The sequence below is a fragment of the Arenibacter sp. F20364 genome (assembly GCF_023015905.1).
GTDB lineage: Bacteria > Bacteroidota > Bacteroidia > Flavobacteriales > Flavobacteriaceae > Arenibacter.
Genome location: NZ_JALKBD010000026.1, coordinates 1 through 57,671, shown reverse-complemented (window position 1 = coordinate 57,671; position 57,671 = coordinate 1). Strand labels below are relative to the sequence as shown.

Annotated in this window: 46 protein-coding genes and 1 tRNA gene (1 of these 47 running past the window's edge); 23 read left to right on the top strand and 24 right to left on the bottom strand. The window is 39.0% G+C overall.

Going from position 1 to position 57,671, the window contains the following annotated elements:
* Nucleotides 1–1,635: the 3' portion of a hypothetical protein gene (locus tag MWU84_RS18165; protein WP_246904380.1), read on the top strand. The gene continues 2,091 nt to the left of window position 1, outside the view; the window shows 1,635 of its 3,726 coding nt (coding positions 2,092–3,726); the start codon falls outside the window, past its left edge; its stop codon occupies nt 1,633–1,635.
* 190 nt (nt 1,636–1,825) lie between these two features.
* Here MWU84_RS18165 and MWU84_RS18160 read toward each other — a convergent pair whose 3' ends face one another.
* Nucleotides 1,826–2,131 (bottom strand): hypothetical protein, encoded by a 306-nt coding sequence (locus tag MWU84_RS18160; RefSeq protein ID WP_246904378.1) that lies wholly within the window; start codon nt 2,129–2,131, stop codon nt 1,826–1,828.
* Nucleotides 2,132–3,004: 873 nt separating this feature from the next.
* Between MWU84_RS18160 and MWU84_RS18155 the strand changes: the two genes are divergently transcribed.
* Genes MWU84_RS18155 through MWU84_RS18145 form a run of 3 tightly spaced genes read left to right on the top strand, consistent with a single transcriptional unit; the run spans nt 3,005 to nt 10,363 of the window.
* The gene (locus MWU84_RS18155; protein WP_246904377.1) at nt 3,005–6,040 is read left to right on the top strand and encodes a SusC/RagA family TonB-linked outer membrane protein; all 3,036 of its coding nucleotides are present in this window, start codon (nt 3,005–3,007) and stop codon (nt 6,038–6,040) included.
* A gap of 11 nt (nt 6,041–6,051) precedes the next feature.
* Complete coding sequence (locus tag MWU84_RS18150) at nt 6,052–7,461, top strand: RagB/SusD family nutrient uptake outer membrane protein (protein WP_246904375.1); 1,410 nt, start codon at nt 6,052–6,054, stop codon at nt 7,459–7,461.
* A 19-nt stretch (nt 7,462–7,480) separates the two neighbouring features.
* Nucleotides 7,481–10,363: an insulinase family protein gene (locus MWU84_RS18145; protein WP_246904372.1), complete on the top strand. Its 2,883-nt coding sequence runs from the start codon at nt 7,481–7,483 to the stop codon at nt 10,361–10,363.
* A 103-nt stretch (nt 10,364–10,466) separates the two neighbouring features.
* Here the strand turns inward: MWU84_RS18145 and MWU84_RS18140 are convergent, their stop codons facing one another.
* From MWU84_RS18140 to MWU84_RS18125, 4 genes are all read right to left on the bottom strand, one after another.
* Nucleotides 10,467–10,757 carry a DUF6520 family protein gene (locus tag MWU84_RS18140; protein WP_246904370.1) on the bottom strand — a complete coding sequence of 97 codons (291 nt, stop codon included), beginning with the start codon at nt 10,755–10,757 and terminating at the stop codon, nt 10,467–10,469.
* Between the two features lie 124 nt (nt 10,758–10,881).
* Nucleotides 10,882–11,346: a MauE/DoxX family redox-associated membrane protein gene (locus MWU84_RS18135; RefSeq protein WP_246904368.1), complete on the bottom strand. Its 465-nt coding sequence runs from the start codon at nt 11,344–11,346 to the stop codon at nt 10,882–10,884.
* Between the two features lie 107 nt (nt 11,347–11,453).
* A complete protein-coding gene (locus tag MWU84_RS18130) occupies nt 11,454–12,407 on the bottom strand; it encodes an AraC family transcriptional regulator (protein WP_246904366.1) in 954 nt (317 codons plus the stop codon).
* 74 nt (nt 12,408–12,481) lie between these two features.
* Nucleotides 12,482–12,859, bottom strand: a complete 378-nt coding sequence (locus MWU84_RS18125; protein WP_246904364.1) for a hypothetical protein — start codon at nt 12,857–12,859, stop codon at nt 12,482–12,484.
* A 225-nt stretch (nt 12,860–13,084) separates the two neighbouring features.
* Between MWU84_RS18125 and MWU84_RS18120 the strand changes: the two genes are divergently transcribed.
* The 3 genes from MWU84_RS18120 (at nt 13,085) to MWU84_RS18110 (ending at nt 16,983) form a co-directional block, all read left to right on the top strand.
* The gene (locus tag MWU84_RS18120) at nt 13,085–15,511 is read left to right on the top strand and encodes an aminotransferase class I/II-fold pyridoxal phosphate-dependent enzyme (RefSeq protein ID WP_246904363.1); all 2,427 of its coding nucleotides are present in this window, start codon (nt 13,085–13,087) and stop codon (nt 15,509–15,511) included.
* A gap of 89 nt (nt 15,512–15,600) precedes the next feature.
* Complete coding sequence (locus MWU84_RS18115; RefSeq protein WP_246904361.1) at nt 15,601–16,446, top strand: RteC domain-containing protein; 846 nt, start codon at nt 15,601–15,603, stop codon at nt 16,444–16,446.
* A gap of 333 nt (nt 16,447–16,779) precedes the next feature.
* Nucleotides 16,780–16,983, top strand: a complete 204-nt coding sequence (locus tag MWU84_RS18110; RefSeq protein ID WP_246904360.1) for a hypothetical protein — start codon at nt 16,780–16,782, stop codon at nt 16,981–16,983.
* A gap of 66 nt (nt 16,984–17,049) precedes the next feature.
* Here the strand turns inward: MWU84_RS18110 and MWU84_RS18105 are convergent, their stop codons facing one another.
* Both MWU84_RS18105 and MWU84_RS18100 read right to left on the bottom strand, forming a co-directional pair.
* The gene (locus MWU84_RS18105) at nt 17,050–18,270 is read right to left on the bottom strand and encodes a site-specific integrase (protein WP_246904359.1); all 1,221 of its coding nucleotides are present in this window, start codon (nt 18,268–18,270) and stop codon (nt 17,050–17,052) included.
* A gap of 238 nt (nt 18,271–18,508) precedes the next feature.
* Nucleotides 18,509–18,593 (bottom strand) — tRNA-Ser (locus tag MWU84_RS18100).
* Between the two features lie 109 nt (nt 18,594–18,702).
* Between MWU84_RS18100 and MWU84_RS18095 the strand changes: the two genes are divergently transcribed.
* The 5 genes from MWU84_RS18095 to MWU84_RS18075 all read left to right on the top strand — a co-directional run bounded on the left by MWU84_RS18095 (nt 18,703) and on the right by MWU84_RS18075 (nt 24,716).
* The gene (locus MWU84_RS18095; RefSeq protein WP_246904358.1) at nt 18,703–19,461 is read left to right on the top strand and encodes a sulfite exporter TauE/SafE family protein; all 759 of its coding nucleotides are present in this window, start codon (nt 18,703–18,705) and stop codon (nt 19,459–19,461) included.
* Nucleotides 19,462–19,472: 11 nt separating this feature from the next.
* Nucleotides 19,473–20,105, top strand: a complete 633-nt coding sequence (locus MWU84_RS18090) for an NAD(P)H-dependent oxidoreductase (protein WP_246904357.1) — start codon at nt 19,473–19,475, stop codon at nt 20,103–20,105.
* A gap of 49 nt (nt 20,106–20,154) precedes the next feature.
* Entirely contained in the window at nt 20,155–21,363 is a 1,209-nt protein-coding gene (locus MWU84_RS18085; RefSeq protein ID WP_246904356.1) for a DegT/DnrJ/EryC1/StrS family aminotransferase, read from the top strand.
* Nucleotides 21,364–21,407: 44 nt separating this feature from the next.
* Nucleotides 21,408–23,702: a GH92 family glycosyl hydrolase gene (locus tag MWU84_RS18080; RefSeq protein ID WP_246904355.1), complete on the top strand. Its 2,295-nt coding sequence runs from the start codon at nt 21,408–21,410 to the stop codon at nt 23,700–23,702.
* 225 nt (nt 23,703–23,927) lie between these two features.
* Nucleotides 23,928–24,716: a DUF1080 domain-containing protein gene (locus MWU84_RS18075; protein WP_246904354.1), complete on the top strand. Its 789-nt coding sequence runs from the start codon at nt 23,928–23,930 to the stop codon at nt 24,714–24,716.
* An 82-nt stretch (nt 24,717–24,798) separates the two neighbouring features.
* Here the strand turns inward: MWU84_RS18075 and ribB are convergent, their stop codons facing one another.
* From ribB to MWU84_RS18020, 11 genes are all read right to left on the bottom strand, one after another.
* On the bottom strand, nt 24,799–25,941 hold the full coding sequence (ribB, locus tag MWU84_RS18070) for a 3,4-dihydroxy-2-butanone-4-phosphate synthase (RefSeq protein ID WP_246904351.1): 1,143 nt from the start codon (nt 25,939–25,941) through the stop codon (nt 24,799–24,801).
* Nucleotides 25,938–27,422 (bottom strand): LptF/LptG family permease, encoded by a 1,485-nt coding sequence (locus tag MWU84_RS18065; RefSeq protein WP_281502583.1) that lies wholly within the window; start codon nt 27,420–27,422, stop codon nt 25,938–25,940. The genes ribB and MWU84_RS18065 overlap by 4 nt, the downstream gene beginning before the upstream one ends.
* 3 nt (nt 27,423–27,425) lie before the next feature.
* Complete coding sequence (locus tag MWU84_RS18060; protein ID WP_246904348.1) at nt 27,426–28,070, bottom strand: outer membrane lipoprotein carrier protein LolA; 645 nt, start codon at nt 28,068–28,070, stop codon at nt 27,426–27,428.
* Nucleotides 28,071–28,101: 31 nt separating this feature from the next.
* Nucleotides 28,102–30,495, bottom strand: a complete 2,394-nt coding sequence (locus tag MWU84_RS18055; protein ID WP_246904346.1) for a DNA translocase FtsK — start codon at nt 30,493–30,495, stop codon at nt 28,102–28,104.
* Between the two features lie 127 nt (nt 30,496–30,622).
* Complete coding sequence (locus MWU84_RS18050; protein ID WP_246904344.1) at nt 30,623–30,988, bottom strand: diacylglycerol kinase family protein; 366 nt, start codon at nt 30,986–30,988, stop codon at nt 30,623–30,625.
* Nucleotides 30,981–31,487, bottom strand: a complete 507-nt coding sequence (gene tpx, locus MWU84_RS18045) for a thiol peroxidase (protein ID WP_246904341.1) — start codon at nt 31,485–31,487, stop codon at nt 30,981–30,983. The genes MWU84_RS18050 and tpx overlap by 8 nt, the downstream gene beginning before the upstream one ends.
* Nucleotides 31,488–31,648: 161 nt before the next feature.
* Complete coding sequence (locus MWU84_RS18040) at nt 31,649–31,906, bottom strand: hypothetical protein (RefSeq protein WP_246904338.1); 258 nt, start codon at nt 31,904–31,906, stop codon at nt 31,649–31,651.
* Nucleotides 31,887–32,201 (bottom strand): thioredoxin family protein, encoded by a 315-nt coding sequence (locus tag MWU84_RS18035; RefSeq protein WP_246904335.1) that lies wholly within the window; start codon nt 32,199–32,201, stop codon nt 31,887–31,889. The genes MWU84_RS18040 and MWU84_RS18035 overlap by 20 nt, the downstream gene beginning before the upstream one ends.
* A gap of 76 nt (nt 32,202–32,277) precedes the next feature.
* Entirely contained in the window at nt 32,278–32,922 is a 645-nt protein-coding gene (locus MWU84_RS18030; protein ID WP_246904333.1) for a peroxiredoxin, read from the bottom strand.
* A 424-nt stretch (nt 32,923–33,346) separates the two neighbouring features.
* A complete protein-coding gene (locus MWU84_RS18025) occupies nt 33,347–34,822 on the bottom strand; it encodes a Na+/H+ antiporter NhaC family protein (RefSeq protein WP_246904330.1) in 1,476 nt (491 codons plus the stop codon).
* Between the two features lie 61 nt (nt 34,823–34,883).
* Nucleotides 34,884–36,104, bottom strand: coding sequence for an aminotransferase class I/II-fold pyridoxal phosphate-dependent enzyme (locus tag MWU84_RS18020; RefSeq protein ID WP_246904326.1), 1,221 nt, complete (start codon nt 36,102–36,104; stop codon nt 34,884–34,886).
* Between the two features lie 156 nt (nt 36,105–36,260).
* Here MWU84_RS18020 and MWU84_RS18015 point away from each other — a divergent pair, with 156 nt between their 5' ends.
* Together MWU84_RS18015 and lpdA are read left to right on the top strand one after the other, a co-directional pair.
* Entirely contained in the window at nt 36,261–36,719 is a 459-nt protein-coding gene (locus MWU84_RS18015) for an Lrp/AsnC family transcriptional regulator (protein WP_246904323.1), read from the top strand.
* A gap of 116 nt (nt 36,720–36,835) precedes the next feature.
* The gene (gene lpdA / locus MWU84_RS18010; RefSeq protein WP_246904319.1) at nt 36,836–38,242 is read left to right on the top strand and encodes a dihydrolipoyl dehydrogenase; all 1,407 of its coding nucleotides are present in this window, start codon (nt 36,836–36,838) and stop codon (nt 38,240–38,242) included.
* Nucleotides 38,243–38,458: 216 nt separating this feature from the next.
* Here the strand turns inward: lpdA and MWU84_RS18005 are convergent, their stop codons facing one another.
* Entirely contained in the window at nt 38,459–38,695 is a 237-nt protein-coding gene (locus MWU84_RS18005; RefSeq protein WP_246904317.1) for a CDGSH iron-sulfur domain-containing protein, read from the bottom strand.
* Between the two features lie 54 nt (nt 38,696–38,749).
* Nucleotides 38,750–39,949 carry a heparan-alpha-glucosaminide N-acetyltransferase domain-containing protein gene (locus MWU84_RS18000; protein WP_246904315.1) on the bottom strand — a complete coding sequence of 400 codons (1,200 nt, stop codon included), beginning with the start codon at nt 39,947–39,949 and terminating at the stop codon, nt 38,750–38,752.
* Nucleotides 39,950–40,083: 134 nt separating this feature from the next.
* Between MWU84_RS18000 and MWU84_RS17995 the strand changes: the two genes are divergently transcribed.
* The 9 genes from MWU84_RS17995 to MWU84_RS17955 all read left to right on the top strand — a co-directional run bounded on the left by MWU84_RS17995 (nt 40,084) and on the right by MWU84_RS17955 (nt 54,453).
* The gene (locus tag MWU84_RS17995) at nt 40,084–40,617 is read left to right on the top strand and encodes an NAD(P)H-dependent oxidoreductase (protein WP_246904312.1); all 534 of its coding nucleotides are present in this window, start codon (nt 40,084–40,086) and stop codon (nt 40,615–40,617) included.
* Between the two features lie 6 nt (nt 40,618–40,623).
* Nucleotides 40,624–41,922, top strand: a complete 1,299-nt coding sequence (locus MWU84_RS17990; RefSeq protein ID WP_246904309.1) for a chorismate-binding protein — start codon at nt 40,624–40,626, stop codon at nt 41,920–41,922.
* An 85-nt stretch (nt 41,923–42,007) separates the two neighbouring features.
* Entirely contained in the window at nt 42,008–42,847 is an 840-nt protein-coding gene (locus MWU84_RS17985; RefSeq protein WP_246904307.1) for an alpha/beta hydrolase, read from the top strand.
* Nucleotides 42,848–42,885: 38 nt separating this feature from the next.
* Nucleotides 42,886–44,190: a tRNA lysidine(34) synthetase TilS gene (gene tilS / locus MWU84_RS17980; RefSeq protein WP_246904305.1), complete on the top strand. Its 1,305-nt coding sequence runs from the start codon at nt 42,886–42,888 to the stop codon at nt 44,188–44,190.
* Nucleotides 44,190–46,172, top strand: a complete 1,983-nt coding sequence (locus MWU84_RS17975) for a thioredoxin family protein (RefSeq protein WP_246904303.1) — start codon at nt 44,190–44,192, stop codon at nt 46,170–46,172. Before tilS ends, MWU84_RS17975 begins: the two co-directional genes overlap by 1 nt.
* Before the next feature lie 118 nt (nt 46,173–46,290).
* The gene (locus MWU84_RS17970; RefSeq protein ID WP_246904301.1) at nt 46,291–48,171 is read left to right on the top strand and encodes a CocE/NonD family hydrolase; all 1,881 of its coding nucleotides are present in this window, start codon (nt 46,291–46,293) and stop codon (nt 48,169–48,171) included.
* 99 nt (nt 48,172–48,270) lie between these two features.
* Nucleotides 48,271–50,667, top strand: coding sequence for a penicillin acylase family protein (locus MWU84_RS17965; protein ID WP_246904299.1), 2,397 nt, complete (start codon nt 48,271–48,273; stop codon nt 50,665–50,667).
* 471 nt (nt 50,668–51,138) lie between these two features.
* The gene (locus MWU84_RS17960) at nt 51,139–52,674 is read left to right on the top strand and encodes a YifB family Mg chelatase-like AAA ATPase (protein ID WP_246904297.1); all 1,536 of its coding nucleotides are present in this window, start codon (nt 51,139–51,141) and stop codon (nt 52,672–52,674) included.
* Nucleotides 52,675–52,899: 225 nt separating this feature from the next.
* On the top strand, nt 52,900–54,453 hold the full coding sequence (locus tag MWU84_RS17955) for a M20/M25/M40 family metallo-hydrolase (protein ID WP_246904295.1): 1,554 nt from the start codon (nt 52,900–52,902) through the stop codon (nt 54,451–54,453).
* A 218-nt stretch (nt 54,454–54,671) separates the two neighbouring features.
* Here the strand turns inward: MWU84_RS17955 and MWU84_RS17950 are convergent, their stop codons facing one another.
* The 4 genes from MWU84_RS17950 to MWU84_RS17935 all read right to left on the bottom strand — a co-directional run bounded on the left by MWU84_RS17950 (nt 54,672) and on the right by MWU84_RS17935 (nt 57,336).
* On the bottom strand, nt 54,672–55,265 hold the full coding sequence (locus MWU84_RS17950; protein ID WP_246904293.1) for a hypothetical protein: 594 nt from the start codon (nt 55,263–55,265) through the stop codon (nt 54,672–54,674).
* A gap of 235 nt (nt 55,266–55,500) precedes the next feature.
* Entirely contained in the window at nt 55,501–56,124 is a 624-nt protein-coding gene (locus tag MWU84_RS17945; RefSeq protein WP_246904291.1) for an NAD(P)H-dependent oxidoreductase, read from the bottom strand.
* A gap of 63 nt (nt 56,125–56,187) precedes the next feature.
* Nucleotides 56,188–56,769 (bottom strand): Crp/Fnr family transcriptional regulator, encoded by a 582-nt coding sequence (locus MWU84_RS17940; protein WP_246904290.1) that lies wholly within the window; start codon nt 56,767–56,769, stop codon nt 56,188–56,190.
* Between the two features lie 48 nt (nt 56,770–56,817).
* On the bottom strand, nt 56,818–57,336 hold the full coding sequence (locus MWU84_RS17935; RefSeq protein WP_246904288.1) for a hypothetical protein: 519 nt from the start codon (nt 57,334–57,336) through the stop codon (nt 56,818–56,820).
* Between the last annotated feature and the right edge of the window lie 335 nt (nt 57,337–57,671).

Here is a 57,671-nt window from a genome sequence, read left to right as displayed (position 1 = left end):
AAAAATTTTAGAGAAAAAATATGGAAGTCTTTGTTGAGTAATTTTGATGATTCTCCAAAAGAATCATTTAATGTTTTATTAAGTCACCCAAGTGGTAGAAGAGACATAACAAAGGATTTATTAGAGTTTGATGTTAATTTTATTGTTGAAATAATTCAAAAAAAATTGAATAATGAATTGTTTGAGCATTGTAGATATGTACAAAGACAAATCAAAGATTTACAAAGTAATTCAATTGACTTACCAATATTCTCATCTCTTAAAGAGCAGTTTATAAATGATATGTATAAAACATTTCTTTTAATTGATTGGAACAGAATTCGAGATAAAGAAATGTTCGAATTTGATGATTTTAGAGAATACGATAGGTTGAAAGAAAATGAAATTAGGAAATCTTTCATATTCAGCTCGATTGACGAGTTTAAGGAATTCTATAAAAGCTTCATTTATCTAAGTAATGTCACCGATAATAATTGGAACTACAATAAATCATATGACTGTATTGTTGACGAAAACCTTAATAAAAATTTTGAATTAGGTTTAGAAATGCTAATAGAAACTGTAAAAAAAGATAATGAGATTGGTTATTTACCTTGGGCTGTTTTTCGCAATCAATTGAATGATTCTGAGAAGGCATCAAAAATATGGAAATTAATTTCGGACTATAGTTTCAAATCAAAATTCCAATGGCAAATGTCATATTTCAATTATTTATCAACTTCTTTAATTGATGATGAAAAAGTAAAGAACTTATTAGAGACGGTTGAAAACATTGATGAGCGCTATACAATTCATTTTGATATGCTACAAAAGTATTGGGAAAAAGAGCCGAACTTATTCCAATCAATATTAAAGTTAGTACTTAAAAAAAATGAGAACGAGAAGTTTGATATATTGTTATGGATGGATTTGTTTGACACTCATTTCGATAATTTGGGAGACGATTTGGATTTAGTTAAAAAAAGCTATATACAGCAAGATAAACTTCAAACTTCATTTGATAATGAACAAAAAGGTCTCTTAAAAATTCTCAAACTAGATTCAAACTTCCTTGTCCAATATATTGATAGCCTTTTTACTGAATCTAGTAATAGAATTTCTTCAGATAGAAAAAATCTACAGGTTATTTGGGAATTAAAAGATGCTGAAGAGTTATTAGTTAAGATATTTGATTTAATAATTGAAAAAGATACTTACTATGGAATACTAGAACATTTTTGTAATGCATTCTTTTGGAATTTAGTAGAGCCTCATAAATCAAGAGCTAACAATTTTATTGAAAAGTATGTAATTGACAATAGCAAAGACACTAAGGAAATAGAAATTATTGTTGATATTATTAGGCACTCTTGTCAAGATATGTTTGAAAAAGTTCTTTTACTTTATATTTCTCTGAATCAAAATGTAGAAGACTTTAGACATCTTGCGTGGAGAGGAAATGGAACAAGTGGCTCAGGTGATGTAATACTTTCCGATATTGAGGCGGCTGATTGGAGACGAATACTTTCGATTGTCGAAAAATCAGACTTAGGCATTAAACTAATCCCAATCAAAAAATATTTAAATGACCGAATTGAATGGTGTTTAAAAAGTGGTGATAGAGAAAGACAAAGAAGATTTTTATCGAGACACTAATAGCCAACGCTTAAAGCCATACACATTTGCAATTCGCCACAGCCAACACACATACCCAAAATTGCAAAAGAGTATGTCTTTGCCAATGCTGAATGACATTAAGAACGGAAAAAAGCCAGTGGTCAATAAGTTGTCGCAAAGAATACCGCCTATATTCTGGTCAAGACTGGTAGTAGATGTTATTTAAGTTTTATAGTGGAATATTTACACCGTACTTTATTTCAAATTCTTTAAAAAATTGATGTAGAGAATATTTTTCGTGTCTGCATATATTGTATATCGTAGACATAGGAATATCATAACCAGCTGATTCTTTTAATTTGGTGATGGTTGAAGATGATAAGCCACACAATTTAGCATATTGGTTTTGGCTTACTTCGATTCCCTTTTGATTTTTTGGTTTTATTAAGAATTTTTCAAATATGAACGCACAAAGATATTTATTGACCAATGCATTGGCCTTATTAATCTCACCTTTGTCCGTTTTATTTATCATATAATACTATCACTCCCAAATCAAATCAATAATTAAAAAATATCTGTTCGCTATAGCGAACGATTGAAATATTTTATTATATTTGTCTCATTAACATATGTTTGCGATTCTTCTTTGTTTGAATTAGTCTAGAAGTAGTCGCTTGGATTCCCGGTCTAAAAACTGGTAGCTTAATGCACGGGATGATAAGCAAGATGCCCATGACCCGGGGCATGGGTTTTCTTATCAAAGTGCGCTAAACCAGTTCTAGGACCTTAAAGTGAGTATTAAACAACTTTATGCCAAGCGTTGTTCTATTTAGAAGTTTTGCAAATAGTAATTAAAAGGCTAAAAGAGCTATGGAACACAGCTTATGTAACTTAAATGGTAAAACGGCCACTGGGCAGCTTACCATTCTTTTGCAACATACCGTGTACGACATTCTCTTTACCAAAAAGCCCAAGAACCCAATATAGGTTTGCACAGAACTGGTTAAAAAAAGTAAACCGGTTCATTTATTATGGGATTTGTGTTGTACCAATTATCCGGAACTCGAAAATTCTTTTATCCCATAATCCACGATCCACACTTTTTTGGCATCCGGCCAAATAACGACAAAGCAGCCTAACATCATTTAAGGCCATCCCTTTGCGGCATCTGCTATGCTATTTTAGCATTGTAATTAGGCTAGGGGAGGAGCCATAAAAGTGAGCCAGATTAGGTATGACCCAACGGCAACCTTAATCTTACTCACCAAACAGCAATACCAACTAATAGATCCTTATTGCCTATGACATAGAACATATTCAAAAATAGCCTCCCAAACCCTGTTTGACCGACAAGTTTGGAAGGCCTTAACTAAATAAAACTAAGTTTCATCTAATCTTCAAAATTATGAAAAATAATCTTGAGTACAGGGGCTTTATACGCCTATGTTTACTATATATTTGCTTTCTTGTTCCCCCACCTTACTTTGCCCATTTCCCCCATGGGCATTGTTTTAACTCTTTTCCCAACCTTGATACCCAACAGCAGTACCAGATATCCGGTACCGTTACCGACAGCTACGGCCCCATGCCTGGAGTGCATGTACTTATCAAGGGAACCAACAATGGCACCTTTACCGACGACAATGGGGAATACTCCCTTTTGGTAAACAATAGGGATTTCCTGATCTTTTCCTATCTGGGCTACCATACCCGGGAATTGCCCGTACTGGGCAGGAGCACCTTGGACGTAGATATGCAGTCCGAGGTCACCGAACTGCAGGAAGTAGAAGTCAATGCCGGTTACTACACCGTAAAGGAAAAGGAGCGGACCGGGAGCATCAGCAGGGTCACTGCCAAGGAAATAGAGCTACAGCCCATTGTAAGTCCGTTAGAGGCCCTTCAAGGGCGTATGGCAGGGGTAGAGGTGGTGCAACAGAATGGGGTGCCCGGAAGTGCCCCCATTATTCGTATCCGTGGACAGAACAGCCTGCGCAGGGAGGGCAATTATCCCTTGTATATTGTTGATGGGGTTCCTATTATCTCTACTCCGATTACAGGTGGCAGTAATATGTATTCAGATGGAGTAGACCCTTTGAGTACCATGAATTTGTCCAACATACAGAGTATTGAAGTCCTAAAAGATGCAGATGCCACCGCCATCTACGGCTCCCGTGGGGCCAATGGCGTGGTGCTGATCACCACCAAAAAGGGAACCGGTAATGATAAAAAGACCGCGGTGGAAGCGCGTTGGTATTCCGGTCTGGGCACCGTTTCCCATAAAATGGAGTTGTTGGATACCCAGCAGTATTTGAGCATTAGAAGGGCGGCCTTGGAAAATGATGGTAGAGAAGCCAATGAGACCAGCGATTACGACCTACTGCTGTGGGACCAAAATCGTTATACAGATTGGCAAGAGGAGCTTTTTGGAGGGACTTCCTCTATAACCGATGTAAATGTTTCCGCATCTGGTGGCAATGCCACCACGTCCTTTAGATTGGGCGGTTCCTATCATAAAGAGGGCATGGTATTCCCTGGGGACAAAGGGTATCATAAAATAACGACTGGCCTCAACTTAAATCACACCTCGGAAAATAAAAAATTTGGTTTGGTCCTAGCTGTAAATTATGGCACGGACAGAAGTGAGGTGATGGCCAATAGTAGTAATTTCATCAGAACGGCATTTTCCCTGCCTCCCAATGCACCTTCCCTTTATAATGATGACGGGAGTCTCCATTGGGAGGATTGGACCTATTCCGCTTGGGATAATCCCATCGCCGGTATTGTACACAGGAAAGCTATGGATGATGGGTTTAATCTATTGGCCAATTTAGGTCTCTCTTACCGGTTATTTCCGGATTTAACCTTTAAACTGAACACAGGCTATACCCGTCTAAACAGGGAATATAGAGCCTTTTTGTCCAAGGACCAATATAATCCCGAAGCACGGGAAAGTGCAGGACATAGCTCCATTGAAACCCAAAGAGATAGAAAGTCGTGGATCTTGGAACCACAGTTGGTGTATGCTAAAAAAGTGGGGAATGGCAATATTGATGGTTTGCTGGGTGCCACCTTCCAACAGAGTGAGAACCGGATATTAAGTATCTTGGGGACAGGTTATATTTCCGAATCCCTACTTGGGGATCTATCGGCAGCAGAGACTACTAAGGTTGATATTAATGATATAACGGAATATAAGTACAATGCCCTGTTTGCACGATTGGGATATAACTATCAACGGAAGTATTTTCTAAACCTAACAGGTAGAAGGGATGGTTCTTCACGTTTTGGACCCAACAAACGGTTCGCCAACTTTTGGGCGGTAGGGGGAGCCTGGATTTTCTCTGAGGAAATGGCAATTCAACGGCATCTGTCCTTTCTAAGTTTTGGAAAGCTGAGGGCTAGCTATGGTACTACAGGAAACGATCAAATAGCGGATTATGGTTATCTGGATGCCTATGAGGCTACACCGGGTCCCAACGGACTATACCCTACCCAGCTCACCAACCCGGATTATTCCTGGGAAGAAAACAAAAAACTGGAATTGGCGACGGAGCTTGGTTTTATGAAAGACCGGATTCATTTGGCACTGGGCTGGTACCGCAACCGTTCATCGAACCAACTAGTCGGATATCCCTTGCCCTCAACGACCGGTTTTAATACGGTACAGGCCAACTTGCCGGCAACGGTCGAGAATAGAGGGTGGGAGTTGGAACTCTCCACAGTCAATTTACGTAATAAAGAATTGATTTGGCAAACGTCTTTCAATATTAGCTTTCCCCAGAATAAATTGATCAGTTATCCGGATATTGACCAATCTTCCTACGCCAATAGATATCGTGTTGGCCACCCTTTGAACATCGGCCTGCTCTATCAATATAATGGTGTTGACCCCGAGACCGGTCTCTTTAGCGTTGTAGATGTCAACGGGGATGAACGTTACGACTATGAGGACCGCAAGCTCATAAAACATTTAGGGAGACAATATTTTGGTGGAGTTGGAAATAATCTGTCCTATAAGGGAATCGAATTCAACTTTTTATGGGAATTTGTGAAGCAGAACGGATACCCGAATTATATGGGGCTACCCGGTCAGAAGAACGTGCAAACGGCCGAATTCTACAATAATTGGCAGAACGTCAACAATCCCAGCATACAAAATGTGTCGGAAGCCTATAATGCATTTATAGCCTATGACCGCTTTTATTTAAGCGGACAGTCTTTGACGGACGCCTCCTATATCAGGTTGAAGACTATGTCGCTAAGTTTTGACCTGCCTAATTGGCCCTTGAAAAAAATGGGACTCAATGGCTGCAAGCTATTTGTACAGGCTCAAAACCTGTTGACCATTACCGGTTATAAAGGATTAAATGTAGCATTTCCCGGAGGCAATAGCATACCCTCTTTGAGAACAATAACCGTTGGAGCCCAGTTTAACTTATAAAATAGGAAACCATGATCAAAATTAGATTTAAAATTATAGATATGATATTTGTTTGTACAATAGCCCTTATGTCCTGTGAGGATTATGTTGAGATAGATGCTCCCAATAATAAAATAGTAAGTGAATCGGTCTTTGAGGATGATGAGACCGCTATTAGTGCAGTAACCGGAATTTACAATGAGCTTTTTAACGCCAATTTTTCAAATGGTTATATAAGTTCCGTGACCTTACTGGCGGGGATGTCCTCGGATATTTTTCAAATGAGGAGCGCAACGGACAACCGATATGGACCCTTCAATCAGAATGAAATCTCACCGAGCAAGTCTCCTGATGCCTCTGCAAACTATAATCTATGGTCTAGCGCCTATAACATAATTTACATGGCCAACAGTGTTTTGGAGGGTTTGGAGAAATCATTGGCTGTTTCCGAGGATGTCCGAACCATGTTGATGGGACAAGCTTTGTTCGTTCGCTCATTTACCTACTTCTATTTAGCGAACCTGTATGGCGATGTTCCCCTGATAGTATCCACGGACTATCGGCAGAATGCAAGGGCTGGCCGGAATTCGCAGGCTGACATCTTAAAGCAAATAGATGGTGATCTGGAATTGTCACTGACCCTATTGAAGGGAGTAGAGGATTATGCGGATTCCGAGCGTTTTAATGTTAATTACTTCGTGGTACTGGCATTATCCGCCCGGTTAAATCTGTACCTGGAAAATTGGGAAAAGGCCGAGGAGTACAGTAGTATTTTGATAGGCCAAGTCTCCCAATTTGAAATTTTGGAAGACCTGGAAAAGGTCTTTTTGGCCAATAGTAAGGAAGCCATTTGGCAATTATCGCCTATAGGAAGAGGAAATATACTTACCTACACTTGGGAAGGTTATGTGTTTAGAGGGAACAATTCTTCCCCGTTCCAGCTATCGGAAAATTTTGTGGCCACTATGGAGGAAAGTGATAATCGTCTTTCCCACTGGGTGGGACATAATTCCAGTAAAAATTTCCAGTATCCCCATAAATACAAGGACAGGATAAGTATAAACAATATAAGTGAATATTCCATGGTGCTGCGACTTGCCGAACAATACCTCATAAGAGCGGAGGCGCGTGCCATGCAGAACAAATTGCACGGGGCCATATCGGATATTGATATTATACGCAAAAGGGCCGGTATTGATTTAATAGCTGATACCGATCCTGGAATCGACAGGGAAGCATTGCTCGATCTGATACAGGAGGAACGGAAAAAGGAACTTTTTGCGGAATGGGGACACCGTTGGCTGGACCTAAAGCGTTCAAAAACAGTTTCTGCGGTTTTAGGCCCAATAAAGCCACTATGGCAAGATACCGATGCCTTGTTTCCCATACCTGGGGAAGAGCGGGAAAAAAATTCAAACCTTACCCAAAACGATGGTTATTAATCTTTATAAGTAAATAATAATGAATAATATAAAAAGATACTTGTCCGGATTGGGCATCATATTATTGTTGAGTTTCACCGGCATACATGGACAGTCAGAGATAACCATGGATCGGGTCGTCTTAGATCCAGATATTAAATATGGCAAATTGCCCAATGGATTTACGTATTATATTAAACATTTGGATGGCCCCTCAAAAAAAATGAAAGTGCGATTGTACGTAAAGGTCGGCAGTCATAATGAAGAGCCGGGACAATTGGATTTTGCCCATGCATTAGAGCATTTGGCGTTTAAATGTAGTAAGGATTTCCCGGTAAACCTCCTGGATAATCCTGTTTTGTTATCCCGTTTAGGAATGGATAGCGGCGATATTTTTGGGCAGACTACCGCTATGTCTACCTGGTATTCCTTTGATGTTCCCAACGGAAATAGGGAGGCTTTGGATACGGCCCTTCATTGGTTTCAAAATATTTCCGATCTGGACCTGAGCGCTCCTAGTATAAATAAGGAAAAAGGACCATTGAGACAGGAACAAATTTATAGGCAGGGGGATGATCTGAGCGGATTTTTTGCCAAGACAAGAATGGAGTCTTCCCTATTCCCATGTAAACAGGATTTTTCCAATTTCTTCGAAATCAACAAAAATTTTACCCCCAATGCGCTAATAGATTTTTATAAAAAATGGTACCGGCCGGACAGAATGGCCCTGGTCATTGTAGGGGATACCACCAATATAGTCGATGTAGTGGATAGGATAAAATTACGTTTTTCGGGTATAAAATCGCATAGAAGTGCTATAAATACTGTTGATTGTATAAAGGAATATCTTGAGAGCCCTGATCACTTTAGTGTACAGCAAGGATTTGGCAAGGATGATGTACCCCGTTCACAAACCGTAAATATTCACTTGTACATGCGAGACAAGCGTACATTGGAATTGAAAGGTACATGGGAAGGTCTACAGCGAACCGTAATATGGGAAATGTTGGAAAAGTTGGTCAACCTGCGTTTTGGGCAAGTGGGCAGTGATTATGGTTCCTCTTATTCGGCCAATACTGTTGCACCTAATGTCATTGGCCCCGCACAATTGGTTGCAATACGGGCAGCGGAAGGTCAGGAGGAGTTGGCCATTAAAAATGCTACTGAAATAATTATGCAGGCCAAAGAATTTGGTTTTGGCCAAAAGGAATGGGAGCAGGTCAAGAACGAGAGTTTGGAAGCTTTGGATGTTGATGCCACTTCCAATTTGGATTATTGGATGCAACAACTGGAAAACTACCTTGTCCACGGCATTGCAATTCCGAACAAAAAGAACCTAAAATTACAACATTGGTTACGCGAATTATCACTGGAGGAATTTAATGCAATGGCCAAAGGTTATCTATCGAAATCTCCCAATGACATAGGGATTATAGCTCCTCCCGGAGATAATAGATCGATATTTTCGGAAGTACAGGTTCGTAATTGGATATCAGAAATGATAAAGGAAGGAGTCGGGAATACTGTTGACGTGAAGGTACCAAGCAGTTTGATGAGTGATACGGAGATATCACAGCTATCGCCAATTGGTTATATGGACAAGGGAAATGACCCTATTGGGACCAAAGAACTGGTTTTGGACAATGGGGTCAAGGTGATACTCCAAAATGTAGAACCTTCCTTAACAAGGGACAGGGATAAAATATCAATTCATGGATTTAGGCCCTATGGTGCCTCTTGCTTTCCTGAAGAAGATTATTTTTCCGCTATCAATGCGCCGCACATTGTTTCAAATTCAGGCGTTGGGGCATTGGATAAGTTTCAAATAAACCGCTTTCTTAAAAATAAAAGCTTATGGCAAGGAGTCAAACCCTATATAAAATATAAGGAATCGGGTATAAAAGGTACTGCATCTAAAGAGGACCTGGAAACCTTATTTCAACTTTTATATCTTTATGTTGTACAACCACGAAAGGATATTCGGGCTTTTGAGGATTGGAAGTCAACAGAGGAACAAAGGTATTTTGATCCTACCTATGGCGTTATTCAAGAAGATTTTAACGTACTCATGAGAAAATTTATCGGAGATTACTCTAAAATTCCCCAGGGAACAATTGGTTATAATGGTATAAAAAAAACCAAGATGGAACGGGCCATGAATATTTATGGGCAACTTATTGGCAATTCAACTGACTATACCTTTATGATCAGTGGAGATTTTTCTACTGAGACCATTACACTATTGGTACAGAAATATTTGGGGAATCTTCCAAGTAAATCCGAAGTCATTTCCTGCACCACTACAGGATCTGAAGTTGAAATTCCTAAAGGGCCGATATATAGGGAGTTTTATGTTAGCGACCTTGATGCCTCCTATGAAATGAAAAGTGTTAGGTATTCTCTTAATTATGTTGTTAATACCAATAATATTAATGATTGGAGGGAGCAAATAAAAATGGAGGTCCTAGGATCATTGATGAATTCCAAAATACAAGAATTACGCTATAGGGATGAGGCCGCACTTTACAATGTATGGGCCCTGACAAAGTTCAATAGGGAATCCATGTTTTATACTTTTCAGATGCAACTTGATTGTGTTCGTGAAGAACTGGAAGGCTTGCGAGAGATATGTAAAGAATTTGTGTCCGATCTAAAAAAAGGAGGATTTGATAAAGAGAGATTTAATGAGGTTATTGGGAATCGCATACTTCCTAAGTATAGCGCAGAAAAACAAAGTCTATATAAAGTCTGTTTGAAAACATACCACTATTATAAGTATGGGGAGTCCTGGGTCGCCATTCCTGAAATTGAAAGGTATATAAAGTCACTAAATCTTAAGGATATCGAGAATACGGCAAAAAAATATTTAAAAGACAAAAATTTGTTTGAATTTGTTTTAAAGGAGGATAAGAGTCTGCCTTAAAGTTGGTAATACCGAGTATTGTCTAAATCAGAATAGCACTATTGTCTTTTAAGTTCAATGAAAAAACACCGAGCACTATTGGCGCTCGGTGTCCTTTTTTACACTATCTAGGGTCTTCGATCACCTTTGGTGCCGGAGAAGCACTTTTAAGAATCGGTGCCGTTTCACTAGGGCCATTATGTACCTCATAGGTTTCAGATTCGCCTTCAATCTGTGCAAGGCAGTCGTTTTGCTCATTTTGTGGGCAATCGACATCTACAGGATACCAGGTGGAATCAATCTTAATGAATCCGGTAGTGTAATAATCCTCTGCGGTTGTATTCACAAAGGCAAACGACAGTGTAATGGCAAAAATAAATGCCAACATCGGTAATATCAATTTAAACTTTTTCATGATTAAATAATTTTAATTAATAATAAGTGCCTACTCTTTTCTACAGGTTTTCGGTCTTTCTCCTGCTTTTGTTGCAACAAAATATCTTCATTATTTTACTTTTTATTTGTGGTGCCATGGCCATTTAAGGGCCTTGATGGATCTTGTTCCATGTATTATTTTTATGTTTGGGGGAGAGGAATATGGCCATCATGGCCAAAAGAAACAAAACCAGATTAAATACCAAATGCTGTTCCCATGACAACAGGGAGATAATACCTCCACAGGAACAAGGTTTATAGGGGGCAAAAAATACAATGGCCAGGGTGTAGCCGGTAAATAATAACATAAGGCCCATTGCCCCATAGAGCCCCATCAATCTCGTTTTTTTCCAAAGCAATAATAGGGCAACGGCCAGTTCCGATAAAGGTATGGTCCAAGAGGCCAAGGACGCCATGGCCTTACCACCCAGTACGGGGGAGTTTCTGATGTTGTCATAGAACAGATGCCCTTCCAGAAGTTTGGTAAGTCCGGCATACGCAAATAGGATAATGAATAACAAACTGGTGACCTCGACAATTATCTCCCTATGCTTTTGATACCATTTCATATCATTTGTTTCGTTTTGATATTGAATGGTATAAAATTAAGTTGGTTGAATTATCTCTCTGGGATAATAACTGTTCTGAAAAGGATTAGTTGAAATATTTGTTGCGGTCAGGAGTTGAGCCTTAGGTCTCTAGGCGTATATCCATACCTTGCTTTAAATTCCCTTGAAAAATGGGTAGCATTCTTAAATCCATTTTGTCGTGCAATGCGTTTAAAAGGTTCATTGGAACTTTTCACCAAAACATGCGCATTTCTAAGTCGCTCATTTTTTAGAAACTGAAACACCGTCATTCCAAACAACTCCTTGAAACCTTTCTTCAGTTTATACTCATTGGTTCCAAATTCATGGGCCAACTCCTGAAGGGATGGGGCATTTTTATCTAGATTGTTTTTGAGATAGGTTCCTATGGCCCTAAAAGTTTCCAAATCGGATACGTTTAAGAAAGACTTTTCAACCAAAGAATGATTGGACTTAGGGAGTCGTATTTGTTTTAATATTTTGGATTGTAATTTTCTTTCGTAGAGTTTGGTGTTTTTTATAATATCAGATGATATTAGCATATATTGGGTAATGGAGTTATCCTTTTGGGGTAGCTCAACCATCTTACAATATGCAGGAAGTTGCAAATTCATTTTAGTCCTAAATACAAGCCTCAGATTACTATCAAAATCATGGTCTGAGCTTAGCGTTTTTGTATAATCGACCCATTTTATCACCGATTCTTTTTCAAGTAGATTCACCAAGGGTAGATCAAGTAACTCTTTACTTTTCCATTGTAATAATTGGGTGACATCTTGATTTGCATAGGTTATCTCTAAGTTCTTGTCCAAGAAAAAAATCATTTGTACCAAATGCATATACGAATCATGCATATTAACATACCCCTGATGTAAAAAGGAATCCTTTATTTCTTCGGCAACAATATTCACTATAGCCGTAAGCGCCTCCAACTCGTCCCGCTTATCCGTTCTTTCCAACCGATAGGAAAAATTACCCCTTGATATTTCGATTAAAAGTTGAAATACCTTATTTAGCCTGCCGTTATATGTCACATTTTCCATAGTTATCGGCTGTTTTACCCAATTACGCTTATTATTTATGGATTCTATATTCTATTCAGATTTAGTTGCTACAATCATTCGATGAATTCAGAAAGGAATTGTAATCCTTCCAACTCACTGCATACGACCTTAGTGGGAGTAGGGGGCATATTGGCCAATATATATAGATCGGTCAAAATTTGGGATAAGGGATTATCGGAAATAAAGGCTACGGCTTTTGTGAGCGAAGAGCCTTCGGTAGCCAGAAATCTTCTGGCATCTTTGTTTATCTCTATTATGCCTCGAATATCACAGAGTATAGGATATGCCTTGCCTTTTTGCAGTTGTAAACGATCCGACACTATTTCCATGGCACCGGCCAATTGAATTGTAATATTTTGCTTGTAAATAAATCGGACAATTCCATTATCTATACCATACTGAGCATATTCATTTTCGAAACTATTTTTCATGGTAACTTTTCAAAAATGCAACTCAAAGTAATAATTTTTATACAAATTTTGTAGGATTATCGATAAAATGCTTCAGAACTTATCTGTAAGGGATTATTAATGTTCTAAAAGGGATTTATTAAGTATCAAGGTCTTGGAATAAAGATTTATACTATTGATTTTATGTAGTTTATATGTCCAAAACTAATAATACGACCATTGCACAACCAATAAATCCGATTCAAAATGGCAAAGATAAAACCCAATAATTTTCTTGATACTGTAGATAGTGTATTTAACGATGCCAAAAAGCAGGGCATATTACATCTGTATGCAGAAGGTGATCAGTTCACCGGTAGACATATAAGAATAGGGGATAAGAATTTATTTCATTTCGGAACTACCGGATACCTAGGTCTGGAACAAGATCCAAGATTAAAAAAAGCAGCTGTAGATGCCATCAATAGGTACGGGACTCAATTTCCCCTCTCCAAAACCTATATCTCACATCCCTTGTACAAGACTTTGGAGGACAAGGTCACTGAAATGTATTCCAGTCCCGTTATAATTACTAAAAACAGCACTCTGGGTCATATTGGGGTGATACCCAGTGCAGTTGACGATCAAGATGCCATTATTCTAGATCACCAAGTTCATTGGAGCGTACAAAGTGCCGCAAAACTTCTAAAGGCCAGGAGCATTCCCATAGATATGATCAGGCACAATAATCTGGAAATGCTGGAGGACAAAATCAGAAAACTTGCTTCTAAACATAAAAGGATCTGGTACATGGCCGATGGGGTATATTCCATGTTCGGCGATGTTTCTCCAGTGATGGAGCTTATGAAACTTTGCAACAAATATCAACAACTACACTTATATTTTGACGATGTGCACGGCATGAGCTGGATAGGGAAGAATGGTACCGGATATGTCCTGGACATTTTAAAGGAGCTACCGGAACAGGTATTGCTTTTTGGAACTTTAAGTAAGACATTTGGGGCAAGCGGTTCCGTATTTACATGTGCCAATGCCAAAATGTACTCCAAAATTAAAAACTTTGGCGGGCCCTTGACCTTTTCGGCCCAATTGGAACCGGCATCAGTAGCAGCCGCGATTGCCTCGGCTGATATACATTTATCTTCCGAGATCTATTCCTTACAGGCCGACCTTGTGGATCGTATCACATATTTCAATATGCTCCTTTCCGAATCGGAGCTCCCATTGGTTGAACATAACAATTCACCCGTATTCTATATAGGCACCGGAATGCCGGTAACGGGATATAATTTTGTAAACCGCATGATGAAGGAAGGATATTTTGTCAATTTGGGATTATTCCCTGCCGTTCCTGTAAAAAATACCGGTGTGCGCATTACTATTTCAAGGCACAATCAAAAGGAAGAAATCAAAGGTTTGGTGGAAGCCATGCAATATCATTATCCCCGTGCTTTGGAAGCCACCAATACAACGGATAAAACTGTAAGATCAGCATTTAAACTAGCAGTAATTGAAAAAGGAAAAATTGACACAAAGCATAAAATTGAACTCAATGTGCACTATGCCAATAGTATTTTCAAAATACCGAAAAATGAGTGGGACGGTTTATTGGGGGAATATGGCATTTTCGATTGGGAAGGTCTCCGATTTTTAGAAGCGGTTTTTTCAAAGAACAAGAAAAAGGAGGAAAATTGGAAATTCCATTATTACATTGTTCGAGACCTATTGGATAAACCTATATTGGCCACTTTTTTTACCTACTCCCTTTGGAAGGACGACATGTTGGCCCCTGAATCGGTCTCCCAAAAAGTAGAGGAAATAAGAAAACATCATCCCTACCACATGACTTCTCATGTTCTTGGGATGGGTTCTTTGTTTACGGAAGGTGAGCACTTATATTTGGACACCTCCCATCCATTATGGCATGAAGCCTTACACCGACTACTCGACGAACTGGAAAAATTGGATCGTAAATTCAATGCTAAAATGTTAGTATTCAGAGATTTTACCAAGGACGAAAAACTACATGAGTTTTTCCATAATCATGGTTTCATAAAAGTGTCAATGCCGGATTCCAGCAGAATATCCAATCTCAAATGGAAAGATAACACTACCTATATTTCAAACCTATCCAAACGCTCCAGAAGTCATTTTAGAAAAGATATTGAGCCTTATATAGAACGATTTAAAGTAGTGGTCACGGATAAAATCGAACCCAGCCAACATAACAATTTATTTAACCTAATGGACAACGTTAGGCAAAACAATCTTGGCCTCAATACCTTTCCTTTTCCGAAAAAAATATTTAAAATAATGAGTGATCACCCAGGTTGGGAGTTTATAATACTGAGCCTTAAGGCAGCATTTGCCAAGGATGGCAGGGAGTTAGTGGTAGGAGTAATGTTTTGCTACAAAAATGTTGATAATGCCTATGTTCCTGCCTTTATAGGAATGGACTATGAATATGCCAAGGTTCATCAGGTATATCGTCAGCTATTATACCAGACCATAAAGAGGGCAGGGGAGACGGGATTTGACAAAATACCATTTGGAATGACTTCTGCCTTTGAAAAAAGAAAGCTAGGCGCAATGGCCATATCACAAATTGCCTATGTCCAATCCAAGGACAATTATAATTTGGAATTGGTAGGGATGCTTGAAAACAGTGGTTGAAAAAGTGAACTCGCCCCACTAGAATATAATATACCTAAACTTAATCTTCTGAATTGCTTTTCACCAACATAGCATTAAAAGTTAGTAGGATGGATAATCGATTCAAGCACATTATTGATGGCTATTTTCAAAAACTGGAGGAAATTCAATCAAGTAAAAGGATTGACCTAAAAAAAAGCAATGAAGGAATTCATCTAAGCAATAATGCTCTTTATTTGCTGAAGTTAATAGTGGAAAAAAAAGGCTTCAAATCCATTGAGGAAGAAATATACTTCTTTAAAATGGTAAAATCTGAACCCTTAAGCTATCTGGTCTATTTTAGCGAAGTCAGGTCTTGTGAACTATTGATGCCCAAGATAGGTCTTGGAAATCAATTGAACTTTTTGGAAAAGAAAATTAAGCGCATCAATAAATTCTTTAATAGAAATTGGGATTTTGTCCATTACATGGAACAAGAGCTCACCTATCTGGACGTTCAGTACTTTACAAGGTCCAACCAAGTATTTCCCCTTTACTCCCTACCAGAAGCCTGTTATCTTGACCCCAAGTTCTTTACTTCACATGATATGCTCTGGGCACGAATAAAGGGCATGAATAAGTTTATCCTATACCTCCAGGAACTTATAAAACTATTAAAATTACAAAAACATAAAGCTTTGCAGATTGAGAAACCCAAGAGAGCATTGGTTTGGAGTGCCTCCAAAGCTGCCTTGACAGAATTGATATATGCGCTTTATTCGAGTTCTGCGGTTAATAATGGTAAGGAGGATATAAAAGGCATTGCATCCGCATTTGAGGATTTGTTCAATATTCGTCTGGACAACATTTATAAAACGTATGCCGAGATAAAAAGTAGAAAAGATAGCAAGACTCGATTTTTGGAGGAGCTCATCATAAGATTCAATCAAAAAGTATATGAAGATGATGGCCTATAAAAAAATCAGCCTCGAATGGTATTGTTCCTATTGAAGATTGACAACATGTACAATTATAAATAGAAAAGAGGACGCACCCCTACGCCCTCTTTTTTTTTGAAGTTTGAAAAATAGATTTGTTAATACAAACTTATTTTTCATGTCTTAACTTATGAATAACAAATATAACCTCCAACTGTCATCATGAGGTTCTTATTAAAAAAGAAAATTGCCGCAATCGCTAAACAACAACTTGTATTACCTTGCTAAAGGCCTTAAAAATCTCAGAATAAATTTCTAATAATTATATAAATATCTATAAATTATAGGTAGATTTAAATAAAGTAATTGATTTTGAATAATTTATTTAAGCTTAAGGTACAGTCTTATTTTGTTGATCAAAGTATCCTTACAAAAAATCAATTGGTAGAACTCATCAAAAATGATCATCCCAAAATGAAATATAGCACGATCATGACCTATATCTCCTTATTAAAGTCGCAAGGGGTCTTAGATAATCCCTCTAGAGGAATGTACACCCTTAAGCATAAAGATTGATTTTACATTTCAATGTACAATATCAAATTTGGACACTAAAAAATGTTTCAAGGTAACTGCTCTGATCTAGCTGTTAAAATTTAATCTCTTCCTCAACATTTTCATATCATCACTTACTTTCCTGTCCAATATTTTGGCATAATGTTGGGTGGTTTTCAAGGATTTATGCCCCAACATTTTACTTACAGATTCAATAGACACGCCATTGGTCAAAGTTACGGTTGTGGCAAAAGTATGTCTGGCCAAATGAAAGGTTAAATTTTTATTTATGCCACAAAGATCAGCTATCTCCTTAAGATAGGCGTTCATTTTTTGATTGCTTAATACAGGTAATATTCTATCTCCGTTCAGAATAGCAGGATGTTCGGCATACTTGTCAATAATAGCCTGTGCCGAAGGCAGAATGGGTATATTGCTACGGGTGTCCGTTTTGGATCTTTTTATTTTTATCCATTTTTCACCGTCTATTCCCAAAACTAGGTTGTTATTGGAAAGCTTTTTCACGTCCGAATAGGCCAATCCCGTAAAGCAGGAAAAAAGAAAGATATCCTTTACTTGATCCAACCTGGCATTACTGATTTCTTTTTCCAACATCTGCTGAATTTCAGATTCGGTCAAAAATTCACGGTCCACAATTTTCAATCTGCCTTTCCAATGAAGGAAAGGATCTTTTTGGATCCAATCATTCGCAAATGCAATCCGGACTATCTTTTTAAAATTGGTAATATACTTCACCGCAGTATTATGGGAACAATCGCGTTCCGTTTTTAAATAATATTCAAACCCATCTATAAAGGCGTGATCAACTTTCTTGATTGGGATATCCTCTACCTTATACTCCTTTTTAATATATTCTTCTACATGTTTTTTGGCCGTACAATACCGTTCTACAGTGCCAGGAGCATAATCTTTGCCCACCAATGCAGCTATCTTGTCATTATGATCTTGGAAAATTTTTAACAACATTTTATCCTTGTCTGATTTACCAAGAAAAATATTCTTAATCAAATCAGCGGTAATCGGATCGTTACGATCCATGAGATTTTCATGAATTTGGTATATCTTATAACGAATCTTGTCGATATAAGCGTTCAATTCACGAACCTTAGACGAATTACCTTTCATTTTTCCAGCTGAAGCGTTCCATTTTGCCATTAGTACCTTCCGTTTGATACTGAATTCACTCCGCTTACCATTTACGGTTATTCTAGCATAAACAGGGGCCTCACCTTCATTATCCATATCATTTCCTCTTGGATAAAAAAGAACTGAGAATGTTGTTTTCATAGGTGCGTATTTAAAATGCGGAATAAATATAAAAAATTAATTGTAATATATAATCGGTAACCGATTGAAAATTACATCATTACAGCTAATTCGGTGCGTAAATTTTGTTTAAAAAATACGCACCGAATACCGCACCTTTTCTATGATATTTTATGGTTTTATTTGATATTTTGGAAAATTAAAAAAGCCCGAAAACATAATGTTTACGGGCTTTTGGTGGAATTTGGTAAATTCCCAGCGGAGAAAGAGGGATTCGAACCCCCGGAGGTGTGACCCTCAACAGTTTTCAAGACTGCCGCATTCGACCACTCTGCCATTTCTCCTTAGCGGGTGCAAATATAGAAACCTTTTTATTCTTTTTAAAAGAAAAACGATTTTTTATTTAATAATTTTAATAATGCTAGATTCTTCCCAAGACCTTATTTTTGCCCGATGGAAGAATGGTACCACTATGTACTTTTGGCTTTGTTAGGCTTCGTAGTTGGAGCACTCAATACTTTGGCGGCCGGAGGCTCCCTTCTCACCTTGCCCATACTTATTTTTTTGAGCCTTCCCACAAGCGTTGCCAATGGTACCAATAGAATTGCGGTTTTGACCCAGGGAATTGCCAATGTTGCCGGCTATAAAAGCAAGGGAAAGGAAGTAGCAAGTCCGTTTATTCTATATCTGTCCATTGTGGCCACAGCAGGCACCTTAATTGGTTCCAAACTGGCCATAGACATCAATGACTCCGCCTTCAATAAGATCTTGGCCATTGTAATGGTCTTGATCGTTGTTATAATGCTAATCCAGCCCAGATTACAAATCAGTAATTTTGAAGAGCAAATAACAGGAAAACGTCAGTTTTGGGGAATCGTTGCCTTTTTCTTTATTGGTATTTACGGTGGCTTCATCCAAGCCGGAACAGGTATATTTGTATTGTTGGTACTGTCATCCATCAATCACCTAACATTAATGAAGTCCAACGTCATTAAGGCGGTGGTAATGGTGGTTTACACCTCTGCCGCTCTCATACTTTTTGGATTGAATGGCAAATTGGATTGGGAAATAGGCTTAACTTTGGCTTCAGGACAGACCCTAGGGGGATGGTTCACAAGCAGATGGTCGGCGGACAAAGGAGATGGGATTGTAAAAATTCTTTTGATTATAGTGGTCATTTTCATGTCCATTAAACTATGGTTTTTTAATTAAAATAAATTATTTTGGATATTATCAAGAAATTGGAATGGCGCTATGCCGTAAAGAAATTTAATACTGATAAGTTGTTGACAGAGGATCAACTGGATAAATTAAAGCAAGCCTTTAACTTAACAGCCACTTCGTACGGATTGCAACCCATTAAATTATTAGTGGTTCAAAATAAGGAGTTACAAAAGGAATTGGTAAAGTTTTCCTTTGGCCAAAAACAAGTAGCACAGGCATCCCACGTTTTTGTTATATGCATTGAAAAACAAATTAACAAGAAATTTATACATGACTATTTCGCCAGGGTACAACAAATTAGAAATACTTCCGATGAAATACTGGATCCATTCAAGGGTGCATTGGTGGAAACCTTTTCCAAAAAGGAAATTGAGGAGGTCAGGGGATGGGCCACCAATCAGGCCTATCTCGCATTGGGCACGCTGCTCACCGTTTGTGCCATGGAAGAAATTGATTCCTGTCCTATGGAGGGATTTGTACCCAAATCTTACGACAAGCTGTTAGGTCTGGACAAACTAGAACTCACTTCGGTCTTAGTACTTCCCGTCGGATACAGGGCAACAGACGATATGTTCGCAACCCTAAAAAAAGTGCGTCGGGACTTGGATGAAAGTATCATTCATATACCCTGATCCAAGCACAAAAAATCAATTTAATAACCTAATAATTAAGAATTAAAATATGCCAGGATTTGAACTTTTTGGAGACAAGGAACGCGAACAGGTCAATGACGTTTTGGATTCAGGAGTATTAATGCGGTATGGTTTTGATGGCATGAGGAATGGCCATTGGAAAGCAAAAGAACTGGAAAAGGCCCTAGAAAAGCGAATGCAAGTGAACCATGCCCAATTGGTGAGCAGTGGAACTGCAGCCCTGACAGTGGCTTTGGCCTGTGCCAAAGTAGGTGCGGGGGATGAAGTTATATTGCCCACATTTACCTTTGTGGCAAGCTTTGAAGCAGTCCTCTCCGTAGGGGCTGTTCCTATCCTAGTGGATGTAGACGACACACTTACCCTAGACCCCCTTGCCGTCGAGAACGCAATTACCGATAAAACCAAAGTAGTGATGCCTGTTCATATGTGTGGATCCATGGCAGATCTGGCACCATTAAAAGTGATTTGTGAAAAACACGGCCTAATTCTCTTGGAAGATGCCTGTCAGGCCATTGGCGGCAGTTACGACGGTAAACCTTTGGGAAGTTACGGGGATTTGGGATGTTTTTCGTTCGACTATGTAAAGACCATTACCTGTGGAGAGGGGGGTGCAGTGATTACCAATAACCAGGAATTTTATAAACTCGCCGACCAATATTCAGATCATGGACATGATCATATTGGTAAGGATAGGGGAGCGGAAGGCCATCCGATCTTGGGCTATAATTATAGGATTTCGGAACTGCATGCCGCCGTAGGCCTTGCCCAAATAGAACGTTTGGACGATTTTATAACTACCCAGAAAAAAAATTATTCTATAATACGTTCTACCTTGGAAAAAATCCCTGGAATTAGCTTTAGGCGAGTCCCAAAAAATGGTGTTGAGAACTATTCCTTCCTCAGTTTCTATCTGCCAACAGAAGAAATGGCCAGAAAGACAATCAAGGTTTTTTCTGAAAATGGCGTGGATGCCTGCTTTTATTGGTTCATTAACAATTGGCATTATTACAGAAAATGGGAGCATTTAAAGGATTTGAATAGCCTGAACAGTTTTTCCATGGAGTTAAGAGAGGGATTGCCGAATTATAATATGTCCGATTTTTCCAAATCTGATCAATGGGTGGGCAGAAATATTTCCTGTTTAATCAAATTGGGTTGGACAGATGAGGAGGTTACTTCAAGGGCTGAAAAAATGGCAAATGTTCTACGAAATATTGTGGATTTCTCCAATTATTGAGTTATTATTGATACAAAAATGTTATTCAACATAAAATCAACTTAATGAAGATTAATCAAGCATCTATTTTTTTTCTTTTGCTACTCACCATTTTTACATTTAATTCTTGTAAAGAAATACAATCGGAAAACCCTAAACCTGATAATTTTGTTGACCTAGTATATCCACAACTCGATTCGGAAAACTCACGATGGTTCTTTTTCTCTTCGGCATCCAGACCCTTTGGCATGGTGAATTTAAGTCCGGATACAGAAATTGACGGAGCATGGGGAAGTGGTTATAGACACAAGACAGATACCATCAAAGGCTTTAGCCATGTTCACGGATGGCAGATTTCAGGGCTATCAGTAATGCCGGTAAGCATTACCTCTGAAAACGAGACTGGGGTATTTAAAGATTTTTATTCCAAATTTAATCACCAAGCAGAAAAGGCTTCTCCAGGCTATCATCTGGTAGATCTAGAGCGCTATGGAATATCAGCGGAACTTACCAGTACCAAAAGAGTAGGCTTCCACAAATACTCCTTTCCTAGCGAAGGTAGTCCTGCCATACTATTTAATCTGAATACCCTTTTGGGACCCAGTGAAAATGTAAATGGAAAAATGGAAAAAATAGGAAACAAAATTCTTACCGGTGAGTTGGAAATGAGTCCTACCCATAGAAGGCCCAAACCCTTCAAATTGTTTTTCAAGATAGAATTCGACTCGGAAATAAGTGCTTTTGTCCAAGATCCGGAAACTGGCAATTATTTAGTTTTCATGGATGAAAAAAACCGGAATGTATTAATGAAAGCCAGTATATCCTATACGTCTGTCGAAAATGCGAAAGTAAATATGGATTCGGAACTGAACCATTGGGATTTTCAAAAGGTGGTGGACGAATCCGAAGAAGAGTGGAATGGTTTTCTTGGTAGAATTAAAATTCAAGGAGGTACAGAAACACAACAGCGCAGATTTTATACGGACCTTTGGCACCCTTTGCAAGGTAGAAGGGTAATAAGTGATATTAATGGAGCCTATCCCGATAATACTGGAGATAACCTTAGAATAGGACAAATACCCTTGGATCCTGCCGGACAACCTAAATTTAACCATTATAATTCCGATTCCTTCTGGGGAGCCCAATGGACTATAAATACGCTTTGGGGCTTGGTCTATCCAGATATTATGGAAGATTTTGTCCATTCCCTGATACAATATTATCGGGATGGTGGTTTGGTCCCACGGGGACCTTCAGGGGGCAATTACACTTATGTTATGACAGGTGCCTCGTCTACCCCTTTTATAGTCAGCGCCATTCAGAAAGGTATTATTAAGGAAGATACCGAATTTATTTATCAGGCATTAAAGAAAAATCATATGCCAGGAGGAATTATGGAAAAGGCTGGTTATGAACATAAAACAGCGCTTGGTGGAGGCTTTAAGTATTACCTGAATAACGGTTTTGTTCCCTATCCGATTCCCGAGGGTAAATTTGGAGGACACCAGGACGGAGCTAGCCTAACTATGGAATATGCCTACCAAGATTGGACCTTGGCACAATTGGCCAAAAAACTTGGGCATAAGGATGACTATGATGTGTTTGCCCTGCGTTCCTATAATTACCAAAATGTATTCGACAAAGTTTCCGGTTGGATGAGACCAAAGGATGTAGAAGGAGGTTGGTTGGAGAATTATGATCCTTACGAACACCAGCATGGATTTATAGAGTCGAATGGGGCACAATCAACGTGGTTTGTACCTCATGACATTGGCGGTTTGGCAAACTTGATGGGCGGCAAATCGAAGGCCGCTGAAAAATTGAATCATCAATTCGAGGTGGCGGAAAAACTAGGGTTCACAGCAGGTAATTCGCACTCGCAGGAACTTCACCCGGAATATAGACGTATACCCATCAATTACGGTAACCAACCATCCATTCAGACGGCATTTGTATTTAATCAGTTGGACAGGCCCGATCTAGCGCAATTTTGGTCTAGAAAAGTGGTAGACAAAGTTTTTAGTGGACTTTCTCCTGCAACTGGCTACAATGGCGATGAAGACCAGGGACTTATGGGAAGTTTATCCGTTCTAATGAAAATAGGTCTTTTTCAAATGAACGGAGGAACCGAAAATGATCCGGTTTATGAATTGGGAAGTCCAATTTTTGACACCATAGAGATAAGTCTTCATCCCCAATATTATAAAGGCAATAAATTTACTATAAAGGTAAAAAACAGCGATATGGATAACTGGCTTATAAAAAGCTCCAGTTTGGATGGTAAAGCTCTAAATGGATTCACCGTAAGACACTCACAAATAGTAAAAGGAGGGGAACTCGAACTTGAGATGGGTCAATAGAATTATATATAAGGTGAAACATAAGGATCAAAATCCCTAGTTTCACTTGAAATATATAAACAGCCATTGGTTTATATCAACTACATGTATCTTTCGCCATAATTGGGGTGATGAAAACTGAACAAGTATTGACCTTAAGAATATTAATATATATCCATGTAAATCTTGAGGAATATAAGTATATTTAAAATAGCAAATCAAATCACCATTAAATCTTTTAGTAATATGAATTCCAAGACTATTTTCCTTTTCCTATTTTCTATTGCTTTTTGTTTGCAAATAGAAGCACAAAACAAACATATCAGCACTCCTCCTGAAGTATCCCCTATGCCCATGAAGGCAGAAATGACGGAAATATGGGAACCAGAAGTAAGTGTAGTGACTCCTGCAAAAACATTGGGAGACGCCCCTTCGGATGCAATAATTTTATTTGATGGCACAAACTTGGATCAATGGGTAAAACAAAAAGACAATGCACAACCGGCACCATGGAAAATTGTAGACAATAACCATATGGAAGTAGTTCCCGGATCTGGAGGTATAAGTACAAAGATGAAATTTGGTGACTGCCAGATTCACATAGAATTTAGTGCTCCGGATGTGGTGGAAGGTTCAAGCCAGGGTAGGGGCAATAGCGGATTATTTTTGCAGAACAGATATGAATTGCAAATATTGGATTCTTACAATAACCGTACCTATAGAAACGGACAGGCAGCTAGTATTTATAAAGACCACGCACCCTTGGTAAATGCGATGCGCGGTCCATTGGAATGGAACACTTACGACGTAATCTATACGGCCCCTAGATTTAAAAAAGATGGCCGATTGGATGCCAAGGCGAGGATTACGGTTCTACACAACGGTGTTCTAGTACAAAATAATGTAGAGATTAGTGGTAACACCTATTATATTGGTTTGCATGACTACCCCTCTGCCCATGGTGATGATGTACTTTCACTACAGGACCACGGCAACAAAACTCAATTTAGAAACATCTGGGTAAGACCCTTGTAAGTCGGGACTACCTTGAGCCAAAATAAAATGCCAAAGGAAATTGAACCTTCGGCATTTATTATTTAAGATTTAAACGTCCTTATTAATACGTTACGTAATCCACAATTTCCAGTCCGTAGCCTACAAGTCCAACCCTTTTAGTGTGGGTAGAATTGCTCAACAATCTAATTTTAGCGATATCCAAATCGTGCAAAATTTGGGCTCCTACACCAAAATCCTTGGCATCCATATCAACTTTGGGAGCCTTGTAGATTCCCTGTTTTTGCAATTCCTTTAGTTCTCCCAATCTACCCAATAAATTCAAGGATTCGGATTCCTGATTTATAAAAACAATAGCGCCCTTGCCCTCTTCGTTAATGGCATTGAACATATCCTCTAATTTTTTGTCCGGATTATTGGTAAGGGTGCCTAAAATATCATTGTTGATCAAGGTAGAATTTATTCTGGTAAGTACCTTTTCATCCTTTTTCCAGGTACCCTTGGTCAATGCTATATGTACTTGGTTGTTGGTCGTCTGTTGATAGGCCCTCAATCTAAATTCCCCAAATCTGGTTACAATATTAAAATCTTCCTTTTTCCTGATCAGACTGTCGTGTTCCATTCGGTAAGCAATAAGGGCTTCGATAGACACAATTTTTAGATCGAATGTCTTGGCTACTTTTACCAATTGTGGCAATCTGGCCATAGTCCCATCTTCGTTCATGATTTCCACGATGACCCCAGCAGGCTTAAGTCCGGCCAAGCGGGCAAAATCTATGGCAGCTTCGGTATGTCCAGTTCTTCTTAATACTCCACCTTCTTTGGCCACCAGGGGAAATATATGCCCCGGCCTTCCCAAATCATGGGCTTTAATGCTTTCATTGGTTAAAGCTTTCACTGTACTTGCGCGATCGGCAGCAGAAATACCCGTTGTTACTCCGTGTCCCCTTAAATCCACAGAAACGGTAAAAGCGGTGTCCATAGGGTCGGTGTTATTGTGCACCATCATGTGCAGACCCAATTCCTTACATCTACCTTCGGTAAGTGGAGCGCATATAAGCCCCCGGCCATGGGTAGCCATAAAGTTGATCAATTCTGGAGTGGCCAGTTCTGCAGCTGCCAAAAAATCCCCTTCATTCTCCCTATTTTCATCATCCACAACAATAATTACCTTGCCTTGCCTTATATCCTTAATAGCTTCCTCAATGGTATTTAACGTAATGGTCTTATCAACTTTTGTTGTCATGTTGCAGCAATTTTATCTTTCTTCTTAAATATGCCCTTAAAATAATCCAATATACTTCCAAAAGACATTAAACCCTTGTCCGCTGTGGCCCGTCTGGTTAAGAAAACACCTAAAGGTAACATTATTAACGTGGATAGCCATGCCCCAATAATGGGATTAATATTTCCTTCCTTGGCGTAATTACCAGCAAATACACCAATAAAGTAATAGGTAAGAAATAAGATAATGGCAATTACCATAGGCAACCCTAATCCTCCTTTCCTGATGATAGCTCCTAATGGAGCCCCAACAAAGAACAAAATAATACAAGACAATGCCAAGGCATATTTTTTATGTAGCGATAGAATATGAAGGCGATAGATCTTATATTTTATTTGAAGTTCATTTTTCTTTCCCTGTATGCTTGTAATAATATTGGAAGTGGAACTCTTGGCAGAATTAATGATCTGCGTTTGGTGCCAAGATGGAAAAAGTGCTATAATACTATCTGTAGATACCACAGTGCCCAAGGAATCCCTTTCCTTCTTTTTTTGGTCAATAGTTATTTGAGATAAGGAATCGGGCTTCTTAAGCGGCACAAAAGCGCCCATACGGCCGACAATGTTTTTCGAAAAAGCCGTCACCAATCTTACGTTATCTTCTTTAAGGGAATCTATATCCTTGGTTAAACGCGAGATGTTTTTCATTTTATCGGTACTTACATCGCGCTCTTCATCCAAATCCACATCGTTAAGGTCTGAAAGATCCTTGTTTATGGTATAGGTCTTAAAATTGGCTTTGGTAAAAGGGTTTTTCTTCTTGTCCTTGTTATTCTTCGTTATCATGTCCTGATAATAATGCCCATCTTTCAATACCAATTGTAAAATATCTGATTGCTCACTACTAATAAGTTCCCCTGATTCAGCCTTGATTACTGTAGTATTGACCTTATTCTTGGATTTTTCATGAATGATCACCTTGTCAAGGAACCGATCTTTTTCCCCGTATTTTCGGTCCACCTTCATATTCATCTCCGTACCCTCCAGATCACTAAAAACTCCTTCCGAAATAATGGCCGCCGGTTTTACCTTAGCGATATTCCTTCTTAAATTGTAAATCTTCTGTTCCGAAACAGGGATAATATTATTTGCAAAATAAAAAGTAACCCCACCTAAAAAGATTACAAAAATAATAAGGGTCAACATAGCCCTTTGCAAAGAAATCCCGGAGGCCTTCATAGCGGCAAATTCATAATTCTCCGCAAAGGTACCAAAGGTTAGGATAGAGGAGAGCAGCACCGTTAAGGGTATTACCCGCTCCATTAGGTTGGGCATAAGATAAAAAAGGAATTTCCCGATAATAAAAATATCCAGGCCCTTACCGGCAAAATCATCAATAAACAACCAGATCGTTTGAAATACAAAGATAAACATCAGTATCACAAACGAACTGAAAAAATTAAAGAGGAACCTCGATAATATATATCGGTCTAGAATTCTCAATGTCTAATTTCTTATGATGTAGTAGCCATCATTCTTATACTTGTTCTCATCAAAAGTAAATAAGGTTTTGGACAAGGGCTGGTCTATTTTAAAAGAATTAACAGTAATAGTTGTTTTTGTACCATTCTTACCCGTTTCAATAAGTTTATAAATGTGCTTGGTCTCCACATCTATCCCCAACAGAATAGACTTAATTTCAGAATTGGTATCAATAGGCGTCAACTTCACAAACTGTATTTTTCTGCCTTGGATATTTTGTAAAATGTCCCAATCATAGTTGTGCCCTTGTTTGTAAAAAGTGAGCATTTTGGAAGGGGTAATGGTGTTCTCATCATCCAATTTTTCTTCAATGGTAACCTCTTCATTTTCTGGAACAACGGTATATACCATTTTACCATCATACACTTGCTTGGAACCCAAATAATTGAACAAATACTTGTCGCCTTGCATAGTAACATCCCCGCGGGTTTCGGTATTAATATTGGCCTCCTCATTGTGTAGGCTATATTTAAAGTCTACAAAAATATTGTCATAACTTTTTACTTTATTATACACTTCATCCAACAAAGTTTTGGCCTTCGAAGCGCTTTGGGCCATGGAAAATGAAGTAGATAATACCAATACTATAATAGATAATTTAAGTTTCATTTGTCTTCTATTTAATTTTTAATAGTGCCTCTTATGCACTTTCATTGCTCAAAAGTTGGTCTAGGGCATAAATATCGGGTACGAGAACCTGACGAGCCTTACTACCTTCAAAAGGACCAACAATACCTGCCGCTTCCAATTGGTCAATAATTCTCCCGGCCCTGTTGTATCCCAACTTTAACTTTCTTTGTATCAAGGAAGCCGAACCCTGTTGTGCAATTACAATTACTTCTGCCGCCTCCCTAAACATGGCATCCCTATCAGATATGTTGTAATCAATACTTGTGCCAGAATCATCATTTCCTAGGTATTCCGGAAGTAAATGCGCATCCGGATAGGCCCTTTGCGAACCAATGAATTCTGTAATCTTGGCTACCTCCGGGGTATCCACAAAGGCACATTGAATCCTTGTTACGTCATTGCCTTGAGTAAATAACATATCTCCACGACCAATTAATTGATCCGCTCCTTGGGTATCCAAAATGGTCCTAGAATCTATTTTTGAGGTTACCCGAAAAGCAATTCTAGCCGGGAAGTTGGCTTTTATAATCCCGGTAATTACGTTGACCGAAGGTCTTTGGGTTGCAATGATCAAATGTATCCCAATGGCCCTAGCCAATTGTGCCAGCCTGGCAATAGGTGTTTCCACTTCCTTCCCGGCGGTCATAATCAAATCGGCAAACTCATCAATAACCAAGACAATATAGGGGAGGAACATATGCCCGTCATTTGGATTTAGCTTCCTAGCCTTAAACTTGGCGTTGTATTCCTTTATATTACGTACCATGGCCGCCTTTAACAACTCATAACGGTTGTCCATTTCTATACAAAGCGAATTTAAGGTATTTATTACCTTGTTGTTATCCGTAATTATAGCTTCCTCGGAATCCGGTAATTTGGCCAAATAATGTCTTTCTATCTTATTAAATAGGGTAAGTTCCACCTTTTTGGGGTCTATAAGAACAAATTTCACCTCTGCCGGGTGTTTTTTATATAGCAAAGAGGTCAATACTGCATTTAAACCAACAGATTTACCCTGTCCCGTAGCCCCTGCCATCAATAAATGGGGCATTTTAGCCAGATCTACCACAAAGGTTTCATTGCTAATGGTTTTTCCAAAGGCAATTGGCAATTGCATTTCTGCTTTCTGGAATTTGCTGGAGGCAATTACCGAACGCATGGAAACAATAGTGGCATTTTTATTGGGGACCTCTATACCAATGGTTCCCTTCCCAGGAATGGGAGCTATAATACGTATGCCCAAGGCAGCCAAAGAAAGGGCTATATCATCCTCTAAGTTTTTAATTTTTGAAATTCGCACCCCTGCTTCGGGAACAATCTCATATAGGGTAACCGTGGGACCTATGGTTGCCTTAATTTGTGCAATACCAATTTTATAGTTCTTTAGTGTCTCAACAATTCTATTCTTGTTTTCCTCCAGTTCCTCCTGATTGATGGTAATACCACCACTGGCACCATGCTGGTCCAAAAGGTCCAATGGGGGAAACTTAAAATTGCCCAATTCCAAGGTAGGGTCAAATTCACCAAAATCCTCCACAAGTTTATCGGAAATATTGTCGGACTCCTCTTTCTCTTCCTTAATTTTTTCCACCTCCATGGCAATAGTATCCTCTTCGGTTCCCACCTTAACTTCAAATTCCTCGTCCACATCCTCTTTAGCCAAAACGGGAATATCTTTTTTATGGGTGTAGGTATCTATAACCACCGGCGTTTCTTCTTTATCCTTATCCTTATCGTTGGTATATAAAATATCGTTCTCCCTGTCATTATCGACAACCTTCCCTGCCTTACCGTTTTTAAACTCAGTGGCCAAAGATTTTCCCTTATCGCTTATATAAGCAACTGCCTTGTCCGGGGCAAATTGGAACAATCTTACCAAAATAACGATCAGACCAAAAAGCAATAGTAGAAATACCCCTACTTTCCCCCCATAATCTTGAAGGTAGTCGTTGATCTCAAAACCGACCATACCTCCTAACAGCGGTTTTCCCGCTGCCAAAAATCCAAGAGCTACGGAGAACCAGATAATCAATACCAATCCCCATATCCATTTTTTTAGCAGCCCCTGTTTTTGCATGCTTAAAAATAGGTGTAGACCCGAAAGAAATAGTAGAAAGGTAAATATGATGGATGAAATACCAAAGCCTTTGTAGAGGACAAAATGACTCACATTGGCTCCAAATTTGTTCAATAAATTTTTGGCCTGTTCATTTCTGTCAGCAAATTCGGTAAGTAAACTTTGATCATCCTGCCAGGTAAAATAAAATGATATAAAAGAAAAGAACAGTGCAATACTTAAAAGCATTAACAACCCCCCAAAAATAACTTTGTTCTGTTGCGATAATTTTAAGGAAAAGCCTTTTTTACTGGTTGCTGACTTGGGTTTTTTTACCTTCTTTGCCATTAAATCTTAAATTCTGGTGGCTAAATTACAAATTTACTTATGAACTCATCAGAACTTTTCCGTTTGAAATAGTATTTTAAGGAAACACTGTATAGGCCGCGCAGACAATTGGGTATAATTAAAGTTCCTAAAAGATCTTGGGAATATAGATGATAAGACCTACAATAGATGCAGCAATGGCTACCAGCATAACCGCCCCTGCAGAGATATCCTTAATAAACCCAATTTTTTCATCAAATTCTGGATGGACAAAATCAGCTGTTTTTTCAATAGCGGTATTAAGCCCCTCAATACCCAATACCAATCCAATTGCCATAACCTGAAAAATCCATTCCGTGTTGGAAATTTCATAATAGAATCCAGCAGCGGTCATCACCAAAGTGATAAAAACCTGAATCTTAATGCTGGATTCTGTTCTTATCAAGAGAAAAGCTCCCTTGAAAGCGAAGCCCACACTTTTAATGCGGTTCATCAAGAAGCTCTCCTTAGGCATCCAGCAATGCTTCTAAGGCCGCCTCATAATTAGGCTCGTCAACCGTTTCCGCAACCTGTTCCGTATATGTTACCTTACCTTCCTGGTCTAAAACCACAACCGATCTGGCGTGAAGGGACTGAAGTGGCCCGTCTATAAACTCAACACCATAGGCTTTCCCAAAGTTACCATCCCTAAAATCGGACAACATTTCTACCTTTTCAATTCCTTCCGCACCACAGAAACGCCCTTGGGCAAATGGAAGATCTTTGGAAACACATAAGACCTTTGTGTTTCCCAATTCAGCAGCTTTTTTATTGAATTCCCTAACGGATTGGGCACATGTACCGGTATCTACACTAGGAAAAATATTCAATATTACTTTTTCACCTTTGTAATCTTCTAAATTTACGATGGACAAGTCTCCTTTGGTCAACGAAAATCCTGGTGCCTTGCCTCCTGCCTGAGGCAATGTTCCTATAGTGTTAATTGCATTTCCTTTAAGTGTTACTGTAGCCATGTTTGATTTTTAAAATTTGCGTGAAAATAAAAAATATATGATTGATAAATAAGGAATATTGGTTAAAATTAAGTCGCGCTTGGTCACTTATATAAATAGCAAATCCCTCTATATATATAAATGAGGGATTTGGCGCTATTGGATAAAAGATTCTATTGCAGTTACTTGTCAATGGAACCAACCACCCGCTGCATAAATTCGTTCAAGGCCTCTTTTTGTGGCTTACCTTCCTTTATGGATTTTTGTACCTCCAGAGCCCCGTATAAATTGGAGATCAATTCACCAATAACATCCAATTCCTCATCTTTTAGCGAAGAAACTTCCGTTAAGGACTCCAATGTTTCTATGGTTTCCAATACATAATCCTCGTCATTTTCAGCAATAAAGCTGGTAAGGTGTTTAATTACTGGTAATTTCACTGATCAAATCTTTTAAAACGTCATATTTATTTGTCTGAACCTGATTCTTGAATTCACCATTACTGAAAATGGCAAAAGTGGGAAGATTGTCCACATTGGCCATCTTTCTGGATTCAGGGAACTTTTCTGCATCTGCAAGAACAAAGGTAATATCCTCATTAATAGACGCTTCTTTTTTAAACTTTGGTTTCATTATTCTACAGTTACCACACCAAGTAGCCGAATATTGAACCACTACATTTTTATTTTGATCAATAATCTCTTTTAGATTATCATTTTCTAATTCAACTATCATATGTTCTAAAATTAATTTTATAAAAAAGGAGTCAATTTCACATTTCAATTGACCCCTTAATTTGTAATTCCTAAATTTAGTTTGCGTGTGCGGACAAATAACTGGCAACGCCATTTCTATCAGCCGTCATTGCGTCTTTACCTTCTTCCCAGTTGGCTGGACATACTTCACCTTTTTCTTGCACATGGGTATAGGCATCTATCAATCGAAGATATTCGTTGACATTTCTTCCCAAAGGCATGTGATTGATCCCCTCATGAAAGACAGTACCTTCTTCATCTATAAGATAAGTGGCACGGTAGGTTACATTGTCGCCATCTACCATAACAACACCGGTTTCCTCATTATACTGTTCATTGGTTATGTCCAAGATACCCAAAGTAGAGGCCAAGTTTCTGTTGCTATCGGCAAGAATAGGATAAGTAACTCCTTCAATACCGCCATTGTCCTTAGCAGTACTCAACCACGCAAAATGAACTTCGGCAGTGTCACAGGAAGCACCAATTACCAAGGTGTTTCTTTTATCAAATTCACCCAATGCAGCTTGAAAAGCATGTAATTCCGTTGGACATACAAAAGTGAAATCTTTTGGATACCAAAACAAGATCACCTTTTTATTATTTTTTTGAGCTTCTTCCAAAACATTCAATTTGAAAGTATCGCCTAAATCGTTCATTGCGTTAACGCTAAGATTTGGAAATTTTTTACCTACTAAAGTCATATTTATAAAATTTATACTATTAATTTCTGATGTAAAATTACGTCTAATTACAGGGGTTTGTGCTAATATGGATTTAAAAAACTTATGCCAATATAATTATTGTATATACCTCTGCCGATTCTTGTATTTGCTTGTGAAATTGCAAAAATTTGAACCTTAAATTTCTTGATTTCACAATTAGCATAGGCTAAAAATATCATGTTCGTTTTTGGACAAAATCAAGAACTTCCAAAATAATTCCATTTATTTAAATATGACCTTTTTTTGGCCAATAGCAGTTAGAGCACGCCGATTTAAAAACACCCTGATTGCGGGGTGAAGTTCAGAATAAAAAAAAAGACTACAAGCAATTAGCTGGGCCTAATTTACAGGAATTGCCTACAAGGTGCATTATTGGATTATTGAACTCTGAATTGCAATTGGATCAAACTGTCGCCGTAGATCTTTTAAGCTGTCTTATCTTTAGGTTTAATGCAGCAAAGAACAAGGTCATAAACGGACTTAACCAATTGAAAATGGCATAAACAAAGTATTCGGCAACACCAACACCCAATACACCGGACTGATAAGCCCCGCAGGTATTCCAAGGAATTAATACAGAAGTTACCGTTCCCGAATCTTCCAAGGTCCTACTCAAATTTTCCGGGGCCAAGCCCTTGTCCTGAAAAGCTTTCTTAAACATTTTCCCAGGGATAACAATAGCTAGATATTGGTCGCTGGCAATGGTGTTTAGACCAATACAGCTCATAACGGTACTGGCAAACAATCCAAACACAGAACGTGCAACGGACAATAAGGATTTTGTAATTCGGGCCAAAGCTCCAATCCCGTCCATAATACCGCCAAATACCATTGCACAGCAAATAAGATATATGGTCCAAAGCATACCTTGCATACCTCCAGCACTAAAGAGCTCATTTAACTTTTCATTTTCGGTTACAACGGCCGTATCGGTAAATATGGCATTAAAAATGGCGGTCACATTGGAGTCCGATAGTTCTTTTAAAACTTCTGTTTGGAAAAACAGGGCAAAAACCCCTGCCATAGCCACACCTGAACCCAGCGCTATCAATGGCCTGGTCTTTAAAAGTATAAGTGCTATTACCACCCCAGGTACGATAAACAAATAGGGAGTGATATTAAACGTATTTTTAATGGTTTCCAAAAGCGCACTTACATCCGCGCTCCCCGAGGTTTCTATGTTTAAACTTATAATCGCAAAAACCGCCAATGTTATTAAGATAGTAGGAACGGTTGTAATAGTCATGTATTTTATATGGGTAAACAGATCTGTTCCGGCCATAGCAGGGGCCAAGTTGGTAGTATCGCTCAAAGGGGACATCTTATCCCCAAAGTATGCCCCTGAAATAACAGCTCCGGCCACCATGCCCGGATAGATACCCAAAGCCGCTCCAATCCCCACAAGAGCTATCCCCACCGTAGCGGAAGTAGTCCATGAACTTCCGGTAGCTATAGAAATAATTGCCGCAATAACAACAGAAGCTGGCAAAAATATGGATGGACTCAATACTTGCAAACCGTAATAGACCATGGCAGGGATAATGCCACTGACCAACCAAGTACCGGCCAAAGCGCCTACCAATAACAAAATCATAATAGGAACCAGGATACTTTTCAAATTTTCCAAGACTTCCAACCACATTGTTTTAATAGTGGTTTTATTAAAAAAACCCACAACGGCAGCTATGGCCCCACCTATCAATAAAATAATCTGATTGGAATACTCCCCGAACCATTCCCCATTGGCATAGAAAATATTGTAGGCGAGCATCATCATTAAAATAAATACAGGGATAAGAGCCTCCCACATATTTAATTCCTTATTCTCTACAATATGTTCATTTTCAGGTCCAGCGGGATTGGTACTTAGGTTTTGCATCTATAAGCTATTAGTTTCTTCGTAATATTACAATTTTGCCAACTGTTCTGCAAACCAAATATTAAGTCCCTGACTCCTGTGGGTATATGATTCCCAATTCGTTTAAACAACCCTTCATAGCTATATATGTGCGGTGTATATGATCATCCAATCCTATGGAGAACCGAATTAAACCGTTGGACAAGCCCATTTCTAATTGCTCTTCCATAGGAATTTCGGAAGAGGTGGAAGTTCCAGGTGCACTAAATAAGGTTTTGTAAAAGCCCAAACTAACCGCTAAATATCCCAAATGTTTCTTCTGCATTAATTCCATTAAGGCATTGGCATTTTCCAGAGATCCCACATCCAAGGTCATTAGTCCACCAAATCCATATTCCATATTATATTGTTTTTTCATCACCTCATGTCCCATATGCGATTTTAAACCTGGATATACCACACGCAGTCCGTCTTTTTCAAAATTCTTTGCCAGGTACATCGCATTTTCACTGTGCTTTTTTATTCTAATATGAAGGGTTCTCATGTTTTTCAAAATGGAAGAGGCTCTTAGGCTATCCAAAGTGCTACCCAATAACATCCCTGCTCCGTTATTAACATCCTTTAGACCCAAACAGAAATCTTTAGTTCCACAAACTGCTCCGGCAACGCAATCGCTAGTCCCGTTTATAAACTTGGTTAAACTGTGGATCACAATATCCGCCCCCAATTTTGCAGGAGAGATGGATAGGGGAGAGAAGGTATTATCTACCACTAAAGGTGTGTTGTGTTTTGTAGCGAGTTTGGAAAGTGCCCTTATATCGGCTACTTCCAATAAAGGGTTGCTGACCGACTCACAATATATCATTTTTGTTTTGGGGGTTATTGCCATGGCCACCTGGTCCAATTTAGTGGTATCAACAAAGGAAATCCCAATATTGAATTTTTTTAAAAAATTCTTCATCAGGGCGTAAGTACCTCCATAAATGGTTCTACTACTAACAATATGGTCGCCAGCATTGCACAACTGCAAAATAACAGCGCTTATGGCTCCCATACCGCTTGCAGTTACATTGGCCGTTTCCGTACCTTCCAAAGCAGCCAAGGCCTCGCCCAAATATAGATTGGAAGGGGAGGAATGTCGACTATAAAGATAACAGCCTTCCGTGTTCCCCTCAAAAGTGTCGAACATAGTTTTGGCAGATAAAAAAGTGTAGGTTGAAGAGTCCGATATAGAAGGATTGACACCCCCATATTCTCCAAAATACTGCAAATCCTGTAATTCATCAGATGCTTTAAAATCCATAATAACATATTTAATTTACTATAAAATTACATTTATTGCCGATAATAATCAATATATCGACACTTATGTAGAATACAAAACTACAATATGATATTTATTTAGTTTATTTTTGTGTTAACCATGAAATAATAAGTAAGTTATAGAAAATATATCAGCATGAAGTTTGACGAAATAGACACTAGATTATTGGGATTATTGCAAAATGATAGTAAAAAGACCACTAAGGAATACGCTCTGCATTTAAATTTGTCGGTTACAGCAGTATACGAACGTATCAAAAGGCTTGAAAAATTAGGTGTAATCACCAATTACGTAGCCCTGGTGGACAAAAAGAAAGTAAACAAAGCCTTTACCGTCTTGTGCCATATTAAATTGGTACAGCATATAAAGGAGTATGTTCTTCAATTTGAACGCGAAGTACTTAAATTGGAAGAGGTGGCCGAGTGTTATCACATAAGTGGCGATTATGATTATATCCTTAAAATATATGTAGCCGATATGGAAGAGTATCGGGAGTTCATGATCACCAAACTTACTGCCATAAACCACATTGGCAGTACTCAAAGTTCCTTTGTTATAAATGAATTAAAAAGTACCACAGAAGTGTTTATTTAACAAAAACGATCCTTAACACACCAATATCCCATGAAATATGAGTGTTGCCCAACAATAAAACATTCGTATTTTTGTATTCACAAAAATGAAACTAATCTTTTCAATACAATAATAATATGACCCAATACGATGTAGCCATAATCGGCTCAGGTCCTGGTGGATATGTTGCAGCAATCCGTTGTGCCCAGTTAGGAATGAAAACTGCGATAATAGAAAAATATTCATCTTTAGGGGGCACCTGCCTTAATGTAGGATGTATTCCTTCCAAAGCATTGCTGGATTCTTCCCATCATTACGAAGATGCCGTTAAGCATTTTGAAGATCACGGAATTGAAATTCCTGGGGAAATTAAGATAAACCTTGAAAAAATGATTGCCAGAAAGCAAGCCGTGGTCGATCAGACTTCTTCAGGGGTTAAATTCTTGATGGACAAAAATAAAGTTGATGTTTATGAGGGCTTGGGAAGCTTCAAGGACGCAACCCACATCGACATAAAAAAGAACGATGGCAAAACGGAGACCATTGAGGCAAAAAACATCATTATTGCCACTGGGTCCAAGCCATCAAGCCTACCTTTTATAAAATTGGACAAGGAGCGGGTTATTACTTCTACCGAGGCCTTAAAGCTTAAAGAAATTCCGAAACACCTACTGATTATAGGTGGTGGCGTAATAGGATTGGAATTGGGACAGGTCTACAAGAGATTGGGTGCAGAAGTAACTGTCATAGAGTATATGGACCGTATAATACCTGGAATGGACGGAGCGCTTTCCAAAGAACTATTAAAGGTTTTGAAGAAGCAAAAAGTAAAATTTAATTTATCCCACAAGGTTAAAGCTGTAGAAGCCAAAGGCAAGGAAGTAATTGTGAAAGCTGAGGATAAAAAGGGAGAGGAGATTACATTTACAGGTGATTATTGCTTGGTTTCGGTAGGTAGAAGACCGTTTACGGATGGTTTAAATATTGAGGCTTCCGGGGTTAAATTGGAAAAGAACGGTACCATTGCCGTCAATGACCACCTACAGACCAACATATCCAATATTTATGCTTTAGGTGATGTGGTAAGAGGTCCTATGTTGGCACACAAGGCTGAAGAAGAAGGAACCTTTGTGGCCGAAATATTGGCGGGACAAAAACCCCATATAGACTATAACTTAATTCCAGGTGTAGTATATACTTGGCCTGAAGTTGCCGCAGTAGGCAAAACTGAAGAAGAACTAAAAGAGGCCGGTGTAGAATACAAGGTAGGTCAGTTTCCAATGCGTGCCTTGGGACGCGCTAGGGCAAGTATGGACTTGGACGGATTTGTAAAAATTCTGGCCGATAAGGAGACCGATGAAGTCTTGGGAGTACATATGATCGGAGCCCGTATGGCCGATGTAATAGCCGAGGCAGTAACTGCAATGGAATTTAGGGCATCCGCCGAGGATATTTCCAGAATGAGCCATGCACATCCTACCTTTGCAGAGGCCGTAAAAGAGGCCGCTTTGGCCGCGACCGATAATAGAGCCCTACATGTTTAAGTAAACTAGCTCGGGGTAAGCCTATCGGCCGACAAAGGCAGGCCCGCGAAGCATTGAAAGAACGCTTATTTTAGATTTCGACGCCCGCATGAATTGAACGGGTAGGCAGGTTTTAATCTCGATTATCGAGTAAAAAAGAGTTCAGTATAAAAAGCCCCGCTAGATTTTATCCAACGGGGCTTTTACTTTGTATCCTACAACCTTTCAGAAGTGTATTTACAACTTGTGGGTACCATCACAAAAAGGTGGGTTCTTTGTTAATTTACAGGTACATAAATGTGCCCTTTTATCCTCTTCGGCAATAAAAACCATAGGAGGGGAAGCGTTTTCCGCTTTATGGGAACCATCGCAAAAAGGTTGAATGCTACTATGGCTGCAAGTACACCACTTATATTTTTTATCCTTCTCCAATTCCACAGCAATTGGGGAATATTTATTATTCGTATCGCTCATTTTATATTTTTAAGCGAAAATAAGGCAAACGTAAGTAGGAAAAAGATTGATCAACTAATTTTTCACCATTCTAAATAAGCGTATCAAAGTCAGTTTGGATTTTAGCACGAAAGCTTTTAACAAGGGCTGACCTTCCTCGTTCAACCAAGCATCTGCCATAAGTTGAACCGTCTTAACAAAAGTGGATAATTGCAACTTTATATAAACTTTGTTCTTCTCAAATTGAAGCGCCAAGACTGTAGTTGCCAACATAAAGGCCAGTGCTCCCGGAATTACGACAGTAGGGGAGAGACTGTGGTTCAAGAAATAATACAGCCCCAAACCGGTGAAACTTCCGTACAAAATAATATAATGAATCACATAAATAGAGAGGGTACTTTGCCCGATCTTAAGTACGTTACTATTGCCCATAAATCTTCTGAACAACATAAATACGGCAAATACCAAGGAGACATCCCCTAGGCGTATAAACAAATAGTTGTTAAAATAGACTTTGGAAAATACGAGCATCCCGGTCCAGTTATACAACTTTAAAAAGAAGCCCGAGGAATAAAACAAAAGCCCAATACCCACAATGGAAAAACTTGCAATGGCGGCAGGATATAAATATTTGAAATTTTTGAACCTATTGAACAACACGGACATAAATGCCCCAATCGAAGCATACCCGAACCAAGGAATTATAGTAAACACCGATCCATTGGCCTTAGTCAAATAATTGGCAAGTAGTTCCGGCATATACACATGTGCGTATTGCTTATAATTGGGTTCCAGTACAAATAAAATTAGGGTAGTAGCCAATAAAACTCCAGGAAACAGGTATTTATTTCTGGAGATAGTAAGAAGATAAATAGCGATTATACCCAAAATTGAAAGACCAATGCAATGCAGAACATCTACCAAATAAAAAGAACCATAAATCTGGCCCTTTAACAATCCAAAAAAGTTTAGCCTTAGCAAGTATCCTATTGCCAGCAATTGCAATCCCCTTTTAATACCTTTTTTCACTCTTGGGTTATTAAACCCAATTTCATTCCCTTTAATTAAGAGGTAGGTAAATATAAATCCAGAAACCGTAAAGAAGACCGGTGCCGTAACCCCCCGAAAATATTTCCAAACCGAATAAAAAGTATTGGAATTATCCCTAAATGCATTGTCGAGCAAACCATCCACGAAATGCCCCTGCAGCATCATAAGGATAGCCCATGCCCTAATAGCATCAATAAAATACAATCTCAGGTTGTTATTCCCCATATTAACTTTAATATACATCCTATATACTTGTAAAACAGTGGTTTTGGATGTTTTCGCGTGCAAAATTATGCAATTTCCTCGCAATTCAATCTATTTTGCGGTATTTTCGTTGTGCAAACATTTAAATAAACAAGATGTCCAGTATATTGGCCTTTGCAGGGAGTAATTCCAGCACCTCCATCAATTATAAATTAGTAAAATACACCTGCTCCCTTATTAAGGATAATGAGGTTGACCTTATTAACATGGTGGATTATAATTTTCCGGTCTTCAGTGAGGATTTGGAAAGGGAAGAGGGTTACTCGGATTTATTAAAGAAACTAAGAGATAAGATAGTCAATTCCAACGCCTTGGTTATTTCGGTAAATGAACATAACAGTAATCCTTCCGCCTATTTCAAAAATGTGCTGGATTGGTTATCCAGAGTGGATAGAAATTTCCTGACCGATACTAAGATTTTACTAATGTCCTGTTCTGGGGGCAGAAGGGGAGCAACTGGTTCTTTAGAGGTAGTGAAAGGAATGCTGACTCGATTTGGGGGCGAAATAACGGCCACCTTTTCTTTACCGTCCTTTAATCATACCTTTGAAAAGACAAAGGGTATAACTGAGCCAGAGCTTGCCGAGGCACATAAAAACGCTTTGGAAACATTCTTATCACAAATTTAAAAGTCTTTGCGAAAAAAGGTTTCATTTACGGTTCCGGACATAATAAGTTTTAAACAATCCCTATTACATTGGTCCCAACAATTTTATGAGGTTGTCTGGCTAGACAGTAATGGGCACAAGAACAGGTACAGCTCATTTGATGGTTTGCTTGCTGTGGACGCACTAACATCGATAGTCACCGACGCCAAAAATGCTTTTGACGATTTGGGCAGCTACCAATCCAGCACCAAAGACTGGATTTTCGGCTATTTAGCCTATGACCTAAAAAATGATACTGAACTGCTTAGCTCTTCCAATACGGATGGTCTGAACTTCCCAGAACTATATTTCTTTCAGCCCAAAAAATTAATAGGAGTAGAAGGAACAGTAGTTACCTTCCATTATCTAAATATGGTAGCCGATGAAATTGAAGAAGATTTTAGGGTTATCAACGAAATGCTTGCTACACCAACCTCTGAATTCGAGGATCGGTCCAATATTCGAATTAAACTCAAAATATTTAAGGACGATTATTTCAGTCGCGTAAATAAAATGTTGAACCATATACATAGAGGGGATATCTATGAAGCCAACTTTTGCCAGGAATTTTATGCAGAAAACACTGAAATAGATGCTTTAAAGACCTATCTAAAACTGAATTCCATAACCCGAGCGCCTTTTTCAGCTTTTTTAAAGGTAAACGACAAATATCTTTTATCTTCTTCCCCTGAACGCTACATTAAAAAACAAGGTAACAAGATTATTTCCCAGCCCATTAAGGGCACTGCAAGACGCTCATTGGACGTAAACGAGGACAGGCAATTGGTGGCAGCTCTGGAAAAGGACCAAAAGGAAAGGGCGGAAAATATTATGATCGTGGATCTGGTAAGGAACGATCTATCCAAAAGTGCCTTAAAGGGGTCTGTGAAGGTGGAAGAGCTTTGTAAGGTATATTCCTTTGATCAGGTGCACCAGATGATTAGCTCCATAACAGCAGAGGTTTCCAACACCAAAAATCCAGTGGACATTATTAAAGAAACTTTTCCCATGGGCAGTATGACAGGTGCACCAAAAGTGTCGGCCATGCGGATCATAGAGGAGCTGGAAGCTTCAAAAAGAGGACTCTATTCTGGCACCGTGGGTTATTTTACGCCAGAAAACGATTTCGATTTTAACGTTGTCATCCGAAGTATTCTTTATAACAAAACAGCCCAATACGTGTCTTTTTCCGTGGGAAGTGCTATTACCGCCCAGGCAATTCCGGAAAAGGAGTATGAAGAATGCCTACTCAAGGCAAAGGCCATGAGGCAGGTGCTCGAAAATTAATAGGTGATTTGGTTATGATCAATATTCAGTCTACCTTGACCATTTATAAATTATAGGTGTCAGTAAGATTCTTTGTTTAAATACTATGGATATAAGAATACTTGATCTTCAATATAAAAACATCCCAATTAGCGCATGGTATGCAAGACCTAAAATAGTTAGAGGAGCTGTTGTTCTGGTCCATGGCTTTGGGGAACATTCGGGCCGTTACCAGGACACTGTTATCCCCAGACTTTTGGAAGAAAATTTGGCCGTCTACTGCTATGACAATATAGGACATGGAAAATCAGGAGGAAAACGCGGACATTGTTCCAGTTATTCGGCATTGTTGGAACTTTTGGACAACGTAATTGCGAAAGCAAGATTGCTAAATCCCAATAAACCGATATTCCTATACGGACATAGTATGGGCGGAAATTTGGTATTGAACTATGGCTTGAGAATAAAATCGGATTTGGCAGGTATTGTAGCGACAAGCCCATACCTTAAATTGGCTTTTCAACCACCTAAATGGAAAATGGTCTTAGGCAAGGCAATGCTGAAAATATTTCCTTCGATAACTATGTCCTCTGGCTTAAATCCACAACATATCTCTAGAATAGACCAAGAAGTAGAAAAATATATCGCGGATCCCTTGATACACGATAGGGTAAGTCCCATGTACTCTTTTCCCATAATTGAAGCAGGGGAGTGGGCTGTGGACAATGCCTACAAACTAAAGACCCAAACCCTTTTATTGCATGGCACCGGGGATAATATTATAGATTATACGGCTACCGAAAAATTTCATAAAAATTCCAATAAGACCCAACTACATTTGATTGAAGGCGGCTATCACGAATTACACAATGACGTTGGAAGTAAAAATACTTTGGATATGATCGGAAAATGGTTGGGGAACCGCTTGGACCTCTTCTACAGCTGAATCTAGTTGCTATCATATTTCTTACGTAAATTAGCCGTGTGTTAGAAAACTTTAGGAATCACATAGACCTGCACTTTCCCCATCTAAAAGAAGGTAAATTTTTATTGGCCTGTAGTGGAGGTGTAGACAGTGTTGTTCTGGCTCATTTATCTGCTTCCTACGAGTTGGATTTCTCAATAGCGCATTGCAACTTCAAATTGCGCGGTTCGGAAAGTGATAAGGATGAAGATCTGGTCAGGAAATTGGCTAAGGATCTGGGCAAGGAAATTTTTGTAACCAGTTTTGATACCTATGGGTACATGGCAAAACACAAAACCAACCTGCAAATTGCTGCCCGGGAACTCCGGTATAATTGGTTTTTACAAATAATGACAACGCACCATATTAATACCCTAGTCACGGCCCATCACGCGGACGATAGTTTGGAAACCTTTCTTATCAACCTCTCCAGGGGAACGGGAATTGAAGGCCTTACGGGAATTCCATCACATACCGCCTCTATCTCCAGACCCTTGTTGCAATTTTTCAGAAAAGAGATCAAAACATATGCGGAGGCAAATGATATCATTTGGAGGGAGGACGCCAGCAATGAGAATACCAAATATTTAAGGAATAACATCAGACATAATATTATTCCAAAGCTCAAGGAACTCAATCCTAGTTTTCTAAACAATTTCCTTAAGACACAGGAATTTCTTGGGCAGACCCAAGAAATAGCAAATAACCATATCAGCGCTTTAAGAGAGCAGTTGTTTAAAAAAGAGGGGCAAGTGGAAAAAGTAGCTGTAGCCCCGTTGTTGGCTCTTAATCCCACCAAAGCCTATCTTTTTCATTTTTTTAGGGAATACGGATTTACACAATGGGACGACATTTATGGGCTTCTAAAAGCAAACAGCGGAAAAGAAGTGCACTCCAACACCCACAGATTACTGAAGGACAGGGACATTTTGCTGCTAAAACCTATTGCCCAAAATAGTACCGAGGTTTTTACCATAGAAGAGGGACAAGCCCTAGTATCAGAACCTATTTCCTTGAAATTTAGTAAGGTTAAGACAATTGGGGAGACTTCTTTAAAGATAATATACCTAGATAAAGAAACGTTAAAGTACCCATTGATTGTCCGTAAATGCCAAAAAGGAGATTATTTTTATCCACTTGGAATGGGAGGAAAGAAAAAAGTTTCCAAATATTTTAAGGACGAGAAGATGGATATCTTTGCCAAAGAAAAACAATGGTTGTTGTGTTCAGGTAATAATGTTGTCTGGATTATAGGAAAACGCGCCGACGACCGTTTTAAAATTACGGATAGGACTAAAGAAATTATAAAGATTATTTTAGAATAATGAAGCATATATTGGGATTGTTTTTAATGGTGTTCAGTTTTTTCTTGGGATTTTCCCAATCGGATGATAATCCGGCCATATGGACCTATGCAGCGGAAAAAATATCGGATACCGAGTACAAGATTATAGTTAAGGCCGATATCTATAAAGGCTGGCATATCTATTCCCAATTTACGGATGAAAACGGCTCCTTGCCCAGCGAATTTACGTTTGAAAAAGCAGGTGAGGACTATGAGCTGGTAGGAACCACTTCAGAAAGCGAAACCCTCACCGAATACTCCGATATTTTTGAGGTAGAGGAAACTTTCTTTAAAGAAAAGGCCGTATTTACACAAAAAATAAAATTACTTGACCCAAATGTCAACCAGATCGATGTTGGTCTGTTCTATCAAATCTGCAAGGAGGTTTGCATTCCTAAGGATGAATTGTTCCATATCTCCCTGACAGGGGAAGAAATAATTGTTGCCGACCAGAGCGTGGACCAACGTAGCCTGGATATGAGCGAAGCACTAACATTGGACCTTAAAAATAGAGATTTGCTTGTTGATGGGGACGACAATGCCGTGAATGAAAAATCGGGTCTATGGACCATTTTCGTATTAGGGTTTTTGGGAGGCTTGATTGCTTTGCTTACGCCCTGTGTATTTCCCATGATACCATTAACGGTGTCCTTTTTCACCAAACAAGGAGCCAACAGATCCAAAGGCATTGCAAATGCATTGCTTTATGGGTTTTTTATAGTATTGATTTATTTTCTATTGAGTTTACCCTTTCATTTGTTCGATTCGGTGGACTCGCAAATCTTGAATACCATTGCTACAAATGTTTGGCTAAACCTATTTTTCTTTCTCATTTTTATTTTCTTTGCCTTTTCCTTTTTCGGATATTATGAATTGACGCTTCCTAGTTCCTGGGCCAATAAAATGGACTCGGCTTCCTCAAAGGTAGGAGGGGCTTTTGGAATCTTTTTTATGGCGGTTACCTTGGCTATAGTGTCTTTTTCCTGTACTGGTCCAATTTTAGGGGGACTACTGGGAAGCACGGCCTTGGCTAAAGGAGATGTGGCCACCAACCTTTCTATGGGGATGATCGGTTTTGGAGTTGCGCTAGCCTTGCCTTTTGGTCTTTTTGCCCTGTTTCCTGCCTGGCTCAATACCCTGCCAAAATCTGGCGGATGGATGACTACGGTGAAAGTTACCCTAGGGTTCTTGGAGTTGGTATTGGCATTTAAATTTTTATCCAATGCCGATTTAGTGGGCAATTGGGGGATTTTTAAACGGGAAATATTCCTGGGAATTTGGATTATATTATTCGTCTTGCTTTCCCTTTACTTATTTGGGATATTTAGATTTCCACACGATGGTCCCAAACAAAAACTGGCTGCTGGAAGAAAGCTTACAGCAATCCTTAGTACCGCTTTTGCAATCTACTTAATACTTGGGCTATCAAAAATTACCGATTTAAAATTATTGAGCGGTTTTCCACCACCTCATTTTTACAGCGTTTTTGAAACAGAGAGCGATTGCCCTTTGGGTATTGATTGTTTTAAGGATTTTGACAAAGGGCTTGCCTATGCCAAAGAAGTAAACAAGCCTGTACTTTTGGACTTTACTGGTTGGGCTTGTGTAAACTGCAGAAAAATGGAGGAAAATGTGTGGAGCGAACCGGATATCTATCCTATCCTTAAGGACGAATATGTTTTGATATCCCTGTACATAGACGACAGAAAGGAACTGCCTACCGAGGAACAATTCGATTTTAAATATGACTCTGGACGCGTAAAAAAAATCAATACAGTTGGTGAAAAATGGGGTACTTTCCAAACTTTGAATTTTAACGCCGCCTCACAACCTTATTATGTGCAACTGTCCCCTGATCTGGAAATTTTGAACACTGCTGTACAATATACCGATCGGGAAACGTATAAGGAGTGGTTGAAAAAAGGGGTGAGCAATTTTAAAGAATTGGGGCTACTTAAATAGGCAACATTAAATCCACATTAAGAAATTTGTCGTCCAATCTATTTTTTTTGGTTGGTGCAATTATTTTTTAAACTAGGCATATTATTCTACGAAAACGGCAAACAGAAAATTAAACTTTATGAACAAGATTTTATTCCTTTTATCAGCCATCGTTCTGGTATCATGTGGAAGAACAGGGGTTCCAACTTCCACCAATAGAACGAATACTGGAATTACCGATACTTATAATCCTAGGGATTTTTACAGCAAAAAAGAGATTGCCATTCCCATGCGGGATGGTATCAAATTACACACCACCATTTATTCTCCCAAGGACACATCCAAAGAGTATCCCATTATCATGTCCAGAACACCCTATAGTTCCAGACCCTACGGTTCCAATGAATACAAAGCCTTGATATCTCCCAATAGAAAAATGATGAAAGAGGGAAATATAGTGGTCTATCAAGATGTAAGGGGAAGATGGAACAGTGAAGGGGTTTATGACAATATGAGGCCCTATATCCCCAATAAAAAGGAAGGGGAAGTAGATGAGGCCTCGGATACCTACGATACTATAGAATGGCTAATAAACAATGTGCAGAACCACAATGGCAATGTAGGCGTTTGGGGAATTTCCTATCCGGGCTTCTATTCCACCTATTCCTTATTGGACGCGCACCCTGCGCTAAAGGCAGTTTCTCCACAAGCCCCTATTGGAGATTTCTTTTTTGACGATTTTCACCATAACGGAGCCTATTTGCTGAGTTACTGGAGGGCTACGGCGGTATTTGGTTATATGAAAGACCAACCTACCACTGAAGAATGGTATTCTTTTCCCGAACTGGGGACCGAGGACCAATACCAGTTTTTTTTGGATGCCGGTCCCTTGTCCAACTTGGACAAGTACTATAAAGAAGATAATGTTTTTTGGCAGCAGCTCAAGGAGCATCCCAACTACGACGAATTTTGGCAGCAACGTGGCATAATCCAACATTTGGAAAATATTAAACCCGCAGTTATGACCGTCGGAGGGTGGTTTGATGCCGAAGATCTATATGGACCCTTAAATACCTATGATCATATAGAAAAAAATAGCTATAATTACAACACTATCGTAATGGGCCCTTGGAGCCACGGGGATTGGTCCAAGGAAACACAGCGCCAAGCCATTGGGAATGTCTATTTTGGTGATGATATTTCCAAATTCTATCAGGAAAATATCGAAACCCGATTTTTTAATCACTTTTTAAAAGGGGAGGGAGGAACCACCAATCTGCCCGAGGCCTATGTTTTTGATACGGGTACCAAGGAATGGAAAACTTTTGATGCCTGGCCTCCCAAGAATACTACTAAGGCAACCTATTCCTTACAGCGCAATCAACGCTTGGGACAAATTGCAACTAGGGAATACTCCTTTCAGGAATTTGTAAGTGACCCTAAGAAACCGGTTCCCTATTCCGAAGATATTAAAATGGTGTTTACGCCCCGTAAGTTCATGACGGATGATCAGCGTTTTGCCGCCCGTAGACCCGATGTTTTAATTTTTGAAACCGAACCCTTGCAGGATCCGCTTACCCTTGCTGGAGATATTCTGGCAAAACTAAACGTATCCACCACTGGAACCGATGCCGATTGGATCGTAAAAGTCATTGATGTATACCCTGCAGACCATAAGGATTATGAGGAAACCCAAGCGTATTTAAAAATGGGCAATTATCATCAAATGGTTCGTAGCGAGGTAATGCGAGGCAGATTTAGAAACGATTTTACAAAACCCGAACCCTTTGTGCCAGACCAGCCGACACCGGTTAACATACAACTTCAGGATGTTTTCCACACTTTTAAGAAAGGTCATAAAATTCAGGTTCAGGTCCAGAGTAGTATGTTTCCATATATAGACATTAATCCACAGACTTATATTGAAAATATATTTGAAGCAAAACCCAAAGATTTTCAAAAACAAACGCACCGCGTGTACAACACTTCTTTAATAGAATTTACCTTGTTAAAGCCCTGAGTTTTTGAAAGAATCTTCTGATATAAAAAGTTTAAGTACCGCTTGCGGTACTTTTTTTATCCTAGAAATTAATATACCTTTAAACTAAAACCTTTAAGCGTGAAAGTATTTAAAAGGCTGCTCTGGATAGTTTTGGGAGTTATTGCGATAACGGCTCTAAGTAGTGGTGTATATGTGTACACGCACACACCGGAATATAGGGGCACCAAGACCCTCGACAAACTAAGTGGGAAGGTAGATGTTTATTTTGACACCTATGGCATACCACATATCTATGCCAATAAGGAAGAAGATGCCCTAAGAACACTGGGTTATGTACATGCCCAAGATAGATTATGGCAAATGGAATTACTACGAAGGATCGGGAAAGGCGGACTTTCGGAAATTTTTGGTAAGGACATGCTTAAAACGGACAAATTCTTTTTGTCCTTGGGTATAGATGACGCCTCACAGCGCACAGTGGACAAAATTTCAAAAGACAGCCCCATGGTTACTCTTTCCCAAGCCTATCTGGATGGAATAAATAAATTTATAGAAGAAGGTCCAACTCCTATCGAATTTCATCTTACCGGCTTGGAAAAAACTCCCTTTACCCTGAAGGATATTTACAATACTGTGGGTTACATGGCTTTTAGTTTTGCCATGGCACATAAGACCGACCCCTTGTTAAGCAATATCAAAAACACTTTGGGTCCGGAATATTTAACGGATTTATCAATAGATACAGACCCTAAAACTACATTGCTCAAAAATTACAAAACCGGCAGTCGGGATTCCATTAAAAACGAAATGGCCAGCTTGATCTCAGATGTGTTGAAGGATTTTCCAGTTCCCCAATTTGAAGGGAGCAACAGTTGGGTAATAGCACCCAATAAGACCAAAAACGGCAAGGTTATTTTTGCCAACGACCCCCATATCGGTTTTGCCCAACCCTCGGTATGGTTTGAGGCACATGTAAATGTACCCAACTACGAAAAATATGGCTATCATTTAGCCGGTGTGCCCTTTCCGCTATTAGGCCATGACAGAAAGTTGGCCTACGGACTCACCATGTTCGAGAACGATGATATAGATTTTTATTACGAAGAAGAAAATCCTAACGATTCCAGTTCCTACAAAACTCCAACCGGATGGAAAGATTATGAGATCATATCCAAAACCATAAAAGTAAAAGGGAAGGATGACGTTAATTTCACTTACAAGAAAACGGATCACGGCCCCGTTCTCAACGGAATTGCCGATCAGGTAATGGACCAACGTCCCATTGCCATGTCCTGGATCTATACCAAAATGGAAAATATGGTCATGGATGGCCTATATACCATGTCCCATGCCCAAAATTTATCGGAATTTCGTGAAGCACTCCCCAATATTCATGCCCCAGGATTAAATATTATGTACGGGGATGCTGAAGGCAATGTAGGATGGTTTGCAACAGCTAAACTATACCAAATGCCGGATAGTACGAATACCAAATTTATATTGGACGGTAGTTCGGGCAAGGAGGAACCTGTACGTTATTTGGAATTTTCTGAAAACCCCATGGCCATAAATCCGTCTTGGAACTATGTTTATTCCGCCAACAATCAACCAGATTCGATCAACGGTATATTATATCCAGGATATTACTTGCCCGAAAACAGGGCGAAGAGGATCGTAACGCTTTTGGGACCTAAAAATGACTGGGACATAGAATCCGTACAGGAAATGCTTCTGGATGTCACCTCCGGTGTAAACGCCAAAGTGGTAACCAATTTGGTCAAAAGTATAGAGGTAAAACAAATGACCAACACTCAAATTGCAGTCTTGGACCAAATGAATGTATGGGACGGCAATAATCAACTAGAGCAGATAGAGCCCACCGTTTATCACCGTTGGATCTATTTCCTTTTAAAAAATACTTTCGAGGACGAATTGGGGACCCGGATGTTCCAGCAAATGTTGGATACCCATTTTCACAAACGACTAATTGCTCCTATGGCCGCAAAGGAAAAATCTGTTTGGTGGGACGATATTAATACCCAAGACAGTGTAGAAACAAAAAATGAAAGGGTGAACCTCTCGTTCAGACAAGCTTTCCAGTCTTTGGAGGAAGATTTTGGCAAAGATCCCGACATCTGGACATGGAATAAGGTGCACACCTTGGAGCACGGGCATCCCATAGGGCAGATGAAGGCACTTAGGTCTTTTTTTAATGTTGGACCCTTTCCTATTTCCGGAACAAGGGAGGTAATCAATAATATGTACTTTAAATATGACGAAACGGGTCTATACCCAGCTACCTCCGGGCCATCTACCAGACGGGTAATCGACTTTTCTGATGTTGAAAACAGCACCAGTATCCTACCAACAGGGCAGTCCGGTAACCCATTCAGTGAACATTATGAGGATCAGGCCGAAATGTACAATCAGGGGAAATTTCGAAAAATGATGATGAACAAGGAGGAAATCATTAAAACCCAGAAGTCCTTACTGATCTTTGAACCTAAAAAGTGATTTATTTGCTGTAGTACTATTTGATGGTATAATTATCAGTGAACAGTTGGCAGTTACATGGTCCAAGGTTCAAAAAAAGTTGACAGTGATAGTTCGCTGTGGGGATAATAGGCGCGGGATTGGGAGTCTAATGAAGGGAAAAGCCTCTACCATAATGCTAATTTGGACTGTACTAAAAAGCCCAGTTTTTTGAATATGGCTTCGGCGCTGCTAAGCTACCACAGTCTATGGGAAATAGAGCAATCCCCTATTAAAACTAAAGAAAGCTCCTTTCCCTGGAAAGGAAAAGGTGGCTTCGACAGAGGAGAGGGCGGAAGGGGTAGACTGGTTGGCAATCCGTTTATAAAAATGGGGTGTGGGCAGTTCTAATTGCTAATCCAATGTTTTAGTTATAATCCCCTCTAATTTAGCTCATTATCTACACCTAAAAATTTATTTTATTTGTTTACATTTAAGACAAATAACAAGTAAATGCTTACAAAAGTTTATGGTAGTGCGGTTTTTGGGGTAGAGGCTACTACCATCACCGTTGAAGTAAATATCGACAAAGGCATCGGATACCATTTAGTAGGTCTTCCGGATAATGCTATAAAAGAGAGTAATTACCGTATAGCGGCCGCCTTACAGAACAATGGCTACAAAATTCCCGGAAAAAAAATCACCATCAATATGGCACCCGCCGATCTTCGCAAAGAAGGTTCTGCCTACGACCTTACCCTTGCTTTGGGAATTCTAGCCGCCTCCAATCAGATTAAATCGGAATCAATTGAAAAGTACATTATCATGGGAGAGCTTTCTTTGGACGGGAGTTTACAGCCCATAAAGGGAGCCTTGCCCATAGCCATTAAAGCCAAAGAGGAAGGGTTTAAAGGTTTTATTTTACCCAGTGAAAATGCTAAGGAAGCTGCTATTGTGGATGATTTGGAAGTATATGGTATAGATAATATTAAAGAGGTGATGGATTTCTTTGATAAGGGCATTCCCTTAAATCAAACTATAATCGACACTAGAAAAGAATTTTATAAAAGCTTGGATTTCCCTGAATTCGATTTTTCGGATGTGAAGGGGCAGGAGAGCATAAAGCGTTGTATGGAAATTGCCGCCGCGGGCGGACATAACATTATTTTAATCGGTCCACCGGGGGCCGGGAAGACCATGTTGGCCAAACGCCTACCTTCCATATTACCGCCTATGACCCTGCACGAGGCCCTGGAGACCACCAAAATTCACTCCGTAGTGGGCAAGATCAAAAATATGGGGCTTATGAACCAAAGGCCGTTCCGCAGTCCACATCATACCATTTCAGATGTTGCCCTAGTAGGTGGTGGAGCCTATCCTCAGCCGGGCGAAATATCCTTGAGCCATAACGGAGTATTGTTTTTGGATGAACTGCCAGAATTTAAAAGGGGCGTATTGGAGGTTATGCGCCAACCTTTGGAAGATAGGGAAGTGACGATTTCCAGGGCTCGATTTACAGTAACCTATCCAAGTAGTTTTATGTTGGTGGCGAGTATGAATCCTAGTCCGGGAGGTTACTTTAACGACCCCGATGCCCCAGTGACTTCCTCCCCGGCAGAGATGCAGCGCTATTTGAGCAAGATTTCAGGGCCATTGTTGGACCGTATCGATATACATATAGAAGTAACCCCGGTACCCTTTGAAAAGCTGTCCGAGGATCGCAAAGGGGAAGGCAGTGTGGAAATCAGAAAGCGAGTAACGGCCGCTAGGGAAATACAGACCCAACGCTTTGCGGAAATGGAGAACGTGCATTACAATGCCCAGATGAACACCAAGCATATCCGCAAACATTGCAAAATGGACGATGCCTCCAAGGAATTGCTAAAAAATGCCATGGAACGCTTAAATCTCTCTGCCAGGGCCTATGATAGGATCCTGAAAGTAGCCAGGACGATCGCAGATCTGGAAAATGCCACGGATGTCAGTGGATCCCATATCGGAGAAGCCATACAATACAGGTCGTTGGATCGCGAAGGCTGGTTGGGCTAATGAATTCTAAAAATGACCTTATGCAAAGAGACTAATTATGCATTGTAATTGTCAGAGTCAAATTCTGCCCAGCTTTAATCCCCCTCCTTGGGAAGGGTTAGGGGAGGTCCACCCATATCCGAGAAGCCATACAATACAGGTCGTTGGATCGCGAAGGCTGGTTGGGGCAGGATCAACGTTATTTTTAATTATCAAAAAACAACCAAATAAACCATTATCCACATTATGAACAACATTTCTAAAATTCTAATTACAGCAATCTTTTTCGTAGGGCTCCCTACCATGGGCCAAACTAAATCCCTTGCCCTTTCTAAAATTAATACAGAAGGCTTTCAGGGATCGCAGGTCATGAGTCTAGTGTCTGACTTATCGGATGTTTATGGTCCAAGGTTGACAGGAACTGATCAATACTATTTTGCGGCAGATTGGGCAAAGAGAACCATGGAGAATTGGGGGATTGACAAGGTGTATTTCGAAAATTATTGCGATGATTGCATGGGCTGGGAAGTAAAATCCTTTAACGTAGAAATGACGGCACCTACTTATATGAAAATACAGGCATATCCTTATGCGTGGACAGAAAGCTCCAAGGGCGTGGAAATTGGGGATCTGATTTGGATAGAAAGTTATACCGATTTAGATAAAGTAAAAAAGCAATGGAGCGGAAAATTACAAGGAAAGACCATATTGATTGGGTCGACACCAGAACAAAATATGCTATTTGAGGCACTATCAAATAGGTTTACCTCAGATCAAATTGAAGAAGCTGAAAAATCAATTGTCCCCGTCCCAAGCAATCCTTTAGGCCCATCTGCCGGTGATATCGACTTAATTGAAGATTTAGAAGTTGTTTTTGAAAGATTTATGAGAAAGGATGACGCTTTTTTTGCCTTTTTAAAAGCAGAAGGAGCCTTAAGTATTTTGGGAACTACACCTTTTTATCCTGGTATTGTTCATCCAAGTGGCACATATAACTATAAAAAAAGTCATATAAAACCGGTTCCATATTTCGCTATTTCCCCAGAAAGCTTCGGAAAATTAAAACGGCTAAAGGATAGGGGAATAAATCCTAAAATTAAATTCCATTTGGATTCCGAACTTTATTTAAAACCTGAAAACAATGTTAATATTATTGCCGAGATTACAGGTTCGGATTCAAAACTAAAAGACGAAGTTGTCATGATAGGGGCACATTTTGATTCTTGGCATCCTGCTTCTGGAGCAACGGATAATGGTGCGGGTTCCGCAGTTATGATGGAAGTGATGCGAATAATAAAAGTCACTGGATTAAAACCAAAACGAACTATTAGAATTGCACTCTGGGGAGGCGAGGAGCAGGGTTATTTAGGTTCTATGGCATATGCAGAAAATCACTTTGGAAAAGTAAAGGAAACTGCTAGAAAGAAAGAGGTCGAAAAAATATCGGCCTATATTAATATGGACAATGGTGCTGGACAAATGCGAGGCATCTATCTTCAAGGGAATGAGGCAGTAAGACCTATTTTTGAAGAAATGTTGGCTCCTTATGAGTATTTGGATGTGAACAATCTAACCATTCAAAACACCAATTTCACCGATCATGATGTTTTTGATTATTATAAGATACCCGGATTTCAGATTATTCAAGATGAGCTAAACTATAAAACAGTGACGCATCACACCAATTTGGATGCTTTGGAATATGTCCCTGAACGAGACATGATGATCAATGCAACCGTGATTGCTGCACTTGTTTATCAAATTGCAGAAATGGATGCTCGTTTGCCTAGGGAAGATTAAAGGTTTCTTAATGTTGACAGAGCAAACCCCCTATAAAATTAGCCTACTGTCCATTGGGACTTATTTTCACCTAAGTCCAACAACATTCAAAAACTGATAAAAAATAAAATATTGACTTTAAGGTCCCGATAAATATCGGGATGGACCAGCGCTTTTCATTGGATACATTGATAGCATTGGTTTTATTCTCTTGGTTTTATTTTTTTGAGCATTTCGATTTATTTTTGTTTTGAATATTCGATTAATTCCTCTACATATAAAAAATCACCTTGATTCTGAGTAAGTTTTATAAAATTTTTTATAGCAGGTGCATACAGCCAAACTTCCTTTTCATTGGCACTATATCCTCTGGAATTGGTGGTCTTACCTGTGTATTGAATCGTGTAGGCCATAAATGTTCCAGCTTCTACTGTCTCTTCTTGGTATGACATTACTTCGGCATCTTGACTTTGGTTTCCAGTTGTTCCATCTTGACTTGTCCAATTGTTTTCATATTTCCACTTTTTACCCACTTCCAGAGGCCAGTCGTACTTAGGTGTTTCGCTTTCTTCTGGTTTAACAATGTCAGAAACGGGAATGGTGTCCTTACCGATTGTCATACCTAAAACTCCGTCAATACTGACTATTTCCCTTATATCCTCCCCATCTGACCGCACCTCTCCTTCCGTTGTTACACCTTTATATTTCCAAATCCATTTTTCACCAGCCTGATAATCGGCTAAAGTTGGCTGTTTGGTTACGCCATTTTTCGTAGGACTGTTACAGGCACAAAGCATAACCAATAAAAAAAAAATTGTAATTTGACTTTTCATGATAAAATATATTTTCAAAGTACTTACTTCCCTTTAACGCCTTTTTTCAGCTTGTTCAGGCTATTCTTTAATAAATGCTAACGCAGCGCTAAGTGCATTTGCGTGTTTAATCACGTAATTTAGCAAATAAGAACCGAATAGGAAATCTGCGAAGTTTTTCGAAGGTAGGCAAGAACAAGCAACCCGCCAGACTAGCTTGTCGGGCTGGTTATTTATGGCCATTATTACAGTTTTTTTAAATTTGTTCAATCTTTTGGTAGATCTCTTTTTTAGAGTTTTCAAATATTTCTCCACCAAACTCTTCGTTGTCCAATGAAATTATAGAAATGTCTTTTATTCCCATAATCCCGAAAACGAATTTCAAGTAGGTTGTTTGGAAATTCATATGTTCATTTTGTTCGTTTTCCCCATAACCTGTGTCTCCTCGACTTGAAAGAATGAACATTTTTTTATTTTTAAGAATTCCAACATAATCTCCATCTGGCTCGCCTGAACGGAATTTCCAAGTTTCGTTAATTCTCATAAGATGGTCGATGTAAGATTTTAGTCCACTGGGAATTGACCAATTGTACATTGGCGTTCCCAAAACATAAATATCATGTTCCTTAAACTCTTTAACTAATTCATTGCTAAGCTCAACACCCGCCTGATTTTCTTTTGTCCGTTCATTTGGTTTGATAAATGCGCTTGCAATCCATTTTTCATTTATGGGTGGAATTTCCTTTATCCCAACTTCTCGATGGGTAAAACTGTCGTTAGGATTTTTCTTTTTCCAATTATCCTCAAAAAGTTGCGTTAGCTTTCTACTGTGCGATTTTTCTTTTCTTACACTTGCATTGATGATTAATACTTTGTTCATAGTCTTAAATTTTAATTATGATACAAAGTTCTGGATTGGGAAAGTAAAAAAAATTGACCTAGTTCAAGATGCTTTAATTTTTTTTCGCATTCTGCTCAAAAATTCGGCAGAGATTCCCAAATAGGACGCAATAAGATAATTTGGTACCTTCTCAGAGATTTTCGGATAATTTTTCAAAAAATCTAAATATTGTTGTTCTGCATCAAGAATGTTATTTAAGATTATTCTCCTTTGTAAACTCCCAAGATAGCTTTCAAGGATGATTCTAAAAAATCGCTCAAGTTTTGGGATTTGCTTTAACATATCTTTAAAAGAGTGGTAGTGAATTTGTAGTAGTGTAGTTTTTTCAATGGCTTGGATATTGTAAATCGAAGGGCTTTGTTTTTGAAAACTTTCAATATCTGTTGCCCACCAATTTTCAATTGCAAAATATAGGATTTCTTCCTTTCCTGTTTCCGGATTTATATAAAAAGCCTTCAATGTTCCATTAACAACATAATTATCCGTTCGGCAAGTTTCTCCATTTCTCAAAAGATAATCTCCTTTTTGAAGGGTTTTCTCTGTCCAAAAAGTCTCAATTAAGTTTTCTTCTTCAGAACTTAATTTAATGTATTTTGAAATTGAATTGGTTAGTTGTTCTATCATTCAAATGTTCGTTAAGGCACATAATTTACACAAGTTAAAGATTAGCCTTTACACTAAATTAGTCTCTAACCTTGTTGCTTGTTCTTTATTTCTTAAATACTTTTCATCAAAGAAACCTAATAATGTGTTTCTATAAAATACCCTCCAAATCCCGTTGCCCATTTCCTGGATCCCCACATATTTTCCCATTAATGCTGCGATCACGTATACCCAATAATAGGATTTCCACCTTATAGATCCATTTTGTGTCACTTTAAGAACTTTATAGTTGGCATCGTAATCAAAGTTAGGTATTTTTTCAGGGAACGGCCTACTGGAAAAATCATGCATGTCGGCAGGTGTTTTCATGTCCAGTGCTTCCTGTGGTCTTATGTGGTTATATTCCTTTACAAAGTGATTCAGACGACTTTGCTGCGCTTTTTGGTCATACCCTTCATAACCTTCATTTTCAAACCGGGCAATGATTTTGTAAGCTGTTGGTCTTGCAATTTTAAAGACACGGCAAAGCTCCGTTATGGTATATTTTCCAGTACGCCATTCACAGATAAATTCAATTTTTTGTTCCATAATCGTCTGTTCTTTCAAGGCATTGCATCTGAATTTTGGTTTCAAATGCAACTTAAAAAGTGTAAACGATGTTTCTATAACTCTGTAAAGGATGTTTGTATATCGTACCTTATGGCGACTAACGGTTCGGCTATGAGCAGTTGCGATTTTTAGAACGTTTTTAGTTTATTTGTATTGCCGATAATCGATTGCATGGATTTCCATATGGAAATTCTGTCCGCACTTAAATATAGGACACAATGTTGAACTAAACCTAAAGGTAGCTTCAAGCAAGTGTTACCTTACCGTTCACTACCTTTAGGATAGGTTTAATCATAAAATTTAAAGTTATGAAA

What these genes read in the sequence shown, in the direction of transcription:
- MWU84_RS18160 (WP_246904378.1), bottom strand. Translation starts at nt 2,131, where the DNA reads ATGATAAATAAAACGGACAAAGGTGAGATTAATAAGGCCAATGCATTG.
- MWU84_RS18155 (WP_246904377.1), top strand. Translation starts at nt 3,005, where the DNA reads ATGAAAAATAATCTTGAGTACAGGGGCTTTATACGCCTATGTTTACTA.
- MWU84_RS18150 (WP_246904375.1), top strand. Translation starts at nt 6,052, where the DNA reads ATGATCAAAATTAGATTTAAAATTATAGATATGATATTTGTTTGTACA.
- MWU84_RS18145 (WP_246904372.1), top strand. Translation starts at nt 7,481, where the DNA reads ATGAATAATATAAAAAGATACTTGTCCGGATTGGGCATCATATTATTG.
- MWU84_RS18140 (WP_246904370.1), bottom strand. Translation starts at nt 10,757, where the DNA reads ATGAAAAAGTTTAAATTGATATTACCGATGTTGGCATTTATTTTTGCC.
- MWU84_RS18135 (WP_246904368.1), bottom strand. Translation starts at nt 11,346, where the DNA reads ATGAAATGGTATCAAAAGCATAGGGAGATAATTGTCGAGGTCACCAGT.
- MWU84_RS18130 (WP_246904366.1), bottom strand. Translation starts at nt 12,407, where the DNA reads ATGGAAAATGTGACATATAACGGCAGGCTAAATAAGGTATTTCAACTT.
- MWU84_RS18125 (WP_246904364.1), bottom strand. Translation starts at nt 12,859, where the DNA reads ATGAAAAATAGTTTCGAAAATGAATATGCTCAGTATGGTATAGATAAT.
- MWU84_RS18120 (WP_246904363.1), top strand. Translation starts at nt 13,085, where the DNA reads ATGGCAAAGATAAAACCCAATAATTTTCTTGATACTGTAGATAGTGTA.
- MWU84_RS18115 (WP_246904361.1), top strand. Translation starts at nt 15,601, where the DNA reads ATGGATAATCGATTCAAGCACATTATTGATGGCTATTTTCAAAAACTG.
- MWU84_RS18105 (WP_246904359.1), bottom strand. Translation starts at nt 18,270, where the DNA reads ATGAAAACAACATTCTCAGTTCTTTTTTATCCAAGAGGAAATGATATG.
- MWU84_RS18095 (WP_246904358.1), top strand. Translation starts at nt 18,703, where the DNA reads ATGGAAGAATGGTACCACTATGTACTTTTGGCTTTGTTAGGCTTCGTA.
- MWU84_RS18085 (WP_246904356.1), top strand. Translation starts at nt 20,155, where the DNA reads ATGCCAGGATTTGAACTTTTTGGAGACAAGGAACGCGAACAGGTCAAT.
- MWU84_RS18080 (WP_246904355.1), top strand. Translation starts at nt 21,408, where the DNA reads ATGAAGATTAATCAAGCATCTATTTTTTTTCTTTTGCTACTCACCATT.
- MWU84_RS18075 (WP_246904354.1), top strand. Translation starts at nt 23,928, where the DNA reads ATGAATTCCAAGACTATTTTCCTTTTCCTATTTTCTATTGCTTTTTGT.
- ribB (WP_246904351.1), bottom strand. Translation starts at nt 25,941, where the DNA reads ATGACAACAAAAGTTGATAAGACCATTACGTTAAATACCATTGAGGAA.
- MWU84_RS18060 (WP_246904348.1), bottom strand. Translation starts at nt 28,070, where the DNA reads ATGAAACTTAAATTATCTATTATAGTATTGGTATTATCTACTTCATTT.
- MWU84_RS18055 (WP_246904346.1), bottom strand. Translation starts at nt 30,495, where the DNA reads ATGGCAAAGAAGGTAAAAAAACCCAAGTCAGCAACCAGTAAAAAAGGC.
- MWU84_RS18050 (WP_246904344.1), bottom strand. Translation starts at nt 30,988, where the DNA reads ATGCCTAAGGAGAGCTTCTTGATGAACCGCATTAAAAGTGTGGGCTTC.
- tpx (WP_246904341.1), bottom strand. Translation starts at nt 31,487, where the DNA reads ATGGCTACAGTAACACTTAAAGGAAATGCAATTAACACTATAGGAACA.
- MWU84_RS18035 (WP_246904335.1), bottom strand. Translation starts at nt 32,201, where the DNA reads ATGATAGTTGAATTAGAAAATGATAATCTAAAAGAGATTATTGATCAA.
- MWU84_RS18030 (WP_246904333.1), bottom strand. Translation starts at nt 32,922, where the DNA reads ATGACTTTAGTAGGTAAAAAATTTCCAAATCTTAGCGTTAACGCAATG.
- MWU84_RS18025 (WP_246904330.1), bottom strand. Translation starts at nt 34,822, where the DNA reads ATGCAAAACCTAAGTACCAATCCCGCTGGACCTGAAAATGAACATATT.
- MWU84_RS18020 (WP_246904326.1), bottom strand. Translation starts at nt 36,104, where the DNA reads ATGGATTTTAAAGCATCTGATGAATTACAGGATTTGCAGTATTTTGGA.
- MWU84_RS18015 (WP_246904323.1), top strand. Translation starts at nt 36,261, where the DNA reads ATGAAGTTTGACGAAATAGACACTAGATTATTGGGATTATTGCAAAAT.
- lpdA (WP_246904319.1), top strand. Translation starts at nt 36,836, where the DNA reads ATGACCCAATACGATGTAGCCATAATCGGCTCAGGTCCTGGTGGATAT.
- MWU84_RS18005 (WP_246904317.1), bottom strand. Translation starts at nt 38,695, where the DNA reads ATGAGCGATACGAATAATAAATATTCCCCAATTGCTGTGGAATTGGAG.
- MWU84_RS18000 (WP_246904315.1), bottom strand. Translation starts at nt 39,949, where the DNA reads ATGGGGAATAACAACCTGAGATTGTATTTTATTGATGCTATTAGGGCA.
- MWU84_RS17995 (WP_246904312.1), top strand. Translation starts at nt 40,084, where the DNA reads ATGTCCAGTATATTGGCCTTTGCAGGGAGTAATTCCAGCACCTCCATC.
- MWU84_RS17985 (WP_246904307.1), top strand. Translation starts at nt 42,008, where the DNA reads ATGGATATAAGAATACTTGATCTTCAATATAAAAACATCCCAATTAGC.
- MWU84_RS17975 (WP_246904303.1), top strand. Translation starts at nt 44,190, where the DNA reads ATGAAGCATATATTGGGATTGTTTTTAATGGTGTTCAGTTTTTTCTTG.
- MWU84_RS17970 (WP_246904301.1), top strand. Translation starts at nt 46,291, where the DNA reads ATGAACAAGATTTTATTCCTTTTATCAGCCATCGTTCTGGTATCATGT.
- MWU84_RS17960 (WP_246904297.1), top strand. Translation starts at nt 51,139, where the DNA reads ATGCTTACAAAAGTTTATGGTAGTGCGGTTTTTGGGGTAGAGGCTACT.
- MWU84_RS17955 (WP_246904295.1), top strand. Translation starts at nt 52,900, where the DNA reads ATGAACAACATTTCTAAAATTCTAATTACAGCAATCTTTTTCGTAGGG.
- MWU84_RS17950 (WP_246904293.1), bottom strand. Translation starts at nt 55,265, where the DNA reads ATGAAAAGTCAAATTACAATTTTTTTTTTATTGGTTATGCTTTGTGCC.
- MWU84_RS17945 (WP_246904291.1), bottom strand. Translation starts at nt 56,124, where the DNA reads ATGAACAAAGTATTAATCATCAATGCAAGTGTAAGAAAAGAAAAATCG.
- MWU84_RS17940 (WP_246904290.1), bottom strand. Translation starts at nt 56,769, where the DNA reads ATGATAGAACAACTAACCAATTCAATTTCAAAATACATTAAATTAAGT.
- MWU84_RS17935 (WP_246904288.1), bottom strand. Translation starts at nt 57,336, where the DNA reads ATGGAACAAAAAATTGAATTTATCTGTGAATGGCGTACTGGAAAATAT.